Consider the following 48448-nt stretch of genomic DNA (forward strand, 5'->3'; position numbering starts at 1 on the left):
ATATCCTGCGGGAAAATAGAGGGAAGCGGGAGACCCCACAGGCGGTAACGCCGAGGAGGCTCCCGTCCCTCCCCGGCGGAAGCAAGTGCCCGCAGCGGAAATCAACGGGCAAACTTTAAAGGCCAAAAATAACAAAATATACGAAATGAGCCTTTTCTTTTAATCCGTATAGCCCATGAGTAAGCGGGCATATGGGGAATCTGATGGCAATACAATAACTGTTTCGCCGTTAATCGTTTTCTTATATGATTCTAATGTACGGAACAGATTGTAGAAGCCTGGATCTTTTGAAAAAGATTCATTATAAATCTTTGCTGCTCCAGCTTCCCCCTCTGCTCGAATCTCTTCGGCATCTGCCTGAGCTACAGCCAAAAGTTCTCTTACGCTTTGATCTGTTTTAGCAATGATACGGTTCTTTTGCGCATCTCCCATGGATAAGTATTCCTGCGCTTTTGATTCTCGTTCAGATATCATCCGTGTATAAACAGATTGTTCATTTTCAGCTGGTAAATCTGTGCGCTTCATACGTACGTCTGTTACTTTAATTCCGTAATTGTCATTGCTCAGCAATTCATTTACTTTTTCAGTAATTCGATCATTCAAAGAACCTCTTGATGACTTTTCATCATTAATAATCTCATCATAATTTAGCTGTCCTAGCTCTGTTCGGGTAACCGAGTATATGAATTCTTCCATTCTTGATTCCGCACTTTGAAGTGTTCTTGCGTTTGCGATCATTTTTTTGGGATCTTCTATTCTCCAAACGGCATAATTATCAATGATCATGCGTTTTTTATCTTTCGTATTGATCTCCGCCTCTGATACATCATAGGTCATCTGATATTTCGGAAGAGTGGAGACACTTTGGATAAACGGGATTTTATAGCTTAAGCCAGGCTCGCTTTCAATCCTAACCACTTCTCCAAACTGACGGATTACTTTATATTCACCTTCTTTTACGATAAAAAGGTTACTCAAAATTATGCCTAATACAACAATAACGATAACAAGAAATAATCCAATCTTCGAATAATTCCGCCACCCAAAATTATTACTGCTGCGATCGTTAATGTTAACTACCTTTTCATCACCCATTATTTACACTTCCTTCCTCTTTTTGTTTTGGCTGTTCTTTTTCAAGAGGACGAATCGGGAAGTATTTCATTGTATTTCCGTCATCATTCATAATGTATATTTCTGCACCTGGAAGAACTTGTTCGAGCGTTTCGATGACAAGACGCTGTTTTGTAATTTCCTTGTTCGTCTTATATTCATCATATAGCTTGTTGAAAACAGCTACATCTCCACGTGCCCTTTCTAAACGGGCTGCCCTTTCCCCTTCCGCCTTCGAAATTAGCGCATCCTTTTCTCCCTCTGCTTCATTCTTCCGTTTATTTTCATACTTTTTCGCTTCATTAATTTTTGTATTCATCGTTTCACGAGCATCCGTCACATTTGTAAATGCTTTACGGACTTCATCATTTGGAAGCTCAACATCCTGAAGTTTAACAGCTAAAATCGAGATTCCAATATCATATTTTTCAATTAATGTAGATAATAGTTCCCTGACGTCCGCCTCTATTTCCGCTTTTCCAGAAGTTAACGCATCATCGATTTTTGAGCTCCCGATAATACTTCTTAATGAGGCTGAAGTAGAATCGTATAGAATTTCCTCCGGATTATTCGAATTAAATAGATACTTTTCCGGGTTGGTTATTTTCCATTGGACAACAAGGTCAGCAAGGACGATGTTTTCATCCCCTGTAATCATTTTTGTTTCATTCGGAAAATCTTTAATCTTGCCGTTTTTTTCTTCATAGCCAAATTGTAGGCTGAATGTTTCTTTTGATAGTTTTTCTACACTTTGGATTGGCCATGGCATTTTGAAATGGAGTCCAGGTTCTGTAATCCCTTCCTCAACCTTTCCAAATGTCAAAATGACTGCCTGATCAGATTCATCTACTGTATACCAAGTAGTAAGGGCTGTAATGCCTAAGACAATGATAAGAAGTACAAGACCCACAACCGTATAAATTCTCTTTAAACTGACCATCTTCTCTCCCCTTTCTCTGTCTTTTGTTATCTTTTAATACGATTCATTTATAAAAAGGTTTCAGAAATATTACAAAAAAACGAAAAGGGCAAAAGCGGGGTCTGCTTTTGCCCTTTTCTATGGTCCTTGGATGAAGGGGTTTTCACTTATGATTGTAGCAACCTCATGTTAAGCAAAAATGAATAAGTTGTAAATATAATGTAAAGATCCCCGCTTCATCCATGCTCCTAATTTTCTGGAAACCTTTTATTGAGATTAATTAAAAATGCAGTCCCTTTGCCAACTGTACTTTCAACAGTAATCGTTCCTTTGTGGGCTTCAACTAGATGCTTAACAATAGCAAGTCCAAGGCCAGTTCCTCCCGAATAGCGGCTGCGAGCTTTATCCACCCGATAAAACCGTTCGAAAATCCGTGGGATTTCGTCCTTTTCTATGCCAATTCCAGTATCTTTCACCTTGATCGATATAACAGATTTCGATTCATAAAGGGAAATGTTGATGCTGCCGTCGCTCGGCGTATACAAAATCGCATTTGTAATGAGATTAATAAAAACCTGCTTCAGCCGATTGATATCCCCCTCAATAAAAATGGTGTCTTTGTCTTTTTTAAACTTTATCGAAATATTTTTTTCAGCAGCCTTTCCTCCCACTATTGCAATTACTTCCTCCAAAACAACCATAATATCGAATTTTTGAACAGAAAGACTAAAGCCTTGTTGTTCTATTTTAGATAGGTCCAGTAAGTCCTGAATAAGCGACTGCAGACGATCGCTCTCTTGAAGGATGATCTTTAAAAAAGCTTCGAGAGCTTGTTTATCCCCCATTGCTCCATCCAATAATGTTTCAGAAAAACCTTTAATAGAGGTAATTGGAGTCTTCAATTCATGAGAAACATTAGCAACAAAATCTTTTCTCATCTGTTCAAGTTTTTTAAGCTCTGTAATATCATGGAATACCAAAAGGATGCCCTGCCACACATCATTTTCCCCGATAATAGGCACACCATAAACCTCGAAGTGGCGTCTTTCGATCCCAAGTGGAATGAGCATTTGTTTCCTTACCTTTTGTTCTGTGATGAAGATTTCTTCAATCAGAGCTGTAATTCCTTTATTTTCAATTACTTCATAGTAAAGTTTATTTAAAAATTCGGAAGTTTGGATGTTAAAATTTTCTTTATACGTTCGATTTACTAAATTTATATGCCCTTTGCTATCGATCAGGATCAGACCGCTCCCCATGTTTTCAATAAGAGCTGAAAGCCTTTCTTGGTTCATTTCCTGCGACTTTACCATATCCTGAAGATTTCTCGCTAGTACATTAATCGAGGAACTTAACATGCCTGTTTCATCAATTTGATCCTCATATGTTCGGGCTCGATAATTTCCTCTGGCAAGTTCTATCGCTGCATTTGTTGCCGATTCAATCGGTTTTGTGTATCGTTCTGTTATTCTTGTTCCTAATAATAAAATGATGATAAACGAAAAGCTAAAGCTAATCGACAAGATCCACCAAATTTGCTTATAAGCCTTATTGATCTCCGTCATTTTTGTACTTAGGAAAATATACCCTTCCTTTGTTCCCGATTGATTTTTAATTGGCTTCCAATAATAATGTAAATCAAGGCCACCTCCAACTTCCTGAAGATGACGTTCCGTTGTATCCTGATCGATCATTCCCTTTATCGTTTCTTGAAATCTGCTGTTTTCGGGATGGTCATGCTGTCCGCTATCATAAATAATCGTTCCTCTTACATCCACAACTGTTACACGTACATCAAGCATGTTACTAAAGTGATCGACAGTTCCTTCTTTTATATATTTAATTCCACCCTCATCTTCAATATAGCTTGAAATCAATTCACTTTCCTTTATTAATCGTTCGTCAAAAGCTTTTAAATAATAGCTTTTAAAAAGTTGACCCAAAAGAAGGCCCAATCCAATTAGCACAGCTAAAATAAGCAGAATTAACGTCAGAAGCAGCCGTGAACGAAATTTACTCATTCTCCTTTAGGCTCTTCCAGTTTGTAGCCTAGACCGCGGATTGTCTTAATATAAACTGGTTTTTTCGTATTTACTTCAAATTTTTCTCTTAAATGGCTAATATGGACATCAACAATTCGCGTATCGCCTGCGAAGTCATAATTCCATACGGCACTTAGAAGCTGATCTCTTGTCAGAACACGTCCCTTATTTCTAATCAAATATAATAGAAGTTCGAATTCTTTCGGAGTTAATTCAAGAAGTTGCTCTTCAAAATACGCTTCATATTGTTCCGGTAGAACTTTTAGATCCGCGATCTGAAGGCAGTCTGTTTGTTCCTCGAATTTCCCTGCTTCTTCAGACTGAATTTGTGCCCTTCTTAAAATCGCTTTAACTCTTGCCACCACTTCCCGAGGACTAAATGGCTTCGTCATATAATCATCGGCGCCCAGTTCAAGACCAAGCACTTTATCAAATTCATCATCCTTAGCCGTTAACATTAAAATCGGGGTTAAGACCCTTTGTTGACGAAGCTGTTTACAAACCTCAATGCCATCAAGTTTGGGAAGCATCAGGTCAAGAACGATTAAATCGGGTTTTTCAAGTATGGCAAGGTTTTTCCCTTCCTCACCATCCATAGCTGTTATCACTTCATAACCAGCCTGCTGCAGATTATAAACCAATAAAGTGACAATTGATTGTTCATCATCAACGACTAGAATTTTCTTTTCCATTTAAGCCTCCGTTAATTGGTATTCCCCTAAGAAAAGCACAGACGCCTTTCCTGAAGGCGCCGTACCTAGTTAAATAACCCCAAGTACCATATCTTATTATAATATAAGCTTTACGCCAATTAGTAACAAGTGCAGCCTCTTTTTTCCTTGGGGCAAAAAAAAAGAGACATGCATATTGCACATATCTCTTTGAGATTCTCTATTAAAAATTTTCTAGTGCATTTCCATCCATTTCATGAAGTCGATGCGGTGGACACACTAGCAAGGAGCCATTAATCACTGTTTCGTTTTCTTCATTCGTTCCATGGACTTTAATTTGGATCGTATGACTAGTATTGCTTACCTCTGTTACTTCAAAAAGAAATTGGACTGTTCCATAATGATATACTGGTTTTACATAGTCAATCTCTTGTTTTAATACATGGCTTCCTGGACCTGGCAAGTATTTAGAAACAGCTGAATTGATAATTCCATTCAGCATAATGCTTGGAACAATTGGCTTTTTATAAGGAGTTTGGGAAGCATAGTCGTGCTGAATGTAAAGTGGATTCGCATCATTGGTTAGACCAAGATATAATAATAGATCTTTATCTTCTATTTTTTCGGTTAACGTCAATTTCTCGCCGACAGATATTTCTTCGATTTGCCTTCCTAACTTCCGCTTTTTACCAAGTAGCATTTCTCTGCACCTCCAGGTTATGTAAACGTTGCAATGATGTAAATCAAATTCGCCTTGGCGTATTTGCGCCCAGATTTTTACCTTAGCTTGCTCGATAAATTTCTTTAAAAAATCTGAGGCATCCGCCGGAGGCTTAACTTTATTCAGTCGAGGGTTAAACCCAATGAATTGGATACCTGTTTGCATTCATCTCGCCTCAGATATCTATTAGACACTTCTGCTAAATAAAGTTAAATGGAAGACAATTAGAATTATTCAGTCTATTAAACTTATTGTATCATTCATATCATGTCCAATAAAGGTTATTAGTAAAAAAATTCGGGGAAATCCCCGAATTTTTATTAAGTTAAAACAGCCATTACGTTGCGTACAGCTTCAGCTGATTTATCAAGTGCTGCTTTTTCATCAGCAGTCAATTCAAGTTCTATTACTTTTTCAATTCCATTTGCACCTAGGATTGTTGGTACGCCTAAGTAGATTCCTTCGTACCCATATTCACCTTCAAGGTAGGCGATAGATGGAAGAACACGGCGCTGATCCTTTAGGATCGCTTCACACATTTCAACAAGTGAAGCAGCTGGTGCATAATAGGCACTTCCATTCCCTAATAGATTAACAATTTCCCCGCCGCCTTTACGTGTGCGTTCGACAATCGCTTCAAGGCGCTCTTTCGAAATTAACGTTTCAAGCGGAATTCCGCCAGCATAGGAGTAACGTACTAAAGGTACCATGTCATCCCCATGCCCACCTAGAACGAAGCCCGTAATATCTTTTACAGAAAGGTTTAATTCTTGGGCAACAAACGTACGGAATCTAGCCGTATCAAGAACCCCTGATTGTCCGATTACACGGTTTTTAGGGAAGCCTGACTCTTTAAAAATCGTATAAGTCATTGCATCAACCGGATTTGTCAAAACTACGATAAAGCTGTTAGGAGAATGTTTCGCAATCTCCTGTGCAACACTTTTCATAATCCTTTGGTTTGTTTGAACTAAATCATCACGGCTCATGCCTGGCTTACGTGCAATACCAGCTGTTACAACAACGATATCGGAATCAGCCGTATCTTCATAGCTGGAAGTTCCAGTAATATTGGCATCGAAACCTTGAACAGGACTTGCTTCAAGCATATCTAATGCTTTTCCTTTAGTCGGGTTTTCCATTTGCGGAATATCTACTAACACAACATCCCCTAATTCCTTTTGTGCAAGCAAAAAGGCGGTTGTTGCTCCTGTAAATCCGCTACCAATAACAGAAATCTTTTTACGTTTCATTGACATGGCGAGTTCCCCCTTAGGAATGAGTCAAAATTAGTTGTGACACAAAATCCTTATGTAAGGAGGCTGTCCTTCTTACTTAGAACAGCCTTCTCTTTTGTTACTACTCCATATTTTTAATTAATTCGTCACCGAACTCAGAGCATTTGACTTCCGTTGCACCTTCCATCAAGCGCGCAAAATCGTATGTTACTACTTTAGAAGCAATTGACTTTTCCATTGATTTGACGATCATGTTTGCTGCTTCATTCCATCCTAAGTGTTCAAGCATTAATACACCTGAAAGAATAACCGATGAAGGGTTTACTTTGTCGAGTCCTGCATACTTTGGAGCTGTTCCATGGGTTGCTTCAAAGATGGCATGTCCTGTTTCATAGTTGATATTTGCACCAGGAGCAATACCAATCCCTCCAACTTGAGCAGCGAGTGCGTCAGAAATATAATCACCATTAAGGTTCATTGTTGCAACAACATCAAATTCTTTTGGACGTGTAAGGATTTGTTGTAGGAAAATATCAGCGATCGCATCTTTGACAATGATTTTTCCAGCGGCTTCAGCATCTGCTTGTGCTTTGTCAGCTGCTTCAACACCTTGCTCATCCTTGATTCGGTCATATTGAGCCCAAGTGAATACTTTATCCCCATACTCTCTTTCGGCAAGCTCGTAACCCCAGTTTTTAAATGCGCCTTCTGTGAATTTCATAATATTGCCTTTATGTACAAGTGTTAAGGATTTACGTCCTTCTTTAATTGCATATTCAATCGCGGCACGCACTAAACGGCTTGTGCCTTCCTCAGAAACAGGTTTAATTCCAATACCTGATGTTTCAGGGAAGCGAATTTTGTTTACTCCCAATTCATCTTGAAGGAATGAGATTAATTTTTTCACTTCATCAGAACCTTTTGCATACTCGATTCCAGCATAGATATCCTCTGTATTTTCACGGAAAATAACCATATCTGTATCTTGAGGACGCTTAACCGGTGAAGGAACACCTTCAAACCAACGAACTGGACGCAAGCAAACAAACAAATCTAATTCTTGGCGCAATGCAACGTTTAATGAACGGATACCACCGCCAATTGGTGTTGTTAATGGTCCTTTAATAGCAATTAAATATTCGTTAATCACATCTAATGTTTCAGATGGAAGCCATTCTCCAGTTTGATTAAAAGCCTTTTCTCCAGCTAAAACTTCTTTCCAGACAAGTTTACGTTCGCCTTTATATGCTTTTTCAACAGCTGCATCAAGTACTCTTGAAGATGCTGCCCAAATATCAGCGCCTGTCCCGTCCCCTTCAATAAATGGAACGATCGGGTTGTTTGGTACGTTTAATACTCCATTACTAACTGTGATTTTTTCACCTTGCATTGTATAATTCCCTCCAATTTTTGAAAGCACGGACAAATTCCCTTGATAAATCCTTTTATTCCCAATGGGTACTTGTCAGTTATCTATCAGAATCAAAGGTTAGAAGGCAATTGCTTCTAACCTCTTCTGTTCTAAATTACAGCAATTTTTTTAAAGGCTGTTTTCGTAAACTTTGTTGCTATTTAAGCAAAATGAGGACTAGTTGATTTCCGCTTCATAGAAAAATTGCTTGAAAACAACAATCATTTAGAAAACAGCGTTTTTTTAAGTAAAATACAGTTTCGTTCAATGGGATAACTTTTTGAACTATGATAGCTGTCTAGCTCCGCTTTTCGTTTTAACCTCTTTGCTCAACAGGAATATACTTTTGCATTCCTGGGCCTGTGTAATCAGCTCGCGGGCGGATTAATCGATTGTTTTCGTATTGCTCAAGAATATGGGCTAGCCAGCCAGATACTCGGCTAACAGCAAAGATTGGCGTGAACAGATCATGATCAATTCCTAAGCTATGGTATACAGATGCTGAATAGAAATCAACATTCGGCGGCAGATTTTTCTCGCCTGTTACAATTGCTTCGATTTTTTGGCACATTTCATACCAGTGTGGTTCACCTGTAAGCTCCGTTAATTTCTTTGACATTTCTCTTAAATGTTTCGCACGCGGGTCACCATTACGATAGACACGGTGTCCGAAGCCCATGATTTTTTCTTTCTTGTCAAGCTTTTCGCGGACATATGCATCCACGTTTTCAAGCGTGCCAATTTCGGAAAGCATTTTCATTACTGCTTCATTGGCTCCACCATGTAATGGGCCTTTTAAAGCTCCGATTGCAGCGGTAACACCTGAATAAACATCCGATAATGTTGCTACACATACACGTGCAGTAAAAGTAGAGGCGTTTAACTCATGGTCAGCATGCAGTACTAAGGCCTTGTCAATTGCTTCAACCGCGATGGCGTCGGGTTCTTGTCCATTTAACATATATAAGAAATTTGCTGCAAAACAAAGATCTTTTCTTGGTGCAATCGGTTCTAAACCTTTTCTTACTCGAGCAAATGCCGCTAAAATTGAGGGCATTTTTGCTTGCAAGCGAATAGCTTTATTGTAATTAGCCTCAGCGTCCATTAAATCTGCTTCGTCATCATATAAGCCTAAAAGTGAAACGGCCGTACGAAGGGCAGTCATCGGGTGTACTTTTTCAATCGGATACATTTTGAAATGTTCCAAAACTTCCTTTGGCAGCTCCGCATTCTGAGCCAATTGATTTTTTAACTCCTCCAACTGTGCTTGCGTAGGAAGCTTTCTGTGCCATAGAAGATAGATTACTTCTTCGAAGCTGGCGTTTACAGCTAAATCATCAATATCATAACCAACATATGTTAATGTATCGTCGATGATAGAGCTGATAGACGAAGTAGTAGCAACTACCCCTTCAAGACCACGTGTTACTGTCATCCAAATCTCTCCCTTACATAGTAAAATTTCCCCAAACCCCTTTTGTCTGTAATCATATCATTTAAGCTGAATCCCATTATTCAACTTTTCAAAAAAGAACCTGATGCGTATGGGCTACGTTCATCGCCCCTAAAAGTCGACTGGTAAAGTCGAGCTACAGACCAAAGCATAATCATTTTAAAAAGCATTTGCAAAATCATTCAAGTTATTCTTTCGTTGGATCTTACCCGAGCGACTGCTCACCTGTCATACAAAAAAAATAACTTGTTACTTTCACTTCGAAAAAATATATTGATAACATATTAATAGAGTATACCATATTTCATAAGACTCTATAAGAAAGGATACGCTTTCAAGCCTTATTATAAACAATTATCTGACTTTTGTGAATGAAAATAGAACAAAATGTGAAAAAATTATTATTTTTCAAGAAAAGTTATTTAAAAATATCAAAGATTTTCATAGCCATATAAGCGATACCAGCCCCGATTAATGGGCCTACTGCCACGCCTTTAAATAACGACACTGCTAGAATAGTGCCCAATACAAGTGCCGTGGTGATATGAGGATCCTTGGCTAACAGGATGATGCCTCCTTTTGCCAGCAGCGCTACAGCTATTCCCGAAATTAGCGCAATCCAAGCATACGGTGATTTAAAAGCACCAGACAAATCCTTGAATCCAATTTCACCGCTTGCAATCGGGGCAAGAACAGCAATCGTAATAATTGTAACTCCCCAGTTGATTCCTTTAGATTGCAAAAACGAGAAAGCTTTCGAATCAAAACCGACTGCCTTTAGTACAATGAGTACTAGAACAGAAATAATTATGGATTGATTTTTTGCGATCAAGCCAATTGCTAATAAAAGGACTAAAAAAACAACTGATTGTGTAAACATTAAGGTTCACCCTTTCAGCCTTTCATATTATCCCAACATAATATTACGGGTTATTTTATTAGGCTGTTTTCTAAAAGTTTGTTGTTTTTAAATAGGGGTTGTATGAAGTTGATTGGAGCCGAAGGTGCGATACTCCTCGAAAATGCTATCGCATTTCCTTCGTGCGTGGGCAGTTTCAAGGATGTAAATTCAGTGTCCTGCGGGAGCAGCGGGACAGGTGAGACCCCACAGGCTTAGTGCTTGAGGATGCTCACCGCCCGCCCCGCGGTTTGCTGAGCATCCTGGAGCGGAAAACAACTACACTACTTTTAGTTAAATAGCAACAAAGTTTACGAAAACAGCTCTTTATAAAACATTATTAATTACAATTTTTATTTATTTCACTAGTTATAAATATTGTTTGAATCTTTTTCACTTTTGAGTCGTAGTAAATAGGGTAAAATATGAGGATGTAAAGGCTGCATAAAAATGGTAAAGTATTTCATAAGAAAAAGGAAGCTTTATTTTACAATACATACATTTTCTATTAAGGAGGTATTTCTTTGAATCCCACTTACATATATCGGACAGTAAGATTTTTCTTTGTCATTGGCTTCGTCATTTTACTTTTGTTTAGTTTTTTCTATTTATCCAAAGTGACCTACCCATTTTTAATCGGCTTTGCCATCGCATTTTTAATCAATCCGCTTGTAAATTTCCTTGAGACAAAAGGAAAGATGCCTCGGGTGCTTGCCGTCCTTATTGGCTTAGTCTTAATCATTGCAGTCTTTGCAGGGCTAATCACGCTTCTGATTGCGGAAATTGTTTCTGGTGCAGACTATCTCTCAAGGGTCGTTCCTAGTCATTTAGATACGGTTATCGGTTATATTGAGCAATTTTTCGCATCCCAAATCATCCCTTTTTATAATCAGCTTACAAGCTTATTTAAAAACTTGGATACAGGGCAACAAGATACTATTTTAACAAATATTGAAAATGTCGGGACAAAGATCGGAACGACCGTTGGCGCATTTATTCAAAACCTTTTTGGGAAAATCCCGCACATTCTCTCTTGGTTTCCTAATGCCGCTTCGGTTCTTATTTTTTCATTACTAGGGACCTTTTTTATTAGTAAAGATTGGTACCGGTTATCCGCACTCGGCAGCAGACTTCTTCCGAACCGTGCAAAAACTAGCGGAAGAACAGTGTTTGCTGATTTAAAAAAAGCTTTATTCGGATTTATTAAAGCCCAGGCTACTTTAATTTCTATTTCGACTGTCATCACATTAATAGGATTATTAATTTTACGCGTTGATTATGCAATAACCATCGCTCTCATTGCGGGAATCGTTGACATCATTCCCTATCTAGGAACCGGATTAATTTTTGTGCCATGGATCATTTATGAAGCAATCGCCGGTGATATGGGCACGGCAATTGGAATCGGTGTCTTATATACAATCGTTCTAGTGCAGCGGCAAATCATGGAGCCAAAAATCCTGTCATCAAGTATTGGCCTAGATCCTCTAGCAACCTTGATCGCCTTATTTGTAGGCTTTAAACTAATTGGATTCTTGGGACTCATTGTCGGCCCTGTTACCCTTGTGATTATTACAACCCTCCATAAGGCCAATGTTTTCCGGGATTTATGGGCATTTATTAAAGGGAAAGATGATGAAAATGCTGCATAAAAAAGTCACTCCTATCGGGAGTGACTTTTTCATTACTTATTTCCACAGAAATTACGATTCACCTAATGATCGTATAATTCCTTCTGTCCATCCATCTTTGAAGCCCAACTTTTATTCGCTTTTTAAAAAATCTTCTCGGCGCTGGAGCAAGAAGCAACAAACCTGTTACATCCGTGATAAATCCTGGTAACAGCAATAAAATCCCGCCAATCAGAATGCAAATACCATCTATAATTGACTCTCCCGGCATTTGTCCAAACCGGAGCTGCTCCTGCGTCTTTTTTATCATTTCCAATCCTTGCTTTTTAGCTAAATAGGCGCCTAGAAATCCTGTAAAGATAATGATTCCTACCGTAGGCCATACCCCTATTAATTTCCCTGATAAAAGAAGTACGCTTATTTCTACTGCTGGGACAATGATAAGTAATAAGAGAATGTAGCGCATCGTGCCACCTCTATTTTAAAAATTTGATTGATTAAGACTAATTTTAGTAGAACGTTCATTAACAAAGTTTATTTAAAATATGAAAAAAAGAAGGGAAACCCCTTCCTTTTTTTAGATAGGCTTTGTTATAAAGTTTTGTTGATAGACACGCGGGTTCGATTTACCCTCCGAGAAGCGATTTTTGCTCCGCAAAAAAGGTTCTCTCCGACGCACCTAGTGTCGACAATGCAACGGGACAAGGAAAGCTTCGGCAGCATTAACATCGCACGAAGAAAAAGTGTATTTCTTTTTCGAGGATGTGGCGTTTTTGTCGACCAGGCAAAATCGCCCCACCAGTCTTCATTTATCAACATAAATCACAAACAGAACCTTTGGATTCAAAAGCATAACTTATTCGAGTTAGATAACTGTCTAGCTTAAGAGCTTACGCTTTTCTTAGAGTACGCTAGCATGTCCGTTATAAATAACGCCCCTGTTAGAATCGACTGTAATCTCCTGGCCATCTTTTAATAGGGTTGTCGCGTTTTCTGCGCCAACAATGACTGGAATCCCAACATTTAAGCCGACAACAGCAGCATGACTTGTAAGCCCGCCTTCTTCAGTAATAAGAGCGCTACATTTCTCAATGGCTGGCATCATTTCACGGTCAGTACCAATTGTCACTAAGATCGACCCTTCCGTTACTTTAGAAAGGGCTTCTTCTGCGGTTCGAGCAATAACCACTTTTCCGAATGCGGATTTCCGGCCAATTCCTTGTGCTTTAGTAAGAACATCACAAATAACATGAATTTTCATAAGATTGGTCGTTCCTGCTTCTCCTACTGGAACGCCTGCGGTAATGACGACTAAATCGCCAGAAGAGACAATACCGCTGTTTAAACTTTCTTCTACGGCTGAATCCAGCATTTCATCTGTTGTCGTAGCCTTTTTCCCGATTTGCGGGTAAACTCCCCATACTAATGAGAGCCGCCGTGACACATAATCATTGGATGTAACAGCAATTATTGGAGCTTTTGGCCTGTATTTTGAAATCATCCTTGCCGTATGTCCGCTTTCTGTCGGTGTAATAATTGCATTTACTTCCAGATTAAGTGCTGTATGTGCAACCGATTGCCCAATTGCATCTGTAATATTATGGTCATTATCTTTACTGCGGGCAGCAAGGAGTTCTTTATGTGCTAATGCGGATTCTGCTCTGGAAGCAATATTATGCATTGTTTGGACCGCTTCAACAGGATATGATCCTGCTGCCGTCTCTCCAGATAGCATAATGGCATCTGTTCCATCAAAAATAGCATTCGCTACGTCACTTGCTTCCGCACGAGTTGGACGTGGGTTACGCTGCATTGAATCAAGCATTTGTGTTGCCGTAATAACAGGCTTTCCTTGCGCATTACATTTTTTAATCAATTGCTTTTGTACTAACGGAACTTCTTCTGCAGGAATTTCTACGCCGAGATCTCCCCTTGCAACCATACAGCCATCTGAAATCTCAAGAATTTCGTCGATTTTATCGACACCTTCCTGATTTTCAATTTTGGGAATGATGCTTATATGTGGAGCATTATTTTCTTCTAAAAGCTGCCTGATTTCAAGAACATCTGATGCTCTACGGACAAAAGATGCGGCGATGAAATCAACACCTTGTTCAATTCCGAACACGATATCTTGAGCATCTTTTTCCGTAATGCCAGGCAAATTGACGGAAACCCCTGGAACGTTAACGCCTTTTTTATTTTTTAGTGTCCCGCTATTTAATATTTTTGTGTGAATATCGCCGGAATCCCGGTCAATTTTAGTTACTTCAAGCCCGATTAGCCCATCATCAAGTAAGATCTTCGAACCAATGTGAACATCATCAATGAGGCCAGAATATGAAATGGAAAACTTCTCAGTCGTACCTTGAACCTCATTCATGGAAACAATAATTTCATTTCCAGCTGTCAATTCAATGGCATCATTTTCCATATTATGCGTGCGGATTTCTGGGCCTTTTGTATCTAATAAGATCGCAGCTGTTTTGCCAGTTCGCTTTGATGCCTCACGGATATTTCGAATCCGCTGTCCATGCTCTTCAAAGTTCCCATGGGAAAAATTTAATCGGCAGACATTCATTCCGGCTTCAAGGAGCTCAGTTAATTTTTCTACACTCTCACTAGCAGGGCCAATCGTACAAACAATCTTCGTTTTACGCATTAAATACTACCTCCTTAATGTAATAAAAAAATTTAAATCGAAAGTTCTTTTGATAATTTGTATAAACCAAGATCTAATGTATGTTTTTTACTAAGTACCTCGGTAATATCATTGTCGACAAGTTCATTGTTCTCGATTCCGACTGCTCGTCCGCCTTTACCTTCAAGAAGGAGTTCCACTGCTCGCGCTCCAAGACGACTTGCCAAAACCCGGTCAAATGCTGTCGGAGAACCTCCACGCTGTATATGACCTAGAACAGAAACACGGGTACTTAAATCTGTAGCCTCTTCCACTTGTCTAGCAAATTCCATGCCCGTGCAAACTCCCTCTGCAACGATAATAATACTATGTTTCTTTCCGCGTTCATGGCCTTTTACTAATCTGGCAGCAATTTCATCCATGTTATAATTCTCTTCAGGAATTAGGATCGTTTCTGCTCCTCCAGCAAGACCTGACCAAAGTGCAAGGTCACCCGCATTTCTTCCCATTACTTCGATGATAAATGTTCGTTCATGGGAGGTCGCAGTATCTCGAATTTTATCAATGGCATCAATTACCGTATTTAACGCGGTATCAAAACCGATTGTGAATTGTGTGCCGGCTATATCATTGTCGATCGTTCCAGGTACACCCGTGCAAGGAAAACCATGCTCAGTTAATGCTTTGGCACCGCGGTAAGAACCATCCCCTCCAATGACGACAAGCCCTTCAATTCCATGCTTTTTTAATTGATCGATTCCTTTTTGTTGGCCTTCTTTCGTTGTAAATTCTTCACATCTTGCGGATAATAGCATCGTTCCGCCTCTGTGAATAATATCACCAACAGAACCTAACTCAAGCTTCTTAATATTTCCACTAATTAATCCCGAGTATCCACCAAATACCCCGTAAATTTCCACATTATGAAAAATAGCTTTACGGACAACCGCCCGAACGGCAGCATTCATACCTGGTGAATCCCCTCCACTCGTTAACACTCCGATTCTCTTCAAAATAATCACCTCGAAAAATATTGAATTCTACTTATGTAAAATTTCCTTATTTCTTTCTAAACATGATTTAGATTATTATCTTATTATGAACAAAATACCCGGTTATATTTCTCATACTTTATCGGGAAGTATGACCTCCTACCCCTGGTGTCCCACTTAATAAAATACCATGAAGGAACTGCTTTCTCAACATAATCGGCATGATCCTGGAAGAGAAAGAATTATCGGTGAACTGAAAGCGTTTCAACCTCGTTTTATTCGTGATTTTTCTCAAATGGCAAAGTGTTGCCATGGAAAAACGTGCCTTATAAGCACGTTTTAATTTACCCCAATAAATTCTTTTAAAAACGAATATTCACCAATTGATTTGTACTTATCGTACCGGTGAGCGATCAATTGTTCTTCAGTTAATCCTCTAAGTTCTTTCAAGGATGAAAATAATATACTATCCATTTCCTCGGCCTGTTTCTTTACATCTTTGTGTGCCCCGCCTTTAACTTCAGGAATAATTTCATCAACAATCCCTAAATCCTTTAAGTCTGGTGCAGTTATTTTCATACTTTCCGCAGCCTTTTTGGCAAGTGTCGCATCTTTCCATAAAATCGCCGCAGCACCTTCTGGGGATATAACAGAGTAAGTTGAGTTTTCAAGCATATGAATATGATTACCGACTCCAAGCGCTAAGGCTCCGCCGCTCCCGCCTTCGCCAATAACGATGCAAATGACAGGCACCTTTAAACCGGCCATTTCAAATAGATTGCGTGCGATAGCTTCACTTTGTCCGCGTTCTTCAGCTGCTTTGCCAGGGTACGCACCTTTCGTATCGATAAAACAGATAATCGGCCGTCTGAACTTGTCAGCCTGTTTCATTAATCTCAATGCTTTCCGGTACCCTTCAGGATGTGGCATGCCAAAATTTCTGCGAATATTCTCTTTCGTATCTTTTCCGCGCTGATGGCCAATGACAGTCACAGGTAGCCCCTTATATTTTGCAATCCCGCCAACGATCGCCTCATCATCGGCAAACGTCCTGTCTCCATGACATTCAAAGAAATCGGTAAAAAGGAGAGAAATATAATCCAATGTTGTCGGGCGTCCTGGATGGCGTGCAGTTTGTACCCGATCCCAAGGTCTCATATTTTCATATACTTCTTTTTCTAACTTCTCAAGTCGGGCTTCTAATTTCTCAATTTCAGATGATAAATCGACATCAGCGGTTTTTGTAAAGTCCTTAAGCTCAGCAATTTTCTTTCTAAGTTCGATTACTGGCCGTTCAAATTCGAGTTCTCCTACCATTCAAGGTCACCCCCTTCTTGATGTATCGATAAGATGTTTGCAATTTTTTCTTTTAGTTCAATCCTTGAGATTACTGCGTCTAGTTGTCCGTGTTTCAACAGAAATTCCGCGGTCTGGAAATCCTCAGGCAATTCTTCTCGAATCGTTTGCTCAATAATCCTCCTGCCTGCGAAGCCGATAAGTGCTCCAGGCTCTGCAAAGTTATAGTCTCCAAGAGATGCGAAACTTGCTGATACTCCACCAGTAGTCGGATGGGTCATGATGGATATTATTAATCCGCCATTATCACTAAACCTTTTTAAAGCCACACTCGTTTTAGCCATCTGCATTAAACTGAGCACGCCCTCCTGCATACGGGCTCCACCTGAAGCAGTGAAAATGATAAATGGAACTGATAGCTCATCTGCCTTTTCAATTGCAAGGGTGATTTTTTCACCAACGACCGAACCCATACTCCCCATCCGAAACGTAGAGTCCATGACAGCCACGACAATTTTCTGTCCATCCACTGTTCCAATCCCAGTTACAACGGCTTCATTTATGTTTGTTTTCTTCCTGTCTTTTTCAAGCTTCTCAATATAATCTGGAAAATTAAGAGGATTTTCCGAAATCATACCAGCATTCAATTCTTCAAAACTATTTTGATCAAGAAAGCTATCTAACCGTTCTTTTGAGTTCATTGAATGATGGTATTGGCATTGCAAGCATACTTTTAAGTTTTTGATTAACTCTTTCGTATACATAATCTTTTTGCAGTTTGGGCATTTCGTCATAATTCCTTCGGGTACATCCTGCTTTGCAGCTTCCGAAGGGATCGTTGCGTACTTCATCTTCTTTGGTTTTTTGAAAATCTCTTTAAGCAAGGTGAAACCTCCCGTTCCATTTATCAGTAGCTCTCTATTCAGTTTGGTCAAATCTTAACCTATTTATATAGGCAAAAAATTGTCGTTATTCATTCGACAATTTCCATAATTTTTTATAAGCGATCCTACCTCTTCACGAACGGAAGAGCGCCCGACATTCAGGCGCTCAGATCGTTCACGTTCAGAAGGTAAATTATCACCATGCTTCAGGTCTTCCTTTTCAATCGTTACCCTTAGCTGTTTTACAATTTCAACATATATCTTCGTACCTTTTTGAGACTGATTGGTGTTATTGGATCACTCACTTTTCCCGATGATTGCGAGATTTCGTGTTTTTTCCTTTATTTCCTCAGGGTCCACCTTAATTCGTGCGACACCGGTTTCCATGGCTGCTTTTGCAACGGCTGCCGCAACTTCTGGGGCAACTCTCGGATCAAAAGGACCAGGAATTACGTAATCAGCATTCAATTCGTCCGCATTTATCAAGTTCGCAATTGCTTCTACAGCTGCTATCTTCATCTTTTCATTGATATGTGTTGCTCTAACATCCAATGCCCCACGGAAAATTCCTGGGAATGCAAGGACATTGTTAACCTGGTTAGGGAAATCCGATCTTCCTGTACCAATCACGACGGCTCCAGCAGCTTTTGCTTCTTCCGGCATAATTTCTGGAGTAGGATTAGCCATAGCAAAGATAATCGGTTCTTGATTCATTGAACTTACCATTTCTGCTGTCAATGCACCAGCCGCAGAAACCCCAATAAAGACGTCCGCTCCTTTAATTACATCCGCCAAACTGCCTTTAGCGTTATCTCGGTTTGTAAATTTCGCTACGTCATTTTTAATATCGTTCATCCCATTCGGACGGCCCTCATAAATGGCCCCCCTCGTGTCACACATGATAATATCCCGAACCCCATATGTGTAAAGTAGCTTTATAATCGCAATTCCGGCGGCACCCGCACCGTTTGCTACTACTCGAATTTCATTCATTTTTTTTCCGGTTATCTTTAATGCGTTAACCAGGCCGGCAACAGTAACGATTGCTGTACCATGCTGATCGTCATGAAAAACGGGAATATTCGCTTCCTTTTTTAATCGTTCTTCGATGTAAAAGCAATTAGGGGCTGCAATATCCTCAAGGTTCACACCGCCAAATGTCGGCTCTAACAGTTTAACTGTCTCAACAATTTTATCAATATCTTGCGTATTTAAACAGATTGGAAAAGCGTCTACTCCGGCAAAGCTTTTAAATAGGACTGCTTTTCCTTCCATAACTGGAAGTGCTGCTTCAGGACCAATGTTTCCAAGTCCGAGTACAGCTGTACCATCTGATACAACAGCAACCATATTGCCCTTCATCGTGTATTCGTATACAGTTTCAGGCTTATCGTAAATTTCTTTACAAGGCTCAGCCACCCCTGGTGAGTAGGCAAGACTTAAATCTCTCGCATTTTTCACCTGAACCTTGGATTTAGATTCTAATTTCCCTTTGTTTACCCTGTGCATATGAAGGGCTTCTTCACGTAAAGTCAACGATCCCCACTCCTTTGATTTTCCGATAAGTAAAAAGGCTCTAATTAAGTATTTAATTTTCTCTTAGATGCGCAGTAATGATTCGATTAAATTTCCGAAAAGGCTTTCGCTTTTCGGAGTGGTCAGACCATTGTCTCCTAACAAATATACCATATTTGTTAATGATGTAAAGTGCTAGCGTTTTAGGATCACATTATTTTCACCCAGTGTTTTTTTTAATTTATCAATAAAATCTTCAGATGGATTCACCATATCCTCTTCCCCTAAACGGATGCTTTTTTGGGTGCTTTCATAGTATAAAATGACTTGGATACTTCCTTCATTTTGTTTAAATAACTTTTTTAAAGAATGAAGCCGATCTGGATTTTCCTGTTCTTTTATGATTTTTAAATACAAAACTGGGGCTTTGTTCTCCACCTTTTCAATGGCGGCTTTCACTTCATTACCTATTTCGATAATAAATTGACGTTTTCCTTCTCTTTCTTCAATTTTCCCTTCAATAAATAGAATATTTCCCTTTTTGAACAAAACGGAAAAGCGGCTAAATACGTTTGGAAACACTACCGCCTCCATTTCATCGGTCTCATCACTCACTGACAAAAACGCCATTGGCACGCCTTTTTTTGTGCGGATTTTTTTTATATCTGTAATATAAATGACCGCTTTCGCCCTTTTCGAACTGGGCCGCAGTTCGAAAAGCGGCGATGCACCTAGCTTCCCTAAATCCTTCTCATATACTGAAACGGGATGATCTGACAAATAAAGTCCAAGGGATTCCTTTTCAAAAGCGAGTTTATCTTCTGAGCGAATCGGATCGACATCTGTATACTTCGGCTTCGGGAAAAAGTCATCTTCTAAAAAAAAGTCAATTTGTTCATCATCTGTCTTCAATAAAAGCGCATGCTCCACCGCTGCATCAAGGGTTGCAAGCAGGACTGCCCGGTCCTTCCCAAATTCATCAAAGCTGCCAGAGTGAACTAATGCCTCCATGACTTTGCGATTAACAGCCTTTGAAGAGACTCTGATCGTAAAATCAAATAAATCATCGAAGCGTTTATTTTTCCTTGAACGGAAAATTTCCCTTAATGCCACTGCACCCAATCCCTTAATAGCTGACAAGCTAAATCTGATCGCTTCTTTTTCTACTAAAAAAGAATAGCCGCTATTATTAATCGAAGGAGGAAGAATACGAAGATTCATTTGTTTCAATTCCATAATATATTGGGAGACTTTTTCCTCATTTCCATTAACAGACGTGAGAAGTGCAGCCATAAAGTGCAAAGGATAATGGGTTTTTAACCACGCAAGTTGATAGGAAATGAAGCTATAGGCTACTGCATGACTCCGGTTAAACCCATAGTTAGCAAAGCGAACAATTAAATCATAAATATCATTTGCTGTTTTTTCATCATAGCCCTTCCTCAAAGCCCCGTTGATAAAATGGCTTCGCTCGCGGTCGAGAATCTCTTTTTTCTTTTTGCTGACTGCCCGCCGCAGCAAATCAGCTTCACCAAGAGTAAAGCCCGCCATCTTTGCCGCAATTTGCATAATTTGTTCCTGATAAACAATGACCCCATATGTATTTTCTAGAATTGGCATTAGATCAGGATGAGGATAAGAAACTTTCTGAAGACCGTGCTTTCTCTCAATAAAAAGAGGAATGTTTTCCATTGGACCAGGCCGATATAATGCATTTACTGCTACAATATCTTCAAAGCATGAGGGCCTGAGCCTTGTTAATACCTTCCGCATCCCTTCAGATTCAAGCTGAAAAACACCTGTCGTCTGACCTTTGCTTAAAAGTTCAAATGTCGCTTTATCTGTAAAGGGTATCGACTTAATATCGACTTTCTTCCCGGTATTTCTTTGAATCGATGATAAAACGTTTTCGATTAAGGTTAAATTCCTTAACCCAAGGAAATCCATTTTCAATAACCCAACATCTTCAAGATGGTCCATCGAATACTGCGTCAAATACACATGATCATGACCACCTTGAATCGGAATCACATTCACTAATGGATTTTCGCTGATGACGACGCCAGCAGCATGTGTCGATGTATGTCTTGGCAACCCTTCAATCTTGAGCGCCGTTTCAAACAACTTACGGTTCATATCAGTTTCATTTATAAAAACTCTTAACGACTCTGATTCTTTATACGCTTCTTTTAAAGTAATTCCTAATTTGGATGGAATCCTTCTGGATAGCCCTTCCAGCTCTTTTGGATTCAACCCGAAAGCCCTTCCCACATCGCGCAGTGCGGCTTTTGCAGCAAGTGTTCCAAACGTGATGATTTGGGCAACATGGAGCTCACCATATTTCTGTGAGACATATTTGATGACTTCATCCCTTTTATGATCGGGAAAATCAATGTCGATATCAGGCATAGAAATTCGTTCAGGATTAAGGAAACGTTCAAATAGCAGCTCATGTTCAATCGGATCTACATCCGTTATATACAACGCGTACGACACCATTGAGCCTGCAGCTGATCCTCGGCCAGGTCCTGTTAAGATCCCATTTTCCCTTGAAAACCGCATAAAGTCCCAAACAATTAAGAAGTAATCGCTAAACTTCATGTTCTTAATAATATTTAGTTCGTATTTTAACCGCTTATGATGTTCCTCTGTTGCGTTTTTATATCTTTCTTTTAGCCCCTTCCAGCAAACCTCATCTAAAAGCTCATCGGCGGATAAGTCGCTGTTCACTGGATATTTGGGCAAGTGTTGCTGATTTAGTTCGAGCATTACATTGCATTGATCCGCAATCTTTATCGTATTTTCAAGTGCATCAGGATATTCAGAAAATAGTTCGGCCATTTCTGCCGGTGTTTTTAAGTAATACTCATCACTTCCTAGCCGTTCTCTTTCATCATCCTGTAATTTTACGCCGTTTTTAATCGCGAGTAGGCATTCCTGTGCAAACGCATCTTCTTTAGATAAATAATGAACAGGATTGGTGGCGGTTAACCCAATGCCTATTTCGCCTGCAATTTGGGCCAGACTGGAAAGAATCTTTCTTTCCTTGTCAATTTTATGATCTTGAATTGACAGGAAGAAGTGATTCTTTTCAAATAGTTGCTTATATAACACCGCCGTCTTTTTAGCGTTTTCGTATTCATCATTGGCTAAGCATTGTTCGATTTCTCCTTCAAGGCCCGGACTAATAGCAATTAATCCATCTGAATAGGCTTTTAGCCACTTAATTGGGATTCCTTCAGGTGATTTTGTTTGGACAACACTTGTAATCTTTAATAGATTTTCGAATCCAATTTGATTTGTCGCAAGGAGAACAATCGGATTGCTAGAAGATGTTATTTCACTGAGGACATCTACCGTCAACCCCATGATGGGTTTTATGAAATGCTTTAAGCATTCTTTGTAAAATGCGACCGCACCATACATCACATTGCGATCGGTTAAAGCAAGTGATTGATAGCCTTTTTGCTTCGCATCTAATACTAATTGCTCAACCGTAGCCGTACTTGTCAGCAAACTATAGGCACTATATACATGAAGGTGAATAAATGACAATTTCGTTCACACCCTTAATTCTTCTACTGTATATATTATAGAACGCCGGAAACAAAAAGGAAAATATGTTCTCTTTTTACTTTTAGGCTTTTTCGAAATTTGTTGCTGTTTTTTAACCCAAAAGTGGTATAGTTGATTTCCGCTCCAATCAACTTCATACAATACCTATTTAAAAAATGAATTGCGAGACTTTAACATATTTAATTATGTTTGTCCATATGATGAAGTAACAGTTTAACTTTGGCAGGTAATGTTGTTCCCTGCAGTAAGGAAGGATGAATATGAAAGCCCAGCCTTTTTTTGCTTTATTAATTGAAAGTTACTTCATTGCTCTGGGTGTAGTCATCGGGGGATCTATCATTGGCGGACTTGCAGCTTTTCTGACGGGAAAGCCACCCATTACTGAAGTGATAAAAATATCCAACATGATTCGAATTTGGGCCATCATTGCGGCGATCGGAGGTACATTTGACACATTATACAGCTTTGAAAAGGGATTTTTAGATGGCCAGACGAAGGATTTATTTAAGCAATTTATATTAATTCTTTCTGCACTCGGCGGGGCACAAACGGGGGCAATGCTGATTAGCTGGCTCACACAGGAGCATATTTCATCATGAGGATTCCTCCATTTTACCACCGGCCTTCATGGCAGCGGTTTTTAGCTGGTATGGCAATAGGCGGAATGATTAGCTGGGCTGTTTTTCTGTTTATTTTTGGTGAGTGGCAGGAGAAGTATAGCTCCCAGATCAATAAGCAAGAAATTGAAATCCACGATCTTGAACAGGAAAAAAAAATCTGGCAAGAGGAATTTAAAGAGCTTAATAAAAAAAATCGCGAACAGTTAACGATTCAAGAAATCAAAATAAAAATAAAAAATAGCGAGAAGTATAAATTGGACACGTTTAGCGTGTTTGAAATTGAAGATGAAATTAAAGAAAACATTAGCATGATGATGGCTAAGGATATTGACACTGTCTATAAAAGCCGGGAGCTCATTAAAAGAATAATTGAAAATAAAGTTATAAAAGTGAATGAAAAACGCTATCGTCTCGAAGTCAAAGAGATGGTTGTTTATACGACGTTGTCTATCCATCTGAATATCATGCTAGATTAATGAATTAACCTATTCTGAAGACCGCTTTTTAAATAATTGAGCCCTAAAATGAAATTGCCCGGCAAACGCCGGGCTTTGTTTTACTTTTGGCAAGCTTCTTCCAAATCATGAATAACAGTATCCATTTCATCCCATGAATAGATGGATGCCCCTGCTGCAAGCGGGTGGCCCCCACCTTGATAATTTCTGGCTATTTCATTAATAATCGGTCCTTTTGAGCGAAGACGGACGCGGATTTGATCATCTTCTTCAATAAAGAACACCCACGCTTTTATGCCTGCGATATTACCGAGTGAGCCAACAAGGAGTGAGGCTTCCGACGCCTTTACTTGAAACTCTTCCAATAATTCCTTCCTAATAATCATTGCAGCTGAACCATTGTTTTTCACTTCGAAATTTTGCAGCACATAACCGTTTAATTTAACAACATTCGGTGATAATTCGTACATCTTATCATAAAGTTCTGGCCGGGAAAAATGATAATGGATTAATTCACCCGCATAGGCGAAAGTTTTTTTCGACGTACTCGGAAAAAGGAATCGGCCTGTATCGCCAACGATCCCCGCAAATAATAATCTAGCGGCTTCATCTGACATCTTCAAACCTTTTTCTTTTCCTGACAAATAAAATTCATAGATCATCTCACTGACTGAACTTGCATCTGTATCTACCCACATCATATCTCCATATGGGTCTACATTCGGATGATGATCAATTTTAATCAATTTATCCCCTAAATGGTATCTGTCGTCACAGATCCTCTCAGCATTCGCTGTATCACAAACAATAACTAATGCTCCTTCATAGGTGTCATTAGGAATTTGATCAAGCCGGCGAAGATAGTGCAATGTTTCTTCTTCTTTCCCTACCGTGAAAATATTCTTTTCAGGGAACGATGCCTTCAGAATTTCGGCGAGCCCCCCCTGCGAACCATATGCATCTGGGTCTGGACGTACATGCCGATGGATAATAATCGTTTCATACTGTTTAATTGTCTCTAATATTTTATCTATCATCGTGTGCTCCTTTATTTATGAGATACTTTAATTAATATCACAACATTGAGCTTTAACATAGCCAAAGAAAAAGAAACGAGAGCAACTTATAGCATTTTCCCCATTTTACCGTTAGAATATAGTTAGATTGTCGAAACTTGGAGGTCTTATTATGCCTGTCTTGGTTATTTTAATTACTCTTTCACTTTCGTTTTATTTCGTCTATAAAGTGAAATACGTTAGATGCAAGCGCCCTGCAGAAAGAAATTGGATCTCTGCAAAATCAAGGGTCGCATTGGGTATATTTGTGGCTCTTTTCGGTGTGAACCAATTATTTCTAAACGGAAACACGATAACCTATATTATTGCTGGGGTTTTTATCCTTTTCGGAGGATTTACGATATTTTGGGGCTTAAAAGCCTATAAATATTATTTACCCCTTGCTGCAAAAGAAGCAATAGAATAATTCATATTTTATATTTCGTCTTTGTTAATGAACAATGTTGAAAAATGCATATTAGCGGGGCGATTTCGCCTGGTCGACAAAAACGCCACGTCCTGTGGCATTGTCGACACTAGCACATCCTGTGCGTCGAAGAGAGCCTTTTTTGCGAATGCAAAACCCGTCTATCGGAAGGTGAATCGAACCCGCGACTAGACCAACAATATTGTTTAACAGCGTTTATATCTAAAGCCGTTCCCGATAGTGGAACGGCTTTTATTATAAACTTATTATCGATAAACGAAAGAGCGCTAGGTTTTTCCTATTGCCTGTCAATCAGTTGACACATCATCATCGCTTTTCCAACAAGAACACCTTCGTTAAACACTTCAACATCTACTTTTCCAAATTTACGTCCGACTTCAAGAACTCGCGGATAAATCTCAAGCATACTGTCAATTTGGACGGGCTTGATGAAGTAGATGGTCATATTCTCAACGACTAGATCCCCTTTTTTATAGTTTCTTAACACCCTGTTAGCTGCTTCGGAAACGATCGTAGTAAATACACCATAAGAAATCGTTCCGAGATGATTGGTCATTTGCGGAGTTACTGCGCATCGGTAAACATCATCACCTTTTGCTTTTCCTCTCGTGAGCACAAGCTGATTTGTTACAATATCGTCAATCGTTTCACCGACTTGCGGCTGGCGCTGAATCATCTGAAGCGCCTTTAAGACATCTTGTCTACTAATAATTCCTTCAAGTTTATTAGAATCATCGACTACAGGAAGGACTTCAATTCCTTCCCACACCATCATATGAGAGGAGGAAGCCACACTCGTCTTTCCTCCTACTGTCATCGGGCTTTTCGTCATAATTTTATCAATAGAAGTGTCTGGGTCATGACCCATAATATCCTTTGAAGTCACCATCCCCTGAACCCTCATATTCAGATCAACAACAGGGAATCGGCTATGCATCGTTTCGCGGTTATGATTTAGCCAATCTGAAACCTTATCAGTCGTTTTTACATAAACCGTATCTTGAAGTGGCGTTAAGATATCTTCTACAAGGACAATTTCCTTTTTAATTAATTGGTCATCAATAGCCCGATTGATCATTGTTGCGACAGTGAATGTATCATAGCTGCTTGAGATAATCGGGAGCTGAAGCTGATCCGCAAGTTTTTTTACATCTTCTTCGGTTTCAAATCCGCCAGTAATAAGTACGGCAGCTCCTGCTTTGAGAGCAAGCTCGTGGGCTTGGGTTCGGTTTCCAACAATCAGGAGGCTCCCTGCATCTATGTAGCGCATCATCGCCTCAAGCTTCATTGCCCCAATAACAAACTTATTTAGGGTTTTATGCAGACCATCTCTTCCCCCCAATACTTGGCCGTCGACAATATTTACCACTTCTGCAAAAGTAAGCTTCTCGATATTTTCTTTCTTCTTCCGTTCAATCCGAATCGTACCAACTCGTTCGATCGTACTGACATACCCTTTATTTTCCGCTTCTTTAATCGCTCTGTATGCCGTACCCTCACTTACTGTCAGTGCCTTGGCGATTTGTCTTACAGATATTTTTTCCCCAACCGGCAGTTCATCGATATATCGTAAAATTTGTTCATGCTTAGTAGCCAAGACGTTCACCCTTTTTTAAAAAATTCCTATATTTCCATTATAGGGTTAAAATAGCCTTGATTCAATTCGATACGACAGTGATCGACAAATTCCCTATTTTAACGATTAGCTTTGTTAATATATTGTTGGCGTTCAAACCGCCTTATGCATACCTGCTCTCTACGTTATTCGTCCCGAATAAAACCCGTTCGCATGCATGCATAAGGCTAATAATCAACTTTAACATTAATTGCTAATATAGCTTAACGATTAAAGGAACGAGCTCTCTTTCTCTCAGCCCCTGCTTTACTTTCCCTCATACCTAAGATTGGTCTCTTTGGAGAATAAAGTAAAGCTGTCAAATTTCCGGCAATGACAAAAAGAGCAAAAGCGAGCCACGAAATAGCAAAAATACCTTCTAACCCTCCACTAAAAACACCGAGCCTAGGTACAGCATAATAAAGCAGCAGGCCGCATACTAACAAGCAAAGCAGATACCGATTTTTATTCATATAGACTCCCTCCTAAAATCTTCTTCTTACATTAATATGCGGACAGGCTCGAAACCATTCCCCCTAAAGCTTTTCCGATAGCTGTATGTCATACAAGCTAAAAATAAACGATGAAGTTTTCCGCAGATTTCTGTTTGAAAGTCTATATGTTGAAAATTGATCCTATATCATTTTTCAGTCGGCTCTTTTATTTTGGCTGTTTTCGCATATATTGTTGTTTTAGCCTTCAAAGTTTGCCCGTTGATTTCCGCTGCGGGCACTTGCTTTCCGCGGGGAGGGACGGGAGCCTCCTCGGCGTTACCGCCTGTGGGGTCTCCCGTTCCCTCTATCTCCCGCTGGAGTCAAGTGCCCTCCGCTCCAACCAACTCAGATTATTAAATAAAAATCACATTATAAAAGCAACAAACTTTATTTTTCTATAGTTCAATTGATTCACCGGCCTCAAGTACCTGACCAGTGCCATCTTCAAGCATTTCCACAAATTTATGAGGATCCTGTTTAATAGGCGGAAATGTATTATAATGAATCGGCACGACTTTTTTTGCGCTTAATAATTGAGCCGCATATGCAGCATCTTCTGGCCCCATCGTAAAATTATCACCGATTGGCAAGAATGCGAGATCGATCGGATGCCGTTCGCCAATAAGCCTCATATCTGAAAATAAAGCCGTGTCTCCTGCATGATAAATGGTTTTATCCTCTATCGTAACTAGAACTCCAGCCGGCATTCCTAAATAGATGATTTCATTATTTTCAGTAACCAAACCAGTTCCATGGATAGCTGGTGTCAGTTTTACCTTGCCGAAGTCAAACTGATAAGCACCGCCAATACTCATCCCATGTGTATTTATGCCCTGCCAGCTTAAATACGTGGCTAATTCAAAAGTGGCAATGACAAGGGAGTTATTTTCTTTCGCAAGTTCAACTGTATCTCCAATATGATCGCCATGACCATGTGTCAAAATAATAACATCAGGCTTTACATCTTTAACTTTTAAATCAGTCAATCCATTACCTGTAATAAACGGGTCGATTAAGATTGTTTTCTCTTGAGATTTCATTTTTACTACCGAATGTCCATGATATGATACTTTCAAATTTATTCCCCTCTCTTTTATCTCATCATTTAGATTACTTCAACGGAAAGTAATTTTCTCCTGCCTTCACATACACTTATACCCTTATTATCCTTACTTTAAAAGTTTACTTTTGCTTTAATTATTGCTACTCTCAAAATATCAATTTTAAAGGAGGCACAATCATCATGAATACAAGATTAAGAAAACTATCCGAATGGATGAAGGAAAATGATATCCAGGTTTGTTTCGTTTCATCATCAGAAAATGTTTTTTATTTAAGCGGCTTTTTGAGCGATCCTCATGAACGCCTTCTTGGTTTAGCGGTTTTCCAAGACGAAGAGCCATTTCTTGTTTGTCCTGCCATGGAAAAGCAAGATGCGAAGAACGCAGGCTGGAGCAATGAAATTATTGCTTACACCGATATTGAAAATCCATGGGAGCTTATACATAAAGCGATAAACAATCGAGTGAAAAAAGTGGAAAAAGTGGCAATTGAAAAAGAACATATGAATGTTGAACGATATGAAGCCATTTCTCACTTGTTCAGCGGTGCTACCTTCGTTCCAGCGGAAGAAAAATTAAGAAAACTCCGCTTAATAAAAGATCAAAAGGAACTTGATACCATCCGCGAAGCATGTGCATTAGCCGATTTTGCTATCGAGACAGGCTGTGCAGAAATCAAAGAAGGAAAAACAGAACTCGATGTGCTAGCTGCAATCGAATACGCGATGAAGAAAAAAGGCATCAACGAAATGTCATTCTCTACGATGGTGCTGACTGGTGCCAATGCAGCTTCTCCTCATGGCAATCCAGGAATGACGAAAATTAAAAAAGGTGACTTTATTTTATTTGACTTAGGCGTTGTCGTTGATGGCTATTGCTCAGATATTACAAGAACAGTTGCATACGGGGATATTAATGATAAGCAAAGGGAAATTTACGAAACAGTCCTAAAAGCCCAACTAGCTGCGATTGAAGCTAGCAAACCAGGGATCGCTTGCTCGGAAGTTGATTTAACAGCCCGGAAGATTATCGCAGAAGCAGGATATGGTGAATACTTCCCGCACCGTTTAGGTCATGGCTTGGGCATCGGTGTACACGAATACCCTTCTATAATGGAAACAAACCCGCTCTTACTTGAAGAGGGCATGGTTTATACAATTGAACCAGGCATTTATGTTCCGGGTGTTGCTGGAGTTAGGATTGAGGATGATCTTGCAGTGACAAAAGATGGAGTCGAAGTTTTGACGAAGTTTCCGAAAGAGCTCCAGTTTATAAAGTAATCGTATAAAAATTTTCCTTGACAGTTTTTTAAATGAACTAGAGTAACAAATTTTTAAACAAACAGGCTCAATTCTTGGTATTAGAATTGAGCCTGTTTGTTATTATTTATTATTTTCAAATACTTTTTTCAAGACAGAAATAATAAATTCTACATCCTCATCTGTGCAGGAAAGCGGTGGAGAGAGTGCCAGGATATTGTTATACCCTGCAACTGTGTCTCCGTTCTTGCCAATAATTAAGCCATTTTGTTTACATTCGGCAATAATTTTCCCTACTCGTTCAGCTGTTGCTGGCTCTTTCGTCAGTTTATCCTCAACAAGCTCGATGCCCATTAAGAAACCCAGACTGCGAATATCCCCGACATATGGATGTTTATTCAGTTCTTCAAGCTCATTCTTCAAGCGTTCGCCAAGCTGCTCGGAACGACCCACAAGATTTTCCTTTTCCATAATTTCTAAGTTCTTCAACGCTAATGCACATGCTGCCGGATTTCCTCCGAAAGTGTTTACATGGCGGAAATGGCTTTCCCCATCACCCTTCTTAAATGTTTCATAAATATCCTTCCGAACGGCAGTCACCGATAACGGCAAATATGCACTCGTAATTCCTTTTGCCATTGTAATAATATCCGGTTTCAGATTGAATTGCATATGTCCGAACATTTTCCCTGTTCTGCCGAATCCGCAGATCACTTCATCAATAATGAGAAGCACTCCATATTTCTTGCAAATTTCTTGTACTTTCTCCATATAGACCGGATGTGGAATGATGATCCCTCCACCAGTAATGAGCGGTTCCATAATAATTCCAGCAATCGTGTCTTTATGCTCCCAAATTATCGTTTCTTCAAACTCCTGTGCTCTTTGCAAATTGAACTCTTCAACTGACATACCTTCAGGTCTTCGGTAGCTATCAGGCGGACGCACGTGTAAAAATCCTTGCGCAAGCGGCTCATATTTATACTTTCTTAATGACTGTCCTGTTGCTGATAATGCCCCGAAGGAACTGCCATGGTAAGCACGATAGCGGGAAATAAATTTATAGCGGGAATGCTCCCCATTTTGCTGATGATATTGGCGGGCAATTTTGAATGCCGCTTCATTCGCATCTGAGCCGCTATTGGAGAAAAACATAACATACTCGTCATCAAGCATTTCGTTCAGTTTTTCTGCAAGTTGAATCGCTGGTTCGTGACTTTGCGTTAACGGAGCATACGCCATCTTCTTCATTTGTTCATAAGCTGCTTGAGCAAGTTCTTCACGGCCGTAGCCGACATTTACACACCATAATCCTGACATTGCATCTAAATATTTGTTTCCATTATGATCTGTAATCCATGCACCGCTTGCTTCTGAAATAACCATCGGCGGATTTTTTTCATTGTATGGCGAAATATGATGCCATAGATTTTTCCGATCTTTTTCTACTAAACGATCTATTTTTGTCGTTTCCATTTCAAAACCCCTTTCCTTTGCTTAGGTTGTTTTCGTAAACTTTGTTGCTAATTAACCGAGATGAGGTCTAGTTGATTTCCGCTTTAGGAGCTCGCTTTCCGCGGGGCGGGCGGTGAGCCTCCTCGGCGTTACCGCCTGTGGGGTCTCACCTGTCCCACTACTCCCGCAGGAGTCTCGCACCTTTCACTCCAATCAACTACATACAATACCTATTTAAAAACAACAATCCTTTAGAAAACAGCCTTGGCTTAAATAGACAAGATATATGATATATACATAACAAAAAGGAACTTAATGACCAATTAACTCAAAATTAGTAAGAATGCCGCGCTGTCAGCATTTTCTTGCGTGTATAAAATTCCACACCGTCCCGGCCATTCGCATGCAGATCCCCGTAGAAGGATTTTTTATAGCCTGAGAATGGGAAGAAAGCCATTGGTGCAGGTACTCCTAAATTGACACCGAGCATTCCAGCATCGATTTCTTCTCTAAATTGACGGATTGCCTTAGCACTGTCCGTAAAAATACACGCGCCATTTGCAAATTCAGACTTATTGGCATATTCAATGGCTTCATCTAAATTCTTTACACGAACAATCGATAAAACCGGAGCGAATATTTCCTCTTTCCAAATTCTCATCTCTTGATTCACATGATCAAATATCGTTGGTCCGACGAAATAGCCTCCTTTTGAGGAAGATTCGTCTTTTCTCCCATCACGGATTAACTTTGCTCCTTCTTCCACTCCTGATTTAATGTATCCGAGTGTCTTTTCTTTATGGGAATCACGGATGACTGGTCCAAGGAAAACCCCTTCCTCTGAACCGTCCCCGATTATTAATTTATCTGCCTCATCTGTAAGCTTTTCAACTAATTCATCCGCGATATCATCAACAGCTACGACTACTGAACAGGCCATGCAACGCTCCCCAGCAGATCCAAAAGAGGCATTTATTATATTGGTTACAGTTGACTCCATGTCGGCATCCGGCATTACAATCGTATGGTTCTTAGCACCTGCAAGAGCTTGAACCCTTTTTCCGTTTGCAGACGCCGTTTTATAAATGTATTCAGCAACTGGCTGTGAACCGACGAATGATACAGCTGGAATATCCGGATGACTAAGAATCCCATATACTACATCATGTGCCCCGTGAACAATATTGAATACTCCGTCCGGCAAGCCGGCTTCCTTCAACAATTCAGCTAGACGATTCGCTAATAGAGGTGTTCTTTCTGAAGGCTTTAATACAAATGTATTTCCGCATGCAATTGCGAGCGGGAACATCCAGCACGGGACCATCATCGGAAAATTAAATGGCGTAATCCCGCCGATAACACCTATTGGATATCGGTACATACCCGATTCAATATTAGTCGCAATATCAGGAAGCTGGGATCCCATCATCAAAGTCGGCGCACCAGCCGCAAATTCAACGCACTCAATCCCGCGTTGTACTTCTCCATATGCCTCAGAATAATTTTTTCCGTTCTCTAATGTAATTAGCTTTGCAAGCTCGTCCCAATGGCTCACTAATAATTGATGATATTTATAAAGAATTCTCGCACGCTGCGGAACGGCAACCTTTTTCCAAGTTTGAAAAGCTGATTTGGCAGCTAATACAGCAGCATCTAAATCTTCTTTCGTGGAAATCGGAACTTTAGCAATGATTTCCCCTGTCGCAGGATTTGGAACGTTCTCATAGTTTACAGTAGTAGACTTTACCCATTGTCCATTCACAAAATTCGAAAGCATTTTCGTTACTTCTGTTACAATTGTCATTTGAATCCTCCTTAATAGTACTTTCTAATATTGACGACAAATTAAATAAGCTTCATAATTTATTTTATAGATAATTCCGATAATTTTCATTTTACATAATGTTAATTCTTTTGCATTTTATTTTTACATCTCGGAGGTCATTGCCATGATGAAGGAAATTACTCTTTCTGTAGAAGATATCCTTAAAAGGGACTTGTTTAAGCGTGCCAAAGTCATAGCAGGAAGAAATGGATTGGACAGAAGAGTCCGGTGGGCGCATGTGTTAGAGGTACAGGAATTTGGATCGGTCATTCATGGCGATGAGTTAATTTTAACAACCGGTGTGGGGCTTCAGCTTGATCACCCTTCACAAATTGCTTATGTAAAAAAGCTAATTGATCTTAATGTTGCTTGCTTATGCATTGAAATGGGCTCTTATTTCAAGGAAATTCCCGATCAAATTCTTGAAATTGCTGACGAAAATGATTTTCCGATCATCATTTTTGAAGAAACTGTAAAATTCATTGATATAACACAAGATCTGCATGGATTAATTGTAAATCATCACAATCACATGCTACACTATCTCGACAAATCCTCCCGGAGATTTATTGAATTATCTTTAGCACCAAACGGATTGCAGAAAATTCTTCAGGAGCTTTATAAGGTTTTTCAGCGTCGGGCTATGTTTATTTCTACAGATAGTAAATCTCATTACTACCCTCTGGCAAACAATGATTTTCAAAAAATGGCTGTTAAGCATTTCGAAGAATTAACTGGGAGCCAAGCTGGAAAAAGAACTGTAATATTGAACGGAGAGCTTTTCGCAATTATGCCTGTTGAAGGACTCGGCCAAATATGGGGCTACATTTGCCTCTTAATCAATAATTCAATTCCGGAAGAATTTGATTATTTAATGCTCGATCGGGCTGCTCTGGCAATTGCACAAATTCTCGTTAGAAACAGAACAATTGAAGAGAGAAAACAGCATTCTGAAGATAGGATTGTAAGAACTATTTTACATAGACAGACATATGACGAAGAAGAAGTTCAAATGTATCTCCCATTTCAAGGTAAAGATCTTTTATTTCGGGTGTTTATCATTAAAACCCTCCCCCCGTCAGAACATATAGGGGAGGAAGAGTGGGATGATATTAAGCTGCAGCGATCAATGATGATCCGCTCTCTTTTCAAACGCTTCGGTTTCTTTCCTGCTGTCACAGTATTCAAGGACGAACTAGCGGTCATCGCCGCAATTCTTCCAAGCAATAAAAAAGAGAAAGAAAATTTTCAACGTATTATTCACCAACTTACTAAAATGCAAGAGGAACGCATTTTCACGGGCAGTGAGTGTGTATTTGGAATAGGACGTACATATAAAAAGATTGGACAGCTGCCAAAGAGCTATGAAGAAGCAAAAGAAGTTCTGACTTTACATCAATTGCAGCTAGCAGGCACTTCATTTTTTTATGATGACCTAGGAATCTATCGAGTGCTCCTTCCATTGAAAAAGAGCGGTAGCCTTGAGATCTTTGTAAACGATTATTTGGGTCCAATCATCGAACATGACGGAGCAACCGAAAGCGATCTTTTAACAACATTGAAAGTGTATCTTGAATGCAGCGGTGCAAAAAAAGAAGCATCAGATCAGCTATTCATCGTCCGTCAAACACTCTATCACCGGTTAGAAAAAATTAAGCAGCTGCTTGGGGAAGACTTCATGGAACCTGGAAAAAGACTTGCCATTGAAACGGCGATAAAAGCGTATAATTTAATCAAAAAATAGTCTCGAACGTTTCAATTTTTAGTGAAATAGATTGATTTACAGCCACTAAAATAAAGAAAATCTCACAAAACTTATACATTGTGAGATTTTCTTTTTTATTGATTTTCCAAATAAATATTATGTCAGTTTCACTGCGACATTTTTCAATTGTGTGTAATTTCTTAGTGCTTGAAGTCCTTTTTCTCTTCCAAAACCACTCTTTTGTATCCGCCAAAAGGGATTTGTATCCCTACGCCTGCTCCGTAGTTATTGATGAAAACTTGGCTTCAATTTCCCCTGCTAGTCGATGTCCCTTGCCAATATCCTTCGTCAGCTTTTTTTGTTTTGCAATGAGGACTAAATTTCCCCTTCTTCCACCTCGTTATCTTCCATCACAAAGTTAGCATTGGACTGGCCAATCACACCGCTATTATAAGCATCCATTATTTGCTCGCTTACTTCATTTGCCCCTTCCTCGTTATAAAATAAATTCAATAGTTCTTTTGAATCGCGTTTTTTCATCATTTTTCTCGCTCCTTAAAATCAAATTCGCTTTGGCGTATTTGCGCCCAGATTTTACCTTAGCTTGCTCGATAAATTCCTTTTAAAAATCTAAGGCATTCGCCGGAGGCTTAACTTTATTCAGCCTTAGTTTACCCCCCACACTAAATTGGATACCTGTTTGCATTCACCTCGCCACTTATATCGATTAGAGACTTCAACTGAATAAAGTTAAAAATTGACTGACTAAGTTATTGTTCGATTTTTTGCTACAGATATACATCGTTTAATTATTGTATAATAAAGGTAAAGGAGGAGATTATTGTGGGAATGACTTATAAAAATATATTAGTCGCTTTAGACGGTTCAACAGAGGCAGAATGGGCTTTCAAGAAGGCAATCGAAATCGCAAAAAGAAATGATGCTAAGCTTCATTTGTCTCACATCATTGATACTCGCACTTTTGCGGCGGTCGAAGCGTATGACCGCACGATTGCGGAAAGAGCAGATAAGTTCGCGAAAGAGCTAATGGAGAAATACAAACAAGATGCAATTGATGCTGGAGTGGCTAATATTGAGTATGAAATTAGTTTTGGTTCTCCTAAAGTATTAATACCAAAGGAAATCGCTAAGAGACTTGATATTGACCTAATTATTTGCGGTGCTACTGGCTTAAACGCAGTTGAACGGTTTCTCATCGGCAGTGTTTCTGAACATATTACCCGGTATGCTCCTTGTGATGTTTTAGTTGTGCGGACAAATAAGGATGAATGATAAGGTTAGCGTGGTGCTTCCAGCGCTAGACAGTTACCTAACTTGTAAAAGGATTACTTTTTCCATTGATAGAAAAAGAGCATGCTGTTATTTCGCAGCTTGCTCTTCTTTATAAAGTAAATCCTTTGCCTTCTCAACCAACAGGTCCGACGATTTCAGTCAGAAAGCTTTCAAGATTCAAATGTATATCTTCCAATTTAACCGAAAAGGATAATTCCTCATTGGCAGCTTTTTCTTTTAATTGTTCAAGACCATTTTTGATCTCATCCGCTTCCTCTTCGGAAATGATACCGCATTTCGAAAGCATTGTTACGTGCGCAATACTTCCTTCGAGATCTTCCATTACTAATTCCTGGTCAAATGAAATGGAAGCGCCAAAGTCATCGACCCATTCCTTAGCTGATTTTGTAAATCTGCCGCCCCATAATTTTTTCACACATTCACCTTCTTATTTTGTACAATACTTTGAACCTTTGTTGGCAATCCCCATAGTTTAATAAATCCTACCGCTGCATTATGGTCAAATTCATCATCTGACGTGTATGTGGCGAGCTTTTCATCATATAAAGAAAAAGGAGATTTTCTTCCTTCGATAATCGCGTGACCTTTAAACAGCTTTACACGAACAGTTCCCGTAACAAACTTTTGCGTATCTTCAAGGAATGCTGATAATGCGCCTTTCAAAGGTGAGAACCATAGACCTTCGTAAATTAATTCAGCAATTTTCTTTTCGATCACTGGTTTGAAATGGGCAACTTCTTTTACTAAAGTTAAATCCTCTAGCTCTTTATGCGCTTTAATCAGTGTCATTGCACCAGGACATTCGTAAACTTCACGAGATTTTATTCCAACTAGGCGGTTTTCAACATGATCAATTCTGCCTACTCCATGCTTTCCTGCAAGGTCATTCAATTCTAAAATCAACTCTGATAATGAATATTGTTTTCCATTTATACTAGTTGGAACTCCTTTTTCAAAGCCAATTTCCACGATATCTGGTGTATTAGGCGCTTCTTCCAGACTTGATGTCAGCTCATAAGCTTCTTCTGGCGGAGCAGCCCATGGATCCTCAAGAATTCCACATTCATTGCTTCGTCCCCATAAGTTCTGGTCGATTGAAAACGGTGAATCTAAATTGATTGGAATTGGAATATATTTTTGTTTTGCATATTCAATTTCTTCCTCACGTGACCATTTCCATTCACGGACAGGCGCCAATACTTGGAGATCCGGATTTAATGCTTGAATTGCTACTTCAAAACGCACTTGGTCATTTCCTTTTCCAGTACAGCCATGTGCAACCGCAACTGCGCCTTCTTTTTCCGCTACTTCAACCAATTTCTTCGCAATCAATGGACGTGAAAGTGCAGAGATAAGCGGATATTTATTTTCATAAAGTGCGTGTGCTTGCAGCGCCATCAGTGCATAATCACTAGCAAACTCTTCTTTTGCATCAATAACATACGATTGAATAGCACCAACTGTTAATGCTTTTTCTTGAATGAATTTTAAATCCTTTCCTTCTCCCACATCTAGACAGCAGGCTACAACCGCGTAGCCTTGTTCTTCCAGCCATTTAATTGCTACTGAAGTATCTAAACCGCCTGAATAGGCAAGTACTACTTTTGCTTTTGACATTACATTTTCCTCCTTGTTATATACGAATAATTATTCATTAATATTTGTTTTTATTCATCATTCTTGTATAAAGAATAACATGTTTTTTTAAAAAAAATCAATACTTATCCTAAAAAATGTATAAAAATAATAATGGTTGTTTTGTAAAGTTTGTTGCTTTTGATAATGTGATTTTTATTTAATAATCTGAGTTGATTGGAGCGGAGGGCACTTGACTCCTCGAAAATGCTATCGCTTTTCCTTCGTGCGTGGGCAGATTCAAGGATGTAAATTCAGTATCCTGCGGGAATAGAGGGAAGCGGGAGACCCCGCAGGCGATAACGCCGAGGAGGCTCCCGTCCCCTCCCCGCAGAAAGCAAGTGCCCGCAGTGGAAATCAACGGGCAAACTTTGTAGGCTAAAAACAACAATATATGCGAAAACAGCCAAAATAAATGACCTTTTCATATAGAAAGGCCAAATTCATGAATGAATTGCGCGAACAATTGGAAGGAAGAAGAAGAGTATAGTAGAATATAAGCAATATATATTTTGGGGGATTTTTTAAATGGACGAACATTTTTTATATAATGAACGCCTTGGCATACCGATCCCATCATTTACGGGCGATTGGGAGCAATTTTCGGGACAAACACAACAAGTGATATTATTTCAATGGGAAAAAATTAGAGGGAAAATTCCAGATCGGATTGCTGAACTAGAGGAAAAGATTAATATCAAGCAGGCCCAGCTTTCAGATGAGGGGAATTTCATTCGGTCATGCGAGCTGAACAGTGAAATTGCTGAATTGGCTTCCATTATTAACGATCTGTGGCTATGGTATCGAACGAATCAAGATGTTTCAGGAAAAATGCATCAATAAGATTAAAAAGATCCTTTTAAGCAGAAGAAAGGATCTTTTTGTCAGTCATCCTTACAAATCCTTTTTCAATTCTCTAACGACATGCCCAAGTTCAGGCAGGATTAGCTTGTTCATTGCAAGACGAACCGCACCTGATGATCCTGGTGTCGAGAATACAGCTTTATTTTGGACAACCCCTGCCACAGCGCGCGAAAGAATGGCAGCCGACCCAATATCCTCCTGATAGCTAAGCATTCGAAATAACTCGCCAAATCCGCTGATTTCTTTATCGAATAAGCCCTTAACTGTTTCGATTGTAATGTCCCGCAGTGCAATTCCTGTTCCGCCATTAGTCAGAACTACATCGATTGCTGGATCTTTGCACCCCTTTAATATTTCTTCGCGCAGCTGTTCCCCTTCGTCTTTAACAATGACATAATCGGCAACCGTGTGACCCGCACTCTCTAATAGATCAATCATAAGTCTTCCACTTTTATCGGTATCCACTCCCCTCGTATCACTTACCGTAATCACTTTGCAAGATACATGTTTCGGCGCTTCTTTTTTATGTTCAATTGTGGTCATCCGCTTTTACCTTCTTTCTTACTCAAATACCTTATTTGATAATATTTATGGGCAAATTCCGTGACTTTTCTTGTAAGCTGGTAATTCGTTCCTGCACCAATTGCCATACTGATAATCGGGATGCCTTGAAGCGATTTCTTTCGAAAGAGAAAAATGGCCATTCCTTTGAATAGTTGTTTAAGCGGCTGTTCAAGCCAAGTAATATTAGCTAATTCTTCGTTCCCTTCATAAAAATAATCTTCCTTATGGTTTTGAAGTTCATTCATTAACTCTCCCCATGCCCTATTCTGCATGCGAGGTGGAAGGGTTGCTGCATGAAACACCTTAAGCGAGCTCATCATTTCAAAAGGCGTATTCACCTCAAATCCATATGTCATGGCGATAAGCTGAACCACTCTAAGATTTATGACAGCCATCGCAGGGAGATCGGCTCCAAGCAATAAGGAACTTCCTGTCCCTGCCATGCCACCCTGTGCAAAAGAATAAAGACGGTGTCGGGCAATTTGCTGCTGTGCTATGTATTGGAGCTGATCTATACTTAAGATATGTAAATCTTCAATCGTTTCGATATTGGAATCGAAAATCCGTCCTGCTGTTAAAATTCGTTCCTTTGCGTCCAATTGAAGCTGTGAGCCTTGAATGAGGGCATGAAGATGGAACAGCCAATTGTCTAATGCAGAAAAAAACTGCTGTTGAACTGTTTCTGGAAGCATCATGAAGGCTCTTTCTAAATATTTCTCGTATGTTAATTCAAGATCATTCGGCTCATAACTATAAAGTTTGCTTTCCCAATCATGAATCTCGGCTAAGACTTTTTTCTCCCGATCTGTCATTTCCATACTGAGTTCCTCCAATCTAAATAGCTGGTTAAATTTAGTATAGCATAATTAGAATGGTAAATTCTCTCTCATACTACATGTAAAAAAGGACGAATTTAACATCTTTCTATCAAATCAGCGAACTTAACTGTACTTAGGCTGCTATATCGTTCACTTTTAAATATATCAGCGATCCCTCTTTTATTAATGTCTACATAAATTCTGAAATTCAAAAAAGACAAAAGCACTTGTGCCTTTGTCTTCCATACGTTATTTAGATAGTCTAACTACATCCCGCGCAATCATAACTTCCTCATTCGTCGGAATGATCATCACCTTAACAGGTGAATGTGGATAGTTAATAAATGCTTCTTCTCCGCGGACTTTATTGAGTGCAGGATCCCAATAAATACCCATGAATTCTAGGCCGTGAAGAACACGTTCTCGAATGACATCACTATTTTCTCCGATTCCAGCTGTAAAGATGATCGCATCCACACCAGACATACGCGCAGCATACGATCCAATATATTTATGAATTCGATTTGCAAACACTTCAAGTGCTAATTCAGCTCTTTGATTTCCTTCGTCTGCATGTACTTCGATGTCACGTAGGTCACTTGAGAATCCGGATACACCTAGCATGCCACTTTCTTTGTTAAGTACATCTAGAACCTCATCAGCTGTTTTATTTGTTTTTTCCATAATGAAAGGGATTAGGGCAGGGTCAATATTTCCTGACCGTGTTCCCATCGTCACACCTGCAAGAGGTGTGAACCCCATTGATGTATCGAGCGATTTGCCGCCTTCAATAGCAGCAATGCTTGCTCCATTTCCTAAATGACAGGAAATTAATCGCAATTGATCAAGCGGGCGGCCAAGCATTTCGGCAGCGCGTTCTGACACATACTTATGGGAAGTACCATGGAAGCCATATTTACGGATTCCGAAATTTTTATAATACGCATAAGGTAAGCTGTATAAGAATGAACTTTCCGGCATTGTTTGGTGGAACGCAGTATCAAAAACGGCAATGGAAGGAACATTTGGCAACACATGCTGAAAAGCTTTGATCCCTGTAATGTTAGCAGGATTATGAAGGGGAGCAAGCTCTGATAAAACTTCGATTTTTTCAATTACTTCGTCTGTAATGACAACGGAGTCTGAAAATTCCTCTCCACCATGAACAACACGGTGGCCGATTCCGTCAATTTCGTCTAAAGATTGAATAATCCCTAGGTTTGTCAATTTATCTAGTAAAAGCTTAACAGCCACATCGTGATCTGGAATATGGGTTGTTTCTGTCACTTTTTCACCGTTGACAACGATACTGAAAGAGGATTCATCCATCCCAATTCGCTCAATCATTCCTTTCGTAATTACTTCTTCGCTCGGCATTTCAAATAATTGGAATTTCAATGAAGAACTACCGGCATTGATTGCAATAATTTTTGCCATATCTCTTACCGCTCCTTTTATGTAAACAATTAAATTCAATGTTTTAGAAGTACACTTATATTTTGTACAACGGATATCATTAATATCTCTCAATTCCTCATTTAATCACTGTCAGCCGTATATATCAAGAAAGACCTTGCATTGGTATCGTTTTCAAGATAAATTAAGTATTTTCTGATACTTTGGGAATTTTGAATTATGTAACTTTCGCATAAGTTTTCAATAGAAAAACGCCATTCATCTCCGTAATGAATGGCGTAAAGCTCGTAAAATTACTTGTATCATTATTATTTTTCCATCTAATTTTTGGCTAATCTTTATGACATCCGAATCAAGAATCCTATATTCTTTGCCGTTTCGTACATATTACTGCAATATCTATTTGTACTTCTATTTAAATCAAGAGCATTTTTGAAAATCATTAATCGTCTTACCTTTTTATCATTATCTGTTCCCAAAACGTTTATACTTCATTTAATGTGAAACAATGATCCGTGAAATAGATAACCTCGGAAAGAATCTTGCAGCCATGCATGGTGTCAAACGCTTCTCTTGCTTGTTCTTCGGTATCAAATTCAAACATTGTAATATTTGAATTTGTATAATGAGTTATGACCCACATAAAAATTCCCTCCCATTAAAAAGATACTGCAAAGTACAAGGACGTCTGACTGCCCCCACCATGCTTACTCCGTAAATTGTTCTTCCATTTCCCTTAATACATCGATATTTTTCATGAAATCAGCTGCCTTTTGGAAGTCTTTGTATAAGACTCGATCCGTATCAAGAAATGGAACATACTTTCTACATGTAGAATAAACCCACTTTGTTCCATCTCCTAGATGGTGGGCACCCCGATAATCAGCTGCCTGAACTCCACATAACAACTCAATAGATATAACACTGCGGCAGTTCTCGACAATTTTGGCTGCTTTACGTGCTGCGATGGTTCCCATACTCACATGATCTTCTTGATTAGCTGAACTTGGGATTGAATCGACACTTGCAGGGTGCGCAAGAGATTTATTTTCTGAAACGAGTGAAGCTGCAGCATACTGTGCAATCATAAATCCAGAATTAGTTCCTCCATACTTCGTTAAAAACGGAGGAAGATTGTCATTTAGTTGGGGATTGACAAGCCGTTCAATTCTTCTTTCAGAAATATTAGCCAACTCTGCCACCGCAATTGAGAGAAAATCCATCACTAATGCGATCGGTTGGCCATGGAAATTCCCTCCCGAAATCACCTTATTCTTCTCTGCGAAAATTAGTGGATTATCTGTAACCGAATTTATTTCAATAACTATTTTGTCATGAATATAATTCAATGCATCTCTCGTTGCCCCATGTACTTGAGGAACACAACGTAATGAATAGGCATCTTGCACTCGTACTTCTCCCTGGTTCGTCATTAACTGACTGCCCTTTGTCAACATCTGTACATTTCTTGCAACTTGCTGTTGACCATAGTGTGGACGAATTTCATGCGTTTCAGGCTCAAAAGCCTGTCTAACCCCCCGTAGAACCTCGGTCGTTAAAGCTGCTGAGGAGTCCGCCCATTTAGCAAGTTTCATGGCATCCCAACATGCAATTGCACCAACTCCCGTCATGACCTGTGTTCCATTAATCAGTGCGAGTCCTTCTTTTGCTTCAAGTGATACAGGAGCGATTCCCGCTTTATAAAGAGCTGCTCCTCCCTCCATTAATTCTCCATTATAGTAAGCCTCTCCTTCCCCCATCATGACAAGAGCCAAATGGGAGAGCGGTGCCAGATCGCCGCTTGCTCCTAGAGAACCCTTTTCAGGGATCATCGGAATAACACCTTTGTTCAGCATCTCTACCATCATTTCAATAACCTGAAGCCGAATACCAGAATTCCCTCTCATAAGCGAATTAATGCGAAGGAAGATAATTGCTCTTACTACTTCTTCTGGAAACGGATCTCCAATGCCGCACGCATGGCTGCGAATCAAATTTACCTGCAAATCTTTCGCATCATCACTAGATATATACGTGTCACTGAATTTTCCAAAACCTGTAGTCAGACCATATACTACTTTTTTCTCAGCCAGCAGCTTCTCCACATATTGTCTGCTTTGGATTACCTTTTCCTTAGAATTCTCTGCCAAACAAACTTTATAATGATAACGCCCAACAAGAACGACATCTTCTAAAGATAATGTATCGCCCCCGATTGTAACTTCCTTCTGTTCTACAAATTGCATTCTGATCGACTCCTTCTATAAATAAGTGAATTAAAAAAGAGACCACACCAAATAAAATGGTTGTGACCTCTATAAACTAAAGAACTATGGCCTTATCTATTATTTTTTGACCTTCAATAATTCAAAGCATCGATATATTTCACTTTTTTAGCTAGATCATATTTCATTTTAAAATAGAAGCATTGAACTCTATAGATTAAAGTCTGTTTTACAATCTGATTTTATTTAAAACCTGCGAATTCAATGTTTTGACTAATGGCTTGCCTGCTACACCATCAATAATATTCTGACAGGTCTTGTTTTTTAATTCTTCAAGTGCATCTTCCGAGATATAACCCGAATGAGGTGTAACAAAAACCTCGTCCATAGCAAGCAGAGGGTCATTGGGATTTGGCGGTTCATTCAATAATACATCAAGACCAGCACCAGCGATGTGTCCTTCAAAAATTGCTTGATATAAATCCTCTTCATTAATCAGGCCGCCTCTGCTCGTATTGACAATAAATGAGCCCCGAGGCATCATCATTAGTTGTTCGTAGCTAATGATGTTTTTATTCTCTGGCCTAAGTGGTATATGGAGACTCAAAATAGTCGATTGCTTCAGCAATTCGTTAAATGAAACTGTTTCCACTGCGTATTCCGCCAATACTTCTTGTGGAGCTGTAGGGGCATGGGTTATTATGCGAACACCAAAAGGTTTAAGCTTCCGGGCAACCTTACGAGCAATTAGCCCAAATCCAAGTAAGCCAACTGTGTTTTTACTAAAGCGCTGAATAGGAAGGGTATCCATAGGAGCCCATTTCCCTCCCTTTACTTGCCTATGATAAGCAGGGAAACGTCTAGTGATCGTGAGCATATGCGTTATCGTATGATCAGAGACCTCTTCTGAGCAAAATTCTGGCACATGGGATACGATTATCCCCTTTCCTGTAGCTGCCTCTACATCGATATGATTATATCCGACTGACGAAGCGGTAATTACCCGACAGGAATCTAGTTTATTAATTAACTCTGCTTGACATGGAAACCCTACTTGGACGATTACCCCGTCCACATATGGAGCATATTGAGGCAGATCCTCTTCCAATGTCTCTGAGCGGGTTACCTTCACTTCAAACCCATTTTGTTCAAGGATAGCCTTTTCCACACTATGGTCTACCCATTCATCATCAAGAATCCAAACTAAATGCCGGCCATCTTTCATTGCGTTCCCCCCTTATATGTGATGTGGAGTTTGACTGCTTACTTCCTCCAGCGCCTTGATGAGCTTATCATTCTGCTTCGCTGTACCTATGCTGATACGTGCATAGGTAGGATACCCCCAAGCTGAACACGGACGAATGATTAACCCCTTTGAAAATAAATCTTTTGCTAGTTTCGAAGTATCTTGCTTCATGTCGATGAACAGGAAATTCGTATGTGTTTCTTCTACTTTATAGCCAAGAGACCTAAAAACCGTAATCATTTTTTCCATCTCAAGCTTGTTTCCGAGTAGAACTTTTTCTTTATATTCCACATCATCAAGAGCAGCAACCGCACCTGCATGGGCTACGCGATTACAGGCAAACGGTTCACGTACCATTTGCAAAGGTCTTATGAGCTCTTCATTTGCCATCGCATAGCCTACTCTCATCCCAGCTAGCCCATACAACTTAGAAAACGTACGAATCGTAATTACGGGAAATCCTTCCTTAATATACTCTACCCCCGTTAGATAGTGATCGAGGGTAATAAATTCGCCATAAGCCTCGTCTAGTACGGCAATAACATGCTTTGGCAAACGCTTGAAAAACTTTCGAAGTTCCTCTCCATCTACTATGGTGCCAGTTGGATTATTGGGGTTGCATATGATGACAAGCTTCGTCCGCTCATTAATTGCATCGAGTATTGCCTCAAGATCAAACTTATGATCCTTTGTAGTCGGCACTTCTACAGGAATTCCTCCCACTAGAAGAGTGTTTTTATTATATTCTGAAAAGGTAGGTGTACAATATACTACTTCATCTCCAGAATTGACATATGAAGCAATCACTAGGTTAATAATATTGTCTGCTCCGTTTGCAACAACATAGTTTTCAGGATCGATTCCATGTAGGCTCCCAAGTTTATTACGAAGCTCCAAACACGTCAGGTCCGGATAATAATGGGCCTCAAGAACAGCCTTCTGCATCGCCTCAACCGCTTTTGGCGACGGGCCGAGGGGATTTTCATTAGTAGCAAGACGAATGATTTCATTTAATTTTGATTGTTCTTCTGCTTCCTTAGCCGCTTCTCCAGGAATATATGGTTCTAAATTTCTTACGCTGCTACGCCACAAATTTTCCGACATTGTAAATCCTCCTCTGATTTCATCAACAATTTAAACAATTTTTCTAGCTTTTTATTAACAATAAATAGAGTCATTTTTTAACTCAAAAATATTTTACACAATATTCGGAAAAAAACTAAGCTGTTTAACTACAAATGTCAAAATACTCCACAATATAGCAAGAAATTAGATTAGAAGGCTGAACAAGTAGAAATAAGGTCCTATTTTAGTTATGTTATTACACCCTATTAGAATGGAATTCAAGTTGAAAAAGTATAACATATCATAAAAATAAGTACTTACAGAATGCTAAATGATGAGATAACATTAATAAGATTCTAAATATTAGAATAATTACGAGGAGGAAAAACATGACATGATCTCTGCCTTATACAAAATGTAAGTTTATCTCAAAAGCACTTTTGGATTATTGGTGTGATTTGTTTTTACTATTACGATCGTAAAAAAAGGGGAAAGATAAATAATGAATGCTGTCCTAATTTCCGTACTAATCTTGATCGTATTAAGTATGATACGGGTGAATGTGATATTTAGTATTTTACTAGCAGCAATAAGCGCTGGGTTAATTGCAGGGGTATCTATTTCAGATTCACTAAATATGCTCATATCAGGAATGGGCGGGCAAGCTGAAACCGCATTAAGTGTTGTTTTACTGGGGATTTTTGCGGTCATGATTAAATATTCCGGGATTACTGGAATATTAGTAAATCAGCTTTTGAAATTCATGAAAGGCAAACGAGGATTTATTCTATTAACAATTGCTGGAGTATCCTGTTTATCTCAAAATTTAGTCCCTGTACACATTGCCTTTATCCCGATCCTCATACCTCCTTTACTTCATTTGTTCGATCAAATGAAAATAGATCGTCGTGGAGTAGCTACAGCCTTGACATTCGGATTGAAAGCTCCTTACATCATGATTCCTGCAGGTTATGGACTAATGTTTCACCAAATTATTGCAGATGAAATGAAGGCATATGGAATGAATATTGCGGTAAGCCAGCTTCCACTAGCATTGCTTATTCCAGGATTAGGGATGATTGTAGGGTTATTAATCGCCGTCTTCGTCACATATCGAAAAGAAAAAAATATCGGATCAACAGAGGACATTGAGGATTCTCTTGTTTCATCGGAAATAGCAGCAACAACTGAAGTTATTCGTTTTAACAAGCAGCACGGAATCACTTTAGTTGCTATTGCTTTATCTCTTGGTGTTCAACTTTTTACCCATTCTCTTGCTTTGGGAGCACTTATAGGGATTATTGCGATGTTTTTAGCTCGGGTTGTCCCATTCCTTAAGGGGGATGAAGTAGTAGACGATGGAATGAAAATGATGGGTGCAATTGCCTTTGTATTATTGATTGCTGCAGGTTATGCAACGATCTTAAAGGATACTGGAGCAATCGATGATTTAGTTGCACATACATCAAATATAATCGGTGAAAGTAAATTTTTCACAGCATTCATTATTCTTTCAATTGGCCTGCTTATAACGATGGGAATCGGTACTTCCTTTGGCACAATCCCCCTTTTAGCAGCCGTATATGTTCCTTTATGTCTTGCAGTAGGTTTTTCGCCACTAGCAACAGCAGCGTTGATTGGAACAGCAAGTGCTTTAGGTGACGCAGGATCTCCTGTCTCAGATAGTACGATCGGTCCAACAATGGGGTTAAATGCAGATGGAAAACATAATCATATTTGGGGTACATGTGTACCTACCTTTATTCATTTCAACATTCCACTGTTTATATTTGGGATGATTGCTGCTTTAATTCTTTAACACACAAAATAAGAACACCTTCTTGTAAAATGCAAGTGCGACCAAACATCCACAAGAAGGCGTTCCTTATAGGTAAAAATACCACATTATTAATTAGGTTGAAAGGTTTACTTATCTAGAATACTAGCCATGCTTTAAAAAATCATTTGCTTTTTGAAGCATGGCTAGTAAATTTTTCCACATTTTACCCCATTGTATACTTTTTTCCTTTCAATTTTCCTCACCAACACACTATCTAGTTCTATGCACAATCAGAATGCCTCTTTTAAAGGCTCCATATATACTCCTATTGTGACTTCCTCTATACTACGAATTCTATTTTATTGGTTTCCTTCTATTCTGTAGCAATAAAAAAGAGGTCACACCAAAACGGTTGTGACCTCTAAAACTAGAGCTATGATTTAATAATATTTGGCTCTTTTCGCACATATTGTTGTTTTTATCCTTCAAAATTTGCCCGTTGATTTCCGCTGCGGGCACTTGCTTTCC

At 39.3% G+C, this 48448-nt stretch carries 41 protein-coding genes and 2 pseudogenes; 9 read left to right on the forward strand and 34 right to left on the reverse strand.

What is annotated here, in order from left to right:
• Nucleotides 1-159: 159 nt before the first annotated feature.
• The 9 genes from hflC to BGM26_RS11850 form a co-directional block, all read right to left on the reverse strand.
• Nucleotides 160-1095: a protease modulator HflC gene (gene hflC, locus BGM26_RS11810; RefSeq protein WP_217040010.1), complete on the reverse strand. Its 936-nt coding sequence runs from the start codon at nucleotides 1093-1095 to the stop codon at nucleotides 160-162.
• The gene (gene hflK / locus BGM26_RS11815) at nucleotides 1088-2053 is read right to left on the reverse strand and encodes an FtsH protease activity modulator HflK (protein WP_217040011.1); all 966 of its coding nucleotides are present in this window, start codon (nucleotides 2051-2053) and stop codon (nucleotides 1088-1090) included. The genes hflC and hflK overlap by 8 nt, the downstream gene beginning before the upstream one ends.
• A gap of 227 nt (nucleotides 2054-2280) precedes the next feature.
• Nucleotides 2281-4053, reverse strand: a complete 1773-nt coding sequence (gene pnpS / locus BGM26_RS11820; protein ID WP_217040012.1) for a two-component system histidine kinase PnpS — start codon at nucleotides 4051-4053, stop codon at nucleotides 2281-2283.
• Complete coding sequence (locus BGM26_RS11825) at nucleotides 4050-4766, reverse strand: response regulator transcription factor (protein WP_217040013.1); 717 nt, start codon at nucleotides 4764-4766, stop codon at nucleotides 4050-4052. The genes pnpS and BGM26_RS11825 overlap by 4 nt, the downstream gene beginning before the upstream one ends.
• A 202-nt stretch (nucleotides 4767-4968) precedes the next feature.
• Nucleotides 4969-5445 carry a MaoC/PaaZ C-terminal domain-containing protein gene (locus BGM26_RS11830; protein ID WP_217040014.1) on the reverse strand — a complete coding sequence of 159 codons (477 nt, stop codon included), beginning with the start codon at nucleotides 5443-5445 and terminating at the stop codon, nucleotides 4969-4971.
• Between the two features lie 341 nt (nucleotides 5446-5786).
• Nucleotides 5787-6725: a malate dehydrogenase gene (gene mdh, locus BGM26_RS11835; protein WP_217040015.1), complete on the reverse strand. Its 939-nt coding sequence runs from the start codon at nucleotides 6723-6725 to the stop codon at nucleotides 5787-5789.
• A 100-nt stretch (nucleotides 6726-6825) separates the two neighbouring features.
• Nucleotides 6826-8094 carry an NADP-dependent isocitrate dehydrogenase gene (icd, locus tag BGM26_RS11840; protein ID WP_217040016.1) on the reverse strand — a complete coding sequence of 423 codons (1269 nt, stop codon included), beginning with the start codon at nucleotides 8092-8094 and terminating at the stop codon, nucleotides 6826-6828.
• Between the two features lie 337 nt (nucleotides 8095-8431).
• Complete coding sequence (gene citZ / locus BGM26_RS11845) at nucleotides 8432-9550, reverse strand: citrate synthase (protein ID WP_217040017.1); 1119 nt, start codon at nucleotides 9548-9550, stop codon at nucleotides 8432-8434.
• A gap of 436 nt (nucleotides 9551-9986) precedes the next feature.
• Nucleotides 9987-10448 carry a DUF441 domain-containing protein gene (locus tag BGM26_RS11850; protein WP_217040018.1) on the reverse strand — a complete coding sequence of 154 codons (462 nt, stop codon included), beginning with the start codon at nucleotides 10446-10448 and terminating at the stop codon, nucleotides 9987-9989.
• Nucleotides 10449-10990: 542 nt separating this feature from the next.
• Between BGM26_RS11850 and ytvI the strand changes: the two genes are divergently transcribed.
• Entirely contained in the window at nucleotides 10991-12118 is a 1128-nt protein-coding gene (ytvI, locus tag BGM26_RS11855; RefSeq protein WP_217040019.1) for a sporulation integral membrane protein YtvI, read from the forward strand.
• A gap of 58 nt (nucleotides 12119-12176) precedes the next feature.
• Here the strand turns inward: ytvI and BGM26_RS11860 are convergent, their stop codons facing one another.
• The 8 genes from BGM26_RS11860 to dnaE form a co-directional block, all read right to left on the reverse strand.
• Nucleotides 12177-12563, reverse strand: a complete 387-nt coding sequence (locus BGM26_RS11860; protein ID WP_217040020.1) for an FxsA family protein — start codon at nucleotides 12561-12563, stop codon at nucleotides 12177-12179.
• Nucleotides 12564-12998: 435 nt separating this feature from the next.
• Entirely contained in the window at nucleotides 12999-14759 is a 1761-nt protein-coding gene (gene pyk, locus BGM26_RS11865) for a pyruvate kinase (RefSeq protein WP_217040021.1), read from the reverse strand.
• A 32-nt stretch (nucleotides 14760-14791) separates the two neighbouring features.
• The gene (gene pfkA, locus BGM26_RS11870; protein WP_217040022.1) at nucleotides 14792-15751 is read right to left on the reverse strand and encodes a 6-phosphofructokinase; all 960 of its coding nucleotides are present in this window, start codon (nucleotides 15749-15751) and stop codon (nucleotides 14792-14794) included.
• A gap of 318 nt (nucleotides 15752-16069) precedes the next feature.
• On the reverse strand, nucleotides 16070-17047 hold the full coding sequence (gene accA / locus BGM26_RS11875; RefSeq protein ID WP_217040023.1) for an acetyl-CoA carboxylase carboxyl transferase subunit alpha: 978 nt from the start codon (nucleotides 17045-17047) through the stop codon (nucleotides 16070-16072).
• The gene (gene accD / locus BGM26_RS11880) at nucleotides 17041-17910 is read right to left on the reverse strand and encodes an acetyl-CoA carboxylase, carboxyltransferase subunit beta (protein WP_217040024.1); all 870 of its coding nucleotides are present in this window, start codon (nucleotides 17908-17910) and stop codon (nucleotides 17041-17043) included. Before accD ends, accA begins: the two co-directional genes overlap by 7 nt.
• 63 nt (nucleotides 17911-17973) lie before the next feature.
• Nucleotides 17974-18171, reverse strand: coding sequence for a GntR family transcriptional regulator (locus tag BGM26_RS11885; RefSeq protein ID WP_217040757.1), 198 nt, complete (start codon nucleotides 18169-18171; stop codon nucleotides 17974-17976).
• Nucleotides 18172-18207: 36 nt separating this feature from the next.
• Nucleotides 18208-19446, reverse strand: coding sequence for an NADP-dependent malic enzyme (gene ystJ / locus BGM26_RS11890; RefSeq protein ID WP_217040025.1), 1239 nt, complete (start codon nucleotides 19444-19446; stop codon nucleotides 18208-18210).
• A 174-nt stretch (nucleotides 19447-19620) separates the two neighbouring features.
• A complete protein-coding gene (gene dnaE / locus BGM26_RS11895) occupies nucleotides 19621-22980 on the reverse strand; it encodes a DNA polymerase III subunit alpha (RefSeq protein WP_217040026.1) in 3360 nt (1119 codons plus the stop codon).
• A 281-nt stretch (nucleotides 22981-23261) separates the two neighbouring features.
• Here dnaE and ytrH point away from each other — a divergent pair, with 281 nt between their 5' ends.
• Together ytrH and ytrI are read left to right on the forward strand one after the other, a co-directional pair.
• A complete protein-coding gene (gene ytrH, locus BGM26_RS11900) occupies nucleotides 23262-23600 on the forward strand; it encodes a sporulation membrane protein YtrH (protein ID WP_217040027.1) in 339 nt (112 codons plus the stop codon).
• A complete protein-coding gene (gene ytrI, locus BGM26_RS11905) occupies nucleotides 23597-24097 on the forward strand; it encodes a sporulation membrane protein YtrI (protein WP_217040028.1) in 501 nt (166 codons plus the stop codon). The genes ytrH and ytrI overlap by 4 nt, the downstream gene beginning before the upstream one ends.
• 80 nt (nucleotides 24098-24177) lie before the next feature.
• Here ytrI and BGM26_RS11910 read toward each other — a convergent pair whose 3' ends face one another.
• Nucleotides 24178-25113 carry a DHH family phosphoesterase gene (locus BGM26_RS11910; RefSeq protein ID WP_217040029.1) on the reverse strand — a complete coding sequence of 312 codons (936 nt, stop codon included), beginning with the start codon at nucleotides 25111-25113 and terminating at the stop codon, nucleotides 24178-24180.
• A gap of 151 nt (nucleotides 25114-25264) precedes the next feature.
• On the opposite strand from BGM26_RS11910, the gene BGM26_RS11915 reads away from it, so the two are divergent.
• On the forward strand, nucleotides 25265-25558 hold the full coding sequence (locus BGM26_RS11915) for a YtpI family protein (protein WP_217040030.1): 294 nt from the start codon (nucleotides 25265-25267) through the stop codon (nucleotides 25556-25558).
• Between the two features lie 298 nt (nucleotides 25559-25856).
• Here the strand turns inward: BGM26_RS11915 and BGM26_RS11920 are convergent, their stop codons facing one another.
• The 3 genes from BGM26_RS11920 to BGM26_RS11930 all read right to left on the reverse strand — a co-directional run bounded on the left by BGM26_RS11920 (nucleotide 25857) and on the right by BGM26_RS11930 (nucleotide 28764).
• Entirely contained in the window at nucleotides 25857-27176 is a 1320-nt protein-coding gene (locus BGM26_RS11920; RefSeq protein ID WP_217040031.1) for a CBS domain-containing protein, read from the reverse strand.
• A 242-nt stretch (nucleotides 27177-27418) separates the two neighbouring features.
• Complete coding sequence (locus tag BGM26_RS11925; RefSeq protein ID WP_217040032.1) at nucleotides 27419-27667, reverse strand: hypothetical protein; 249 nt, start codon at nucleotides 27665-27667, stop codon at nucleotides 27419-27421.
• Between the two features lie 416 nt (nucleotides 27668-28083).
• The gene (locus BGM26_RS11930) at nucleotides 28084-28764 is read right to left on the reverse strand and encodes a metal-dependent hydrolase (protein ID WP_217040033.1); all 681 of its coding nucleotides are present in this window, start codon (nucleotides 28762-28764) and stop codon (nucleotides 28084-28086) included.
• A 167-nt stretch (nucleotides 28765-28931) separates the two neighbouring features.
• On the opposite strand from BGM26_RS11930, the gene BGM26_RS11935 reads away from it, so the two are divergent.
• Entirely contained in the window at nucleotides 28932-30029 is a 1098-nt protein-coding gene (locus BGM26_RS11935) for a M24 family metallopeptidase (protein ID WP_217040034.1), read from the forward strand.
• Between the two features lie 102 nt (nucleotides 30030-30131).
• Here BGM26_RS11935 and BGM26_RS11940 read toward each other — a convergent pair whose 3' ends face one another.
• Entirely contained in the window at nucleotides 30132-31484 is a 1353-nt protein-coding gene (locus BGM26_RS11940) for an aspartate aminotransferase family protein (RefSeq protein ID WP_217040035.1), read from the reverse strand.
• Between the two features lie 313 nt (nucleotides 31485-31797).
• Entirely contained in the window at nucleotides 31798-33267 is a 1470-nt protein-coding gene (locus tag BGM26_RS11945) for a CoA-acylating methylmalonate-semialdehyde dehydrogenase (protein ID WP_217040036.1), read from the reverse strand.
• Nucleotides 33268-33412: 145 nt separating this feature from the next.
• On the opposite strand from BGM26_RS11945, the gene BGM26_RS11950 reads away from it, so the two are divergent.
• Complete coding sequence (locus BGM26_RS11950) at nucleotides 33413-35032, forward strand: PucR family transcriptional regulator (protein ID WP_254119246.1); 1620 nt, start codon at nucleotides 33413-33415, stop codon at nucleotides 35030-35032.
• A gap of 117 nt (nucleotides 35033-35149) precedes the next feature.
• Here the strand turns inward: BGM26_RS11950 and BGM26_RS21545 are convergent.
• Together BGM26_RS21545 and BGM26_RS11955 are read right to left on the reverse strand one after the other, a co-directional pair.
• Nucleotides 35150-35295, reverse strand: a pseudogene (locus tag BGM26_RS21545) (aldehyde dehydrogenase family protein); the annotation flags it as partial.
• Between the two features lie 73 nt (nucleotides 35296-35368).
• On the reverse strand, nucleotides 35369-35536 hold the full coding sequence (locus tag BGM26_RS11955; protein WP_217040800.1) for a hypothetical protein: 168 nt from the start codon (nucleotides 35534-35536) through the stop codon (nucleotides 35369-35371).
• A 300-nt stretch (nucleotides 35537-35836) separates the two neighbouring features.
• On the opposite strand from BGM26_RS11955, the gene BGM26_RS11960 reads away from it, so the two are divergent.
• The gene (locus BGM26_RS11960; RefSeq protein ID WP_217040037.1) at nucleotides 35837-36286 is read left to right on the forward strand and encodes a universal stress protein; all 450 of its coding nucleotides are present in this window, start codon (nucleotides 35837-35839) and stop codon (nucleotides 36284-36286) included.
• 136 nt (nucleotides 36287-36422) lie between these two features.
• Here the strand turns inward: BGM26_RS11960 and BGM26_RS11965 are convergent.
• Nucleotides 36423-36722: pseudogene (locus BGM26_RS11965) on the reverse strand (argininosuccinate lyase); the annotation flags it as partial.
• Entirely contained in the window at nucleotides 36719-37924 is a 1206-nt protein-coding gene (locus BGM26_RS11970) for an argininosuccinate synthase (RefSeq protein ID WP_217040038.1), read from the reverse strand. The pseudogene BGM26_RS11965 and the gene BGM26_RS11970, both read right to left, overlap by 4 nt.
• A 546-nt stretch (nucleotides 37925-38470) precedes the next feature.
• On the opposite strand from BGM26_RS11970, the gene BGM26_RS11975 reads away from it, so the two are divergent.
• Complete coding sequence (locus BGM26_RS11975; protein WP_217040039.1) at nucleotides 38471-38785, forward strand: ABC transporter C-terminal domain-containing protein; 315 nt, start codon at nucleotides 38471-38473, stop codon at nucleotides 38783-38785.
• Between the two features lie 51 nt (nucleotides 38786-38836).
• Here the strand turns inward: BGM26_RS11975 and BGM26_RS11980 are convergent, their stop codons facing one another.
• From BGM26_RS11980 to hisC, 7 genes are all read right to left on the reverse strand, one after another.
• On the reverse strand, nucleotides 38837-39349 hold the full coding sequence (locus BGM26_RS11980; protein ID WP_217040040.1) for a MogA/MoaB family molybdenum cofactor biosynthesis protein: 513 nt from the start codon (nucleotides 39347-39349) through the stop codon (nucleotides 38837-38839).
• Nucleotides 39346-40188, reverse strand: coding sequence for an EcsC family protein (locus BGM26_RS11985; RefSeq protein WP_217040041.1), 843 nt, complete (start codon nucleotides 40186-40188; stop codon nucleotides 39346-39348). Before BGM26_RS11985 ends, BGM26_RS11980 begins: the two co-directional genes overlap by 4 nt.
• 249 nt (nucleotides 40189-40437) lie before the next feature.
• On the reverse strand, nucleotides 40438-41625 hold the full coding sequence (locus BGM26_RS11990; protein WP_217040042.1) for an acetate kinase: 1188 nt from the start codon (nucleotides 41623-41625) through the stop codon (nucleotides 40438-40440).
• Between the two features lie 463 nt (nucleotides 41626-42088).
• A complete protein-coding gene (locus BGM26_RS11995) occupies nucleotides 42089-42247 on the reverse strand; it encodes a hypothetical protein (protein WP_217040043.1) in 159 nt (52 codons plus the stop codon).
• Nucleotides 42248-42311: 64 nt separating this feature from the next.
• Nucleotides 42312-43850, reverse strand: a complete 1539-nt coding sequence (gene hutH, locus BGM26_RS12000) for a histidine ammonia-lyase (RefSeq protein ID WP_217040044.1) — start codon at nucleotides 43848-43850, stop codon at nucleotides 42312-42314.
• A 208-nt stretch (nucleotides 43851-44058) separates the two neighbouring features.
• A complete protein-coding gene (locus BGM26_RS12005; RefSeq protein ID WP_217040045.1) occupies nucleotides 44059-45054 on the reverse strand; it encodes a C-terminal binding protein in 996 nt (331 codons plus the stop codon).
• A gap of 12 nt (nucleotides 45055-45066) precedes the next feature.
• Nucleotides 45067-46179 (reverse strand): histidinol-phosphate transaminase, encoded by a 1113-nt coding sequence (gene hisC, locus BGM26_RS12010; RefSeq protein WP_217040046.1) that lies wholly within the window; start codon nucleotides 46177-46179, stop codon nucleotides 45067-45069.
• 463 nt (nucleotides 46180-46642) lie between these two features.
• On the opposite strand from hisC, the gene BGM26_RS12015 reads away from it, so the two are divergent.
• Nucleotides 46643-47959, forward strand: coding sequence for a Na+/H+ antiporter family protein (locus BGM26_RS12015; RefSeq protein ID WP_254119248.1), 1317 nt, complete (start codon nucleotides 46643-46645; stop codon nucleotides 47957-47959).
• Nucleotides 47960-48448 lie beyond the last annotated feature (489 nt).

Origin of the sequence: Bacillus sp. FJAT-29790, from assembly GCF_019039215.1 — a bacterium.
Classification (GTDB): domain Bacteria; phylum Bacillota; class Bacilli; order Bacillales; family Cytobacillaceae; genus Cytobacillus.

What these genes read in the sequence shown, in the direction of transcription:
- BGM26_RS11860 (WP_217040020.1), bottom strand. Translation starts at nt 12,563, where the DNA reads ATGCGCTACATTCTCTTATTACTTATCATTGTCCCAGCAGTAGAAATA.
- BGM26_RS11990 (WP_217040042.1), bottom strand. Translation starts at nt 41,625, where the DNA reads ATGGCAAAAATTATTGCAATCAATGCCGGTAGTTCTTCATTGAAATTC.
- BGM26_RS12015 (WP_254119248.1), top strand. Translation starts at nt 46,643, where the DNA reads ATGAATGCTGTCCTAATTTCCGTACTAATCTTGATCGTATTAAGTATG.
- BGM26_RS11975 (WP_217040039.1), top strand. Translation starts at nt 38,471, where the DNA reads ATGGACGAACATTTTTTATATAATGAACGCCTTGGCATACCGATCCCA.
- BGM26_RS11935 (WP_217040034.1), top strand. Translation starts at nt 28,932, where the DNA reads ATGAATACAAGATTAAGAAAACTATCCGAATGGATGAAGGAAAATGAT.
- hisC (WP_217040046.1), bottom strand. Translation starts at nt 46,179, where the DNA reads ATGTCGGAAAATTTGTGGCGTAGCAGCGTAAGAAATTTAGAACCATAT.
- pnpS (WP_217040012.1), bottom strand. Translation starts at nt 4,053, where the DNA reads ATGAGTAAATTTCGTTCACGGCTGCTTCTGACGTTAATTCTGCTTATT.
- hflC (WP_217040010.1), bottom strand. Translation starts at nt 1,095, where the DNA reads ATGGGTGATGAAAAGGTAGTTAACATTAACGATCGCAGCAGTAATAAT.
- BGM26_RS11925 (WP_217040032.1), bottom strand. Translation starts at nt 27,667, where the DNA reads ATGAATAAAAATCGGTATCTGCTTTGCTTGTTAGTATGCGGCCTGCTG.
- pyk (WP_217040021.1), bottom strand. Translation starts at nt 14,759, where the DNA reads ATGCGTAAAACGAAGATTGTTTGTACGATTGGCCCTGCTAGTGAGAGT.
- BGM26_RS11830 (WP_217040014.1), bottom strand. Translation starts at nt 5,445, where the DNA reads ATGCTACTTGGTAAAAAGCGGAAGTTAGGAAGGCAAATCGAAGAAATA.
- hutH (WP_217040044.1), bottom strand. Translation starts at nt 43,850, where the DNA reads ATGCAATTTGTAGAACAGAAGGAAGTTACAATCGGGGGCGATACATTA.
- BGM26_RS12005 (WP_217040045.1), bottom strand. Translation starts at nt 45,054, where the DNA reads ATGAAAGATGGCCGGCATTTAGTTTGGATTCTTGATGATGAATGGGTA.
- BGM26_RS11980 (WP_217040040.1), bottom strand. Translation starts at nt 39,349, where the DNA reads ATGACCACAATTGAACATAAAAAAGAAGCGCCGAAACATGTATCTTGC.
- mdh (WP_217040015.1), bottom strand. Translation starts at nt 6,725, where the DNA reads ATGTCAATGAAACGTAAAAAGATTTCTGTTATTGGTAGCGGATTTACA.
- hflK (WP_217040011.1), bottom strand. Translation starts at nt 2,053, where the DNA reads ATGGTCAGTTTAAAGAGAATTTATACGGTTGTGGGTCTTGTACTTCTT.
- ytrI (WP_217040028.1), top strand. Translation starts at nt 23,597, where the DNA reads ATGAGGATTCCTCCATTTTACCACCGGCCTTCATGGCAGCGGTTTTTA.
- BGM26_RS11825 (WP_217040013.1), bottom strand. Translation starts at nt 4,766, where the DNA reads ATGGAAAAGAAAATTCTAGTCGTTGATGATGAACAATCAATTGTCACT.
- icd (WP_217040016.1), bottom strand. Translation starts at nt 8,094, where the DNA reads ATGCAAGGTGAAAAAATCACAGTTAGTAATGGAGTATTAAACGTACCA.
- BGM26_RS11950 (WP_254119246.1), top strand. Translation starts at nt 33,413, where the DNA reads ATGATGAAGGAAATTACTCTTTCTGTAGAAGATATCCTTAAAAGGGAC.
- ytrH (WP_217040027.1), top strand. Translation starts at nt 23,262, where the DNA reads ATGAAAGCCCAGCCTTTTTTTGCTTTATTAATTGAAAGTTACTTCATT.
- citZ (WP_217040017.1), bottom strand. Translation starts at nt 9,550, where the DNA reads ATGACAGTAACACGTGGTCTTGAAGGGGTAGTTGCTACTACTTCGTCT.
- BGM26_RS11985 (WP_217040041.1), bottom strand. Translation starts at nt 40,188, where the DNA reads ATGGAAATGACAGATCGGGAGAAAAAAGTCTTAGCCGAGATTCATGAT.
- BGM26_RS11910 (WP_217040029.1), bottom strand. Translation starts at nt 25,113, where the DNA reads ATGATAGATAAAATATTAGAGACAATTAAACAGTATGAAACGATTATT.
- accA (WP_217040023.1), bottom strand. Translation starts at nt 17,047, where the DNA reads ATGGTAGGAGAACTCGAATTTGAACGGCCAGTAATCGAACTTAGAAAG.
- BGM26_RS11955 (WP_217040800.1), bottom strand. Translation starts at nt 35,536, where the DNA reads ATGATGAAAAAACGCGATTCAAAAGAACTATTGAATTTATTTTATAAC.
- BGM26_RS11940 (WP_217040035.1), bottom strand. Translation starts at nt 31,484, where the DNA reads ATGGAAACGACAAAAATAGATCGTTTAGTAGAAAAAGATCGGAAAAAT.
- BGM26_RS11970 (WP_217040038.1), bottom strand. Translation starts at nt 37,924, where the DNA reads ATGTCAAAAGCAAAAGTAGTACTTGCCTATTCAGGCGGTTTAGATACT.
- BGM26_RS11915 (WP_217040030.1), top strand. Translation starts at nt 25,265, where the DNA reads ATGCCTGTCTTGGTTATTTTAATTACTCTTTCACTTTCGTTTTATTTC.
- BGM26_RS11945 (WP_217040036.1), bottom strand. Translation starts at nt 33,267, where the DNA reads ATGACAATTGTAACAGAAGTAACGAAAATGCTTTCGAATTTTGTGAAT.
- BGM26_RS11850 (WP_217040018.1), bottom strand. Translation starts at nt 10,448, where the DNA reads ATGTTTACACAATCAGTTGTTTTTTTAGTCCTTTTATTAGCAATTGGC.
- BGM26_RS11995 (WP_217040043.1), bottom strand. Translation starts at nt 42,247, where the DNA reads ATGTGGGTCATAACTCATTATACAAATTCAAATATTACAATGTTTGAA.